The 47,475-nt window shown below is 64.2% G+C and carries 46 protein-coding genes and 1 rRNA gene; 25 read left to right on the top strand and 22 right to left on the bottom strand.

What is annotated here, in order from left to right; all coding sequences use genetic code 11:
* The first annotated feature begins 79 nt into the window (after positions 1 to 79).
* Positions 80 to 193: ribosomal RNA gene (rrf, locus tag BUE39_RS28130) — 5S ribosomal RNA — on the top strand.
* A gap of 208 nt (positions 194 to 401) precedes the next feature.
* Here rrf and BUE39_RS28125 read toward each other — a convergent pair.
* On the bottom strand, positions 402 to 1,403 hold the full coding sequence (locus BUE39_RS28125) for a LysR family transcriptional regulator (RefSeq protein WP_073431941.1): 1,002 nt from the start codon (positions 1,401 to 1,403) through the stop codon (positions 402 to 404).
* Between the two features lie 198 nt (positions 1,404 to 1,601).
* Between BUE39_RS28125 and BUE39_RS28120 the strand changes: the two genes are divergently transcribed.
* From BUE39_RS28120 to BUE39_RS28110, 3 genes are all read left to right on the top strand, one after another.
* Positions 1,602 to 3,770 carry an FUSC family protein gene (locus tag BUE39_RS28120; protein WP_073431940.1) on the top strand — a complete coding sequence of 723 codons (2,169 nt, stop codon included), beginning with the start codon at positions 1,602 to 1,604 and terminating at the stop codon, positions 3,768 to 3,770.
* A gap of 143 nt (positions 3,771 to 3,913) precedes the next feature.
* Entirely contained in the window at positions 3,914 to 4,129 is a 216-nt protein-coding gene (locus BUE39_RS28115; protein ID WP_073431939.1) for a hypothetical protein, read from the top strand.
* 191 nt (positions 4,130 to 4,320) lie between these two features.
* On the top strand, positions 4,321 to 5,835 hold the full coding sequence (locus BUE39_RS28110; protein WP_073431938.1) for an acetyl-CoA hydrolase/transferase family protein: 1,515 nt from the start codon (positions 4,321 to 4,323) through the stop codon (positions 5,833 to 5,835).
* 58 nt (positions 5,836 to 5,893) lie between these two features.
* On the opposite strand, the gene BUE39_RS28105 is transcribed toward BUE39_RS28110, so the two are convergent.
* Together BUE39_RS28105 and BUE39_RS28100 are read right to left on the bottom strand one after the other, a co-directional pair.
* A complete protein-coding gene (locus BUE39_RS28105; RefSeq protein ID WP_073431937.1) occupies positions 5,894 to 6,148 on the bottom strand; it encodes a GlsB/YeaQ/YmgE family stress response membrane protein in 255 nt (84 codons plus the stop codon).
* A gap of 161 nt (positions 6,149 to 6,309) precedes the next feature.
* Positions 6,310 to 7,017: an MgtC/SapB family protein gene (locus tag BUE39_RS28100; protein ID WP_073431936.1), complete on the bottom strand. Its 708-nt coding sequence runs from the start codon at positions 7,015 to 7,017 to the stop codon at positions 6,310 to 6,312.
* A gap of 684 nt (positions 7,018 to 7,701) precedes the next feature.
* On the opposite strand from BUE39_RS28100, the gene BUE39_RS28095 reads away from it, so the two are divergent.
* Positions 7,702 to 8,223: a hypothetical protein gene (locus BUE39_RS28095; protein WP_073431935.1), complete on the top strand. Its 522-nt coding sequence runs from the start codon at positions 7,702 to 7,704 to the stop codon at positions 8,221 to 8,223.
* 139 nt (positions 8,224 to 8,362) lie between these two features.
* Here BUE39_RS28095 and BUE39_RS28090 read toward each other — a convergent pair whose 3' ends face one another.
* Positions 8,363 to 9,526, bottom strand: coding sequence for a metallophosphoesterase (locus BUE39_RS28090; protein ID WP_073431934.1), 1,164 nt, complete (start codon positions 9,524 to 9,526; stop codon positions 8,363 to 8,365).
* Positions 9,527 to 9,887: 361 nt separating this feature from the next.
* Between BUE39_RS28090 and BUE39_RS28085 the strand changes: the two genes are divergently transcribed.
* From BUE39_RS28085 to yjfF, 6 genes are all read left to right on the top strand, one after another.
* A complete protein-coding gene (locus tag BUE39_RS28085) occupies positions 9,888 to 10,217 on the top strand; it encodes a hypothetical protein (RefSeq protein ID WP_073431945.1) in 330 nt (109 codons plus the stop codon).
* Between the two features lie 307 nt (positions 10,218 to 10,524).
* The gene (locus BUE39_RS28080) at positions 10,525 to 11,130 is read left to right on the top strand and encodes an alpha-ketoglutarate-dependent dioxygenase AlkB family protein (protein ID WP_073431933.1); all 606 of its coding nucleotides are present in this window, start codon (positions 10,525 to 10,527) and stop codon (positions 11,128 to 11,130) included.
* Positions 11,131 to 11,484: 354 nt separating this feature from the next.
* A complete protein-coding gene (locus BUE39_RS28075) occupies positions 11,485 to 12,411 on the top strand; it encodes an ABC transporter substrate-binding protein (RefSeq protein WP_227470935.1) in 927 nt (308 codons plus the stop codon).
* A gap of 214 nt (positions 12,412 to 12,625) precedes the next feature.
* Positions 12,626 to 14,230 carry a sugar ABC transporter ATP-binding protein gene (locus BUE39_RS28070; RefSeq protein WP_073431931.1) on the top strand — a complete coding sequence of 535 codons (1,605 nt, stop codon included), beginning with the start codon at positions 12,626 to 12,628 and terminating at the stop codon, positions 14,228 to 14,230.
* Positions 14,227 to 15,258, top strand: a complete 1,032-nt coding sequence (locus BUE39_RS28065; RefSeq protein ID WP_073431930.1) for an ABC transporter permease — start codon at positions 14,227 to 14,229, stop codon at positions 15,256 to 15,258. Before BUE39_RS28070 ends, BUE39_RS28065 begins: the two co-directional genes overlap by 4 nt.
* The gene (yjfF, locus tag BUE39_RS28060) at positions 15,255 to 16,355 is read left to right on the top strand and encodes a galactofuranose ABC transporter, permease protein YjfF (RefSeq protein ID WP_073431929.1); all 1,101 of its coding nucleotides are present in this window, start codon (positions 15,255 to 15,257) and stop codon (positions 16,353 to 16,355) included. The genes BUE39_RS28065 and yjfF overlap by 4 nt, the downstream gene beginning before the upstream one ends.
* Positions 16,356 to 16,400: 45 nt before the next feature.
* Here yjfF and mdcH read toward each other — a convergent pair whose 3' ends face one another.
* Genes mdcH through BUE39_RS28020 form a run of 8 tightly spaced genes read right to left on the bottom strand, consistent with a single transcriptional unit; the run spans position 16,401 to position 23,500 of the window.
* Positions 16,401 to 17,333, bottom strand: coding sequence for a malonate decarboxylase subunit epsilon (mdcH, locus tag BUE39_RS28055; RefSeq protein WP_073431928.1), 933 nt, complete (start codon positions 17,331 to 17,333; stop codon positions 16,401 to 16,403).
* Positions 17,333 to 18,028 carry a malonate decarboxylase holo-ACP synthase gene (locus tag BUE39_RS28050; protein WP_073431943.1) on the bottom strand — a complete coding sequence of 232 codons (696 nt, stop codon included), beginning with the start codon at positions 18,026 to 18,028 and terminating at the stop codon, positions 17,333 to 17,335. Before BUE39_RS28050 ends, mdcH begins: the two co-directional genes overlap by 1 nt.
* Positions 18,028 to 18,843 carry a biotin-independent malonate decarboxylase subunit gamma gene (gene mdcE, locus BUE39_RS28045; RefSeq protein WP_073431927.1) on the bottom strand — a complete coding sequence of 272 codons (816 nt, stop codon included), beginning with the start codon at positions 18,841 to 18,843 and terminating at the stop codon, positions 18,028 to 18,030. Before mdcE ends, BUE39_RS28050 begins: the two co-directional genes overlap by 1 nt.
* On the bottom strand, positions 18,840 to 19,724 hold the full coding sequence (locus BUE39_RS28040; protein ID WP_073431926.1) for a biotin-independent malonate decarboxylase subunit beta: 885 nt from the start codon (positions 19,722 to 19,724) through the stop codon (positions 18,840 to 18,842). Before BUE39_RS28040 ends, mdcE begins: the two co-directional genes overlap by 4 nt.
* Entirely contained in the window at positions 19,721 to 20,035 is a 315-nt protein-coding gene (locus BUE39_RS28035) for a malonate decarboxylase subunit delta (RefSeq protein ID WP_073431925.1), read from the bottom strand. Before BUE39_RS28035 ends, BUE39_RS28040 begins: the two co-directional genes overlap by 4 nt.
* A complete protein-coding gene (locus BUE39_RS28030; protein ID WP_083086281.1) occupies positions 20,023 to 21,054 on the bottom strand; it encodes a triphosphoribosyl-dephospho-CoA synthase in 1,032 nt (343 codons plus the stop codon). The genes BUE39_RS28035 and BUE39_RS28030 overlap by 13 nt, the downstream gene beginning before the upstream one ends.
* Before the next feature lie 2 nt (positions 21,055 to 21,056).
* Positions 21,057 to 22,718 carry a malonate decarboxylase subunit alpha gene (mdcA, locus tag BUE39_RS28025; protein WP_073431924.1) on the bottom strand — a complete coding sequence of 554 codons (1,662 nt, stop codon included), beginning with the start codon at positions 22,716 to 22,718 and terminating at the stop codon, positions 21,057 to 21,059.
* 8 nt (positions 22,719 to 22,726) lie between these two features.
* Complete coding sequence (locus BUE39_RS28020) at positions 22,727 to 23,500, bottom strand: GntR family transcriptional regulator (RefSeq protein WP_073431923.1); 774 nt, start codon at positions 23,498 to 23,500, stop codon at positions 22,727 to 22,729.
* A gap of 342 nt (positions 23,501 to 23,842) precedes the next feature.
* Between BUE39_RS28020 and BUE39_RS28015 the strand changes: the two genes are divergently transcribed.
* Both BUE39_RS28015 and BUE39_RS28010 read left to right on the top strand, forming a co-directional pair.
* The gene (locus BUE39_RS28015) at positions 23,843 to 24,136 is read left to right on the top strand and encodes a type II toxin-antitoxin system Phd/YefM family antitoxin (protein WP_073431922.1); all 294 of its coding nucleotides are present in this window, start codon (positions 23,843 to 23,845) and stop codon (positions 24,134 to 24,136) included.
* 10 nt (positions 24,137 to 24,146) lie between these two features.
* Positions 24,147 to 24,398 (top strand): Txe/YoeB family addiction module toxin, encoded by a 252-nt coding sequence (locus BUE39_RS28010; RefSeq protein ID WP_073431921.1) that lies wholly within the window; start codon positions 24,147 to 24,149, stop codon positions 24,396 to 24,398.
* A gap of 78 nt (positions 24,399 to 24,476) precedes the next feature.
* On the opposite strand, the gene BUE39_RS28005 is transcribed toward BUE39_RS28010, so the two are convergent.
* On the bottom strand, positions 24,477 to 26,615 hold the full coding sequence (locus tag BUE39_RS28005; protein WP_073431920.1) for a TonB-dependent receptor: 2,139 nt from the start codon (positions 26,613 to 26,615) through the stop codon (positions 24,477 to 24,479).
* Positions 26,616 to 27,068: 453 nt separating this feature from the next.
* Positions 27,069 to 27,989, bottom strand: a complete 921-nt coding sequence (locus BUE39_RS28000) for a DMT family transporter (RefSeq protein ID WP_073431919.1) — start codon at positions 27,987 to 27,989, stop codon at positions 27,069 to 27,071.
* A gap of 103 nt (positions 27,990 to 28,092) precedes the next feature.
* Here BUE39_RS28000 and BUE39_RS27995 point away from each other — a divergent pair, with 103 nt between their 5' ends.
* Positions 28,093 to 28,980 carry a LysR substrate-binding domain-containing protein gene (locus BUE39_RS27995; RefSeq protein WP_073431918.1) on the top strand — a complete coding sequence of 296 codons (888 nt, stop codon included), beginning with the start codon at positions 28,093 to 28,095 and terminating at the stop codon, positions 28,978 to 28,980.
* 16 nt (positions 28,981 to 28,996) lie between these two features.
* Here the strand turns inward: BUE39_RS27995 and BUE39_RS27990 are convergent, their stop codons facing one another.
* Positions 28,997 to 30,517 carry a carbohydrate porin gene (locus tag BUE39_RS27990; RefSeq protein WP_073431917.1) on the bottom strand — a complete coding sequence of 507 codons (1,521 nt, stop codon included), beginning with the start codon at positions 30,515 to 30,517 and terminating at the stop codon, positions 28,997 to 28,999.
* Between the two features lie 370 nt (positions 30,518 to 30,887).
* On the opposite strand from BUE39_RS27990, the gene BUE39_RS27985 reads away from it, so the two are divergent.
* From BUE39_RS27985 to hutC (BUE39_RS27945), 9 genes are all read left to right on the top strand, one after another.
* Positions 30,888 to 31,568 carry a hypothetical protein gene (locus BUE39_RS27985; protein ID WP_073431916.1) on the top strand — a complete coding sequence of 227 codons (681 nt, stop codon included), beginning with the start codon at positions 30,888 to 30,890 and terminating at the stop codon, positions 31,566 to 31,568.
* Between the two features lie 199 nt (positions 31,569 to 31,767).
* Positions 31,768 to 32,604 carry an arylamine N-acetyltransferase family protein gene (locus tag BUE39_RS27980; RefSeq protein WP_073431915.1) on the top strand — a complete coding sequence of 279 codons (837 nt, stop codon included), beginning with the start codon at positions 31,768 to 31,770 and terminating at the stop codon, positions 32,602 to 32,604.
* A gap of 16 nt (positions 32,605 to 32,620) precedes the next feature.
* Positions 32,621 to 33,301 carry a methyltransferase family protein gene (locus BUE39_RS27975; RefSeq protein ID WP_073431914.1) on the top strand — a complete coding sequence of 227 codons (681 nt, stop codon included), beginning with the start codon at positions 32,621 to 32,623 and terminating at the stop codon, positions 33,299 to 33,301.
* A 324-nt stretch (positions 33,302 to 33,625) separates the two neighbouring features.
* Positions 33,626 to 34,450, top strand: a complete 825-nt coding sequence (locus tag BUE39_RS27970; RefSeq protein WP_374710950.1) for a transporter substrate-binding domain-containing protein — start codon at positions 33,626 to 33,628, stop codon at positions 34,448 to 34,450.
* A 90-nt stretch (positions 34,451 to 34,540) separates the two neighbouring features.
* Entirely contained in the window at positions 34,541 to 35,263 is a 723-nt protein-coding gene (locus tag BUE39_RS27965) for an ABC transporter permease (RefSeq protein ID WP_073431912.1), read from the top strand.
* 14 nt (positions 35,264 to 35,277) lie between these two features.
* Positions 35,278 to 36,033: an ABC transporter permease gene (locus BUE39_RS27960; RefSeq protein ID WP_073431911.1), complete on the top strand. Its 756-nt coding sequence runs from the start codon at positions 35,278 to 35,280 to the stop codon at positions 36,031 to 36,033.
* 35 nt (positions 36,034 to 36,068) lie between these two features.
* Positions 36,069 to 36,860, top strand: a complete 792-nt coding sequence (locus BUE39_RS27955) for an ABC transporter ATP-binding protein (protein WP_073431910.1) — start codon at positions 36,069 to 36,071, stop codon at positions 36,858 to 36,860.
* 39 nt (positions 36,861 to 36,899) lie between these two features.
* Entirely contained in the window at positions 36,900 to 38,594 is a 1,695-nt protein-coding gene (locus BUE39_RS27950) for an HAL/PAL/TAL family ammonia-lyase (RefSeq protein WP_073431909.1), read from the top strand.
* Between the two features lie 191 nt (positions 38,595 to 38,785).
* Positions 38,786 to 39,469: a histidine utilization repressor gene (gene hutC / locus BUE39_RS27945; RefSeq protein WP_090518852.1), complete on the top strand. Its 684-nt coding sequence runs from the start codon at positions 38,786 to 38,788 to the stop codon at positions 39,467 to 39,469.
* Positions 39,470 to 39,501: 32 nt separating this feature from the next.
* Here the strand turns inward: hutC (BUE39_RS27945) and hutC (BUE39_RS27940) are convergent, their stop codons facing one another.
* From hutC (BUE39_RS27940) to BUE39_RS27920, 5 genes are all read right to left on the bottom strand, one after another.
* Complete coding sequence (gene hutC / locus BUE39_RS27940; protein ID WP_073431907.1) at positions 39,502 to 40,341, bottom strand: histidine utilization repressor; 840 nt, start codon at positions 40,339 to 40,341, stop codon at positions 39,502 to 39,504.
* A 57-nt stretch (positions 40,342 to 40,398) separates the two neighbouring features.
* Positions 40,399 to 41,268, bottom strand: coding sequence for an amino acid ABC transporter ATP-binding protein (locus BUE39_RS27935; RefSeq protein ID WP_073431906.1), 870 nt, complete (start codon positions 41,266 to 41,268; stop codon positions 40,399 to 40,401).
* A gap of 19 nt (positions 41,269 to 41,287) precedes the next feature.
* Positions 41,288 to 41,950 carry an amino acid ABC transporter permease gene (locus tag BUE39_RS27930; RefSeq protein WP_073431905.1) on the bottom strand — a complete coding sequence of 221 codons (663 nt, stop codon included), beginning with the start codon at positions 41,948 to 41,950 and terminating at the stop codon, positions 41,288 to 41,290.
* A gap of 21 nt (positions 41,951 to 41,971) precedes the next feature.
* The gene (locus tag BUE39_RS27925; protein WP_073431904.1) at positions 41,972 to 42,622 is read right to left on the bottom strand and encodes an amino acid ABC transporter permease; all 651 of its coding nucleotides are present in this window, start codon (positions 42,620 to 42,622) and stop codon (positions 41,972 to 41,974) included.
* Positions 42,623 to 42,709: 87 nt separating this feature from the next.
* Positions 42,710 to 43,537 carry a transporter substrate-binding domain-containing protein gene (locus BUE39_RS27920; protein WP_073431903.1) on the bottom strand — a complete coding sequence of 276 codons (828 nt, stop codon included), beginning with the start codon at positions 43,535 to 43,537 and terminating at the stop codon, positions 42,710 to 42,712.
* Positions 43,538 to 43,823: 286 nt separating this feature from the next.
* On the opposite strand from BUE39_RS27920, the gene BUE39_RS27915 reads away from it, so the two are divergent.
* A complete protein-coding gene (locus tag BUE39_RS27915) occupies positions 43,824 to 44,813 on the top strand; it encodes an isopenicillin N synthase family dioxygenase (RefSeq protein ID WP_073431902.1) in 990 nt (329 codons plus the stop codon).
* Entirely contained in the window at positions 44,810 to 46,258 is a 1,449-nt protein-coding gene (locus BUE39_RS27910) for an FAD-binding oxidoreductase (protein WP_227470930.1), read from the top strand. The genes BUE39_RS27915 and BUE39_RS27910 overlap by 4 nt, the downstream gene beginning before the upstream one ends.
* A 50-nt stretch (positions 46,259 to 46,308) precedes the next feature.
* Here the strand turns inward: BUE39_RS27910 and BUE39_RS27905 are convergent, their stop codons facing one another.
* Positions 46,309 to 47,079: a hypothetical protein gene (locus BUE39_RS27905; RefSeq protein ID WP_073431901.1), complete on the bottom strand. Its 771-nt coding sequence runs from the start codon at positions 47,077 to 47,079 to the stop codon at positions 46,309 to 46,311.
* A gap of 225 nt (positions 47,080 to 47,304) precedes the next feature.
* On the bottom strand, positions 47,305 to 47,475 hold a 171-nt coding region (locus tag BUE39_RS27900; RefSeq protein ID WP_200799525.1), incomplete at its 5' end, for a transposase.

Here is a 47,475-nt window from a genome sequence, read left to right as displayed (position 1 = left end):
CCCCTGGTGCGATGCACCAGACACTACTTCTTCCAGATTGGTCGTGTTGACCCCCGCGTCAACCTGACAACAAGTCATGCCTGATGACCATAGCGAGTCGGTACCACCCCTTCCCATCCCGAACAGGACCGTGAAACGACTCCACGCCGATGATAGTGCGGATTGCCCGTGTGAAAGTAGGTAATCGTCAGGCTCCCATGCAGAAACACAGACCCCACCCCACACCGGTGGGGTTTGTGCGTTTACGCGCCATATTCGAGATGGGGCTAAAAACAAACATCTAATCGTGCTCTCTCGCAACGACCAACCAGCACATAAACATCGCTCGCCAGGGCACTTCTGTTTTTCAAACAGCACTAACAGCATAGTGCCCCAGCAAGCGGTGCACGCAAAATTCCGCATCAATGCGTGGCGGCATCGCCGCTGCCAACGGCGCAGGCACGAACCGGCATGACTTCATCGTCGGTATATAACTGACCGATTTCCGCAAGTAGCGCCTCGTCGCGTGCAATCACTTCCGGCAGGTGGGCGCGCAGAAATTCGACCCACGTCCGCGTCTTGGCATCGATGAACTTACGCGATGGATACAGCGCGTAAATGTTCATTTTCTGCAGCGTATATTCCGGCAACACGCGCATTAACGTTCCATCACGCAACCCGGAAATCGCCGCGTAAAGCGGCACCATGCCGATGCCCATCCCTTCGCGAATCGCAACGATCAGCGACTCCGCAATGTTCACGTGCACGGGCCCATTCACTTCCATCATCTCGCCTCCGTTTGGCCCGTCGAGCAGCCATTCGTGCGGCGGAAATGCTGGCGTGTGCAGGATCAGACATTCATGATGCGCGAGATCGCCCGGCTGTTGCGGCGAGCCATGCGTCCTCACATAAGCAGGCGATGCACACAAGATGCTAAAGGTCGTTCCGAGCGGCAGCGAGACAAGATCCGAGTTGGGCAAATTCGAGGCGCCGATCACTGCGACGTCCGCACTGCCTTCGAAGAGATCGGGCATACGCTGGGACAACGTCAGCTCCACCGTCACCTCCGGATACAGCGCGCGATAACGCGAGATAGCCGGCAGCACATAGTGCTGGCCGATGCTGGCGAAGCTATGCATTCGCAAGGCGCCGCTGGGACGCTCGTGCGCGCAACTCGCCTCTTCTTCCGCCGTGTCGACGTCCGCGAGTATTTGTTGGCATCGCTCCATATAACGCTCGCCCGCGGTGGTTAGGGCGAGTCGCCGTGTCGAACGGTTTAGCAACCTGGTACGTAGATGGGCTTCGAGTTCCGATACTGCGCGGGACATCGCCCCGGTCGTTGAATTGAGCGACTGCGCTGCGGCGGTAAAACTACCGGCTTCCACGACTCGCACGAACACTCGCATATTTTGTAACGTATCCATCGATCCTTCTAATTCACGGCAGAAGCCGTATTGTCCGCCTGTCCCGCAAGCGCATTGTTGTTCGTTCTGGAAGGGACTTTCCGAACCAGTCCCATTAGTGCGTGCGTCGCACGCTCCTACAATCGGCGCCTTGCCTGCCGGTGTGCGCAACATTCGCCGGCGCTTCTTTCAGCATCACCCGGGGCGCATTGCTTTCCGATGAAACGCCAACACGCGATCGAACCGCCTGCGAATTCCCGCCGACAGTGGAACGTCGCATCGCAAACGATGCCCGGCGCGGCGATTCGTGATTGGGCAAACAGCGAGGGTCTGATCTGGCTGCATCTGTTGAAAACGGTCACCGCGGGTCTGCTGGCGCAAGGCATCGCGATGCTGCTGGATCTGCCGCAGCCGCGCATTGCAATGACGACAGTGTTCGTATTGATGCAGCCGTTCAGCGGCATGGTGCTCGCCAAAAGTTTCTATCGGCTTTTCGGCACCGCGGTGGGCACGGTCGCGGCGCTCATGCTCGGTGCGCTGTTCGTCCAGCAGCCTGAACTGTATATGTTCGGCATGGTCGCCTGGGTGAGCGCCTGCATCGCTGCCGCTGTCCGATATCGGCATTTCAAGTGGTATGGTTTTGTGCTGGCGGGTTACACCGCCGCCTTGATCGGCGTCCCGAATGTCACCGCGCCTCACGACCTGTTTCTGGCCGCGCTCACACGCGCGGCGGAAGTAACGATTGGCATTGTGTGCTCGAGCGCGGTCAGTGCGTTAATCGCGCCGCAGCGTTCGAGTCTTGCTCTGCTGCACGCGCTGCAAATTCGATACACAAATTTTACTGCGTTCGCGGCCGACGCGCTGGGACGTGGAATCGAGCGTGGTCAGTTCGAGCGGCGCTTTGCGAACCTCGTCGACGAAATCGTGGGTTTCGAGGCGACGCGCATTTTCGCCGCGTTCGAAGATCCCGCCATGCGCTCACGCAGCCAACATCTAGGCCGTCTGAACGGCGAATTCATGGATGCATGTGCGCGGCTGCATGCACTGCACCAATTGCTCAAGCGTGGGCGTGTCAACGCTTCGGCGCGTGTGATCGACGCGATCAAGCCGTACTTCCATCAGCTATCGTTGTTGCTGGCGCCGCAAGCTGACGCCACCGTCGATGCCTCGCGCGTCGCAGCCCGCTTGCGGCTCTTTCAGGCAAGCCTGCCACGGCGCGTGCGCGAAACAAGACGTCCGCTGGAAACCGCGCCTGCCGAACCACTGGCGGATTTCGACACGGCCGCCGAACTGCTGTATCGGTTCGTCGACGAATGGATTCGCTACTCGGAAACCTACGCGGCTTTGGCGAGGCGCAAGCCAGAGAACAAGCAACGCAATGGCAGCCGCTACGTGAGCAGGACGAACGGCTCTCTCGTCGCATTCACTTTCGTGCGGTCCGCGGTGGTCTTGTCGATCGTCGGATGGTTCTGGATCGCGACCGATTGGCCGAGCGGTGGTCTAGCGGTGATCGGCGCGGCACTGGTGTGCGCTCTGACTTCCACCGCGCCGAATCCTTCGAAGACAGCCGTGCAGATGGCGCTCGGCGCCGTGCTGGCCACCATGACCGGCTACTTCTTCACATGCTATGTGTATCCCAACATCGACGGTTTTCCGCTCCTTTGCATCATGCTTGCGCCAGTGCTTGCGCTCGGCGGGTTCGTCGCGACGCGCAAGCTCACGGCCGGATATGGCATCGGCTTCTCCGTGTTCTTTTGCCTGCTGGCCGGGCCGGACAACGTCGTCACCTATGCGCCTGATCTGCTGATCAACAACGGCCTGGCGCTCGGTGCTGCGATGCTGTTGGCGGCAATCGTTTTCGCGGTGGTTTTTCCGGCCGATATGCCGTGGCTCATCGACAGGATCATGGGCGATCTGCGTGAGCAAGTCGTGTTCGCATGCAACGACAAGCTGCCCGGTCTCAATCAGCGTTTTCAGTCGAGCACACACGACCTCGCCTCCCAATTGCGCCTGCTGCTGACGCGACGCTCCCGCCGCCGCCGGGATGCGTTGCGCTGGATGCTTGCGACACTCGAAGTCGGCCACGCCGTTATCGATCTACGCAGCGAAGCGTCACGCGCCACCTACGCGGTGACAATTCATCGACGTTGGGATAGCGCTCTGGAGCAAACCTGCAACGCGCTCTCGCAACTGTTCGCGCGGCCTGACGCGCATGCTCTGGAGCACGCGCTCGTGGCGGTGCGCTCGGCCACATGGATCGCGCAGGAAGTGTTGCAAACCGTTCATGCCGACCGCGACAAACGCCATGACTTGCAGCGCATTCTGAGTTGCCTGCATTTCATCCGCACTGCGTTGCTCGACAAGGACGCGCCTTTCAATACACGTTGACCGATGCTCATGTGATCGGTCGCACATGTCGATCCTTCCGCCGGATGGAAAGGTCACTTCCGGACAGCCACGTTTATCCGCATGGACGGCGGCTCTATAGTTTCATCGCTGCCTCGCAGTAACCGTAAGTCCCGGAGAAAGAAATGAAAGTGTTGAAGATTGTCCTGATTGCCTGTGCTTTATCCGCTGCTGTTGCTCATGCACAAACCGCGCCGTCCACGCCGCAACAGAAGGCCGCCCAGGCAAATAACCAACGCGCCGACAGCGCCGCCATGCAAGACCACCGTGCCGCACCGGCCGCTAAAGCTGAAGAGTGCGTCGGCCCCATGAGTTTCTGCAATATCTATTTCGGTAGCTAGTCAGCGCCGCACCGTACGCAAGTCATGCCTGCAAGAGCCGTCGCGAAAGTGACGGCGCGACGAAGTACCTGGCCGCGACGCCGTCTCATCGAGACGTCGCGCCTGTTGCGACAATCGGGCTACTGAACGAAGCACGCCGCCGATGTGCGCACCGGTAGCCAGAACTGGTGACCATGGAGAGACTCAGTTTCATGTACGAAGATCGGATTCGCTGCGCCGCGCTGCGCGGAAAAATCACTTCCGCCGCAACTGCGGCGCTTCTCATTCAGGACGGCATGTGCGTCGGCGCCAGCGGTTTTACACGCGCGGGCGACGCAAAAGCCGTCCCTGTCGCGCTCGCCGAACGTGCGCGCAACGAAGGCAAGCCGCTGCGCATTACGCTGATGACCGGTGCATCGCTCGGCCACGACGTCGATCGCATGCTGACCGAGGCACACGTGCTGGCGCGTCGCTTGCCGTTCCAGGTGGACAAGACCCTGCGCGATGCGATCAATCGTGGCGAAGTGATGTTCGTCGATCAGCATCTGTCCGAAACCGTCGAGATGCTGCGCGCGAATCAACTCGGCAAACTCGACGTCGCGATTATCGAAGCGGCAGCGATCACCGAGACGGGCGGCATCGTGCCGACCACTTCCGTCGGCAATTCGGCGAGCTTCGCAATGCTCGCCGAGAAGATCATCGTTGAAATCAATCTGGCCCAGCCGATCGCTCTCGAAGGGCTGCACGACATCTGGATTCCAGGCCGCAGGCCGAACCGCGAGCCGTTGCCGATCGTCCATCCACACGATCGCGTCGGTACACCGGCCATCGACGTTCCACTCGACAGGATCGCGGCGATCGTCATTACCGATATGGCGGACAGTGCGTCCACGGTGTTGCCGGCCGATGAGGAGACGAAGATGATCGCGGGCCACCTCATCGAGTTCTTTCAGTACGAGGTGTCGCGCGGTCGCATGCCTCGGCGCTTGCCGCCGCTGCAGGCGGGCATCGGCACGATCGCCAATGCGGTGCTGGCGGGCTTCGCCGACTCGCCTTTCGATCCCTTCGAAATTTACTCGGAGGTACTGCAGGATTCGACGTTCGACCTGATGGATGCCGGCAAGGTGACGTTCGCCTCAGGTGCATCGATTACGTTGTCGGCCGCGCGTCAGGCGCAGGTGTTCGGCGAACTCGAACGCTATCGCGATCGTCTGGTATTGCGCCCACAAGAGGTCAGCAATCATCCGGAAGTGATCCGGCGGCTTGGGTTGATCGCGCTGAATACCGCGTTGGAATTCGACATCTACGGCAACGTGAATTCGACGCATGTGGGCGGCACGCACATGATGAACGGCATCGGCGGCTCGGGCGACTTTTCACGCAATGCGTCTTGCGCGATCTTCGCAACCAAATCGATGGCCAGGAGCGGCCGCATTTCGAGCGTCGTGCCGATGGTGCCGCATTGCGACCACAACGAACATGACGTGGACGTGGTCGTGACGGAGCAGGGCTTGGCCGATCTGCGCGGGCTGGCGCCGCGCGAGCGCGCCACGCTGATCATCGAAAACTGTGCGCATCCGCTGTATCGCGATCTGTTGCGCGACTACTATCGGGACGCCTTGCAATGGGGAGGACAAACGCCGCATCGACTGGACCAGGCTTTCAACTGGCATACGCGGCTGCGTGACACCGGCTCGATGTTGCCGGCTGAGGAAGTGCTTCTCTAGTCGAAACCGACGTCAGGCGGCCTTCGCCCCTGACGCCGGAAGACATCAAATGCGACCCTCAACCACCTCGGCGGACGAGGCGGATAAGAAACAGCAGAATGACCGCGCCGATGACAGCAGTAATGATCGAGCCGATCCAGCCGCTGCCAAGCGAGATATGCAGCACACCGGCAAGCCACCCGCCGATGAACGCGCCGACAATCCCGACGATGATGTCGACGATCAAGCCGAAGCCGCCGCCCTTGACGAGCACGCCGGCCAGCCAGCCGGCGATCGCGCCGATGATGAGCCATGCAATGATGCCGTGTTCCATAATCGAGACTCCTTGGTTGAGTGTGAAAAATTCACGGTGACAGAGCTTAGTCGATGGTCATGCGGCAGTCCATATTCAGGACGGTAAATTAACATTGTCTGAATGTATTGCGACTAAGTGTAGACGATGCGCCCGCATAAGCGGCACTTGCTCACGGCGCGTCACTCCGGCGTCGGCTCCGCTTCTGTGGCCGTCCAACTGACGCTCGATACGCTTTTTTCCATGCTGATGCGGCTTGCCATCTGTTCTAGCTTCGGTTGGTCCTTGGGATGCAGCTTCAGTGTCGCCGTGACACGGATACGTCCGGTATCGCCTTCCACGTCCTCGCTGGTCAGGCTCTGGAACGACAGTGGCGTCGAATACATCGAGTTCGACACGGCGGTGCGAATGTGAATCTCGTCGGTTTCCCGGCAGACAATCGTCAGCACGTACTCGCGAATCAGGTCCGCGTTGGAAACCGGCGCCGCGTTGATAGTGCGGCTCACTTCACGCAGCACCGTATTGGTGAGCAGCACGACCGCGGTGCCGGCGATCGCGGGGCCGTAATGGCCCGCACCGCATAACACGCCGACCGCCGCCGAACACCACAAGGTCGCCGCGGTATTGATGCCCTGAATGGAACCCTTGTCGCGCATGATCACGCCGCCGCCGAGAAAGCCGACGCCGGATACGACATACGCGGCGATCTGGGTGATGCCGGTAGTCCCGTTGCCGGTCAGTACGCCGAGGGTGACGAACAGGCACGCGCCGCTCGCGACGAGTGTGATCGTGCGCAGGCCGGCGTTGCGCTGACGCATCTGCCGTTCGAGGCCGATTGCCACGCCGCAGGCGAAGGCGGCAAGGAGCCGCAAGACGAATTCAATTGTCATCGGTAAGAAAGCTTGTGGCGCGTATCCGCGCAGTGTGAACCGTGCGCATGACAGCAGCGCGAATCGCCGACGAAACGCGGATGCGGTCAGGCATGACGAGAACGCGAGCGGGGCTCGCGGCGGCGCTGAACGTCGCGGAGCAATCGGATGGCATCGAACCATGCGGCGCTTCACACGCGTAGAAGCGCGATAAAAGGCTGTGAAAAGTAAAGAGACGACGCGCACCGTCGAGCCCGGAGGCAAGACGGCGACAGGCAGGAGAGCTGACGCGGAAATCTTGCCGATCAGGCGATCGGGTGAATCGAAGCTCGACTGGTAGTACTGCTACTGTCCAAGATCGTGATTCCGGCTAAATGAAGTGGGCGAATTTTAGGCGGCTCTGCAAAGGTAAGTCAAGCCGGGATAAAGCACACAGTGCTGGCGAACTCATGTCCTGTTGTGGAAACTTCCAGTGAAAATCTGGAACTATCACCGCGTAAATGGGGACTCCGAATATTGACCGACCTCATCCCGGAAACCACACTGTTCGCACATTTCCAAATACGTCGCGCGCTTTTAGCACTCTCGCAGCGCTCAATCCACGTTTCACTTCTAGCGGCTTTGCTCGAGCATTGTGCGGAAGGTCTTGATCCAGGATTCGCTCGACGTCGTCCGTTTTAGCCGTTTACCCCAGTTGAGGAAAGTATGAAAGTTCAAGCTCGTCGCATCATCGCCGGCGCGTTGATTGCTGCCGCTCCGCTCATGTCGTTTGCCGCAGGTCTGCCCGCGCCGTTCGAAGGCAGCAGCACGCTGCAGGCGGAAGGCGTCGTGACATCGGTAGACATGGCGAAACATTCGGTCACCGTGCGCGATGCTCGGGGCAGCCAGGCTTCGTTCAATGTCACCGACTCGCGCGACCTTACGCAGATCAAGCAGGGCGGCAAGGTCCACGTCCGCATGGTGCGCAACGCCGTGATCAGCGTTACCCGTGGTGCCGGTCAAGGTGCTGCTACGCCGGTCGTTCAGTCCAACACCGCCGGGAACGTCACCGCCGAGATCCAGACCGTCGACCACGCGTCGGGCATCCTGGCCCTGAAGGGTCCGAATGACGCCGTGTTTCATATCAAGGGCCGCGAGCCGGCAACACTCGCCAATGTGACTCCTGGTATGCAGGTGTCGGTAGCGTTCGCGCCGCAAGTCAGCGTGGCCGTCGTGCCAGCGCAATAGGCAGGCTAACGGGCGCCGCACGTTGGCGCCTTGGAAGCGGATGTCATTGCCGACGTCCGCGCTCCTGTCATGCAGTCAGTCCAATACAACGCAGGCGCCGTTTCATGACGGCGCCTGCGTTTCGCTTTATTTGGATGCCTTAATCGGGCTCGCCAGGCACAAGGCGTAAGCGCGTGATTTCAGACGGCGCGCCGAGACGCTTCGGCGGTCCCCAATACCCTGTGCCACGGCTCGTGTACACCCACAGTCCATTCAGGCGAGCGAGGCCGGCTGTGAACGGCTGCTGAAATCTCACAAAGAAATTCCACGGAAAGAACTGACCGCCGTGCGTGTGGCCGGATAGCTGCAGCGTGAAACCGGCGGCCGCGGCCGCCTCAGCGGAGCGCGGCTGATGGGCGAGCAGCACCTTGATCAGCACGTCGCCAGGCGCGCCGGCAAGCGCGGCGACAGGGTCGCTACGATGCAACGGGTCATGATGACCCGCCGAATAATCGGTCACGCCGGCAATCACGGCGCGCGCGCCGTCGTGGTCCACGATCACGTGTTCGTTGAGCAGCACGGTCAATCCGAGGCGCCGGAATTCGTCGATCCATGCATTTGCGCCGGCGTAATACTCGTGGTTGCCGGTAACGAGGAAAGCGCCGTGACGCGCGCTCAACCGCGAGAGCGGCTGCGTGTGGTTCCTCAATTGCGGCACGCTGCCGTCCACGATATCGCCGGTCACGGCAATCAGATCGGGCTCGAGACGGTTCACCGCATTGACGATGGCGTCCACGTAATGGCGTTTGATGGTCGGGCCGACGTGGATATCGCTGATCTGAACAATCGTGAAGCCGTCCAGCGCGGGCGGTAAATCGTCGATCGGCACTTCGATCGTCACCACTCTGGCGCGCCGGCGCGCGTTGACGAGACCGACGAGCGTCGAAAGCAGCGCAGCCAAAGGCACCGCTGCCGCCGAACCGGTCCGCCAGTTTCCCATCGCCACGGCGCGCGGCCAGATTGCATCGATGGTGAGCAGCGACGCGAGAACCACGTCGCGCAAAAAAGTCAGCACCAGCAAAGACGAGAAAAAACCCATCGCCAGCAGGCCGACCCATGCGAGCCGGTCGCCGAGCGGCTGTCGTTTGATGGTGCGCGCCAGCATGCCGAGCGGAATCAGAAAGATCGACAGCACGAGCCACAGCGCGCAAAGCCCTCGGCCGACAGTATCGATCGGCATGTCTGGAATCAGACGGAAGCCGACATAAATATGCAGCAGGATGCCAATGAGGATGATGCGGACAAGAAACGATGAGCGGCGCATAGGGAAGATAAGGGCGGGAAGGGTCCGAGACGAACTGAACCTTGGGCGACTCGGAGACTGCGATGCCGCGTTAGCGAACGGGGTGAACCATTCTACCGGCATGTGCCACTGCGCGCGGGGCGGCACCAAACTTGCTCGCCAAGTTATGGAACCCGCCTTGGGCGGCCGCCCCGGCTACTGCATCGCAGCATCGACATATCGCGACGCAAGGCCCACCCGGCGGTGCTTGGAGCCATAATTAAATGGGCTTTGAATCGTGTCCGTGCGTAGACTATTCTCAAAATGAACCGGCTTGCATCAGGGCCGCCGCGGCCGGATCGCGGTTCGTTTTATCGCCGGTAAAGGCGAGGCAGGGGGCATCATGAAACTGCTCAGATCAGGCAATCAGTTACGGCCCGCGCACCACGCGCATCATGTCGGCTACGAGGGCAGCCATGTGATGCTGCCGCTGGTGGTCTTCTCGCTGATGGCGGTCAGCCTGTACGTCGGCGTGCGCAACATCGACTTTTCCGAACTGGGCAAAACCGCGCTCTTCTACATCGTGATGGTGTGCGTCGCGCTCGGCATCGCAGGGTTGTTCGGGGTGGTCGGCGGGTGGTTGCGTTCGAATGGCGAGGATACCGAGGAGGGCTTCTGCTTTATCGGCGCCGTGATCGGCGCAGTGGTGTTTTACGTCGCCGTCTTCACCTGACCGCGTGGAGAGTTGCGGTCCATCAGACGATACGTGCGGTTTGGTCGAACGAACAGCGCGCGTTGCGCGGCAATAGTTTCGCCGGATGCCGGGCGCACGGGCGGCCAGAATATTGGGTCGCACCGCAGCGTTGAATCGCGAAATGTCGTCTCCGCGATAGCCCTATTGTTTCCGGCGAACCAACTGCACGCGTCGGCATGCCATCTCCTTCCCGACGATCACCGCGAGCCGCTCTATCGCTGCCGCCATAATAGCCACACGTTTTCTCCCGGCACGCATCGCGCGCGGCCGCATCCAGCCCAATCTCATGATGGATCTCTTTGATGATCATCGCCTGCCGGCGCCCGACGTCGACTGGTATCCCGACTGGCTGACGCCCGCGGCGGCGCAGCGGACTTTGACGCGGCTTGTCGGCGAAGTCGAATGGCGCCAGGACATGATGGGTACGCCCGCCGGCCGCGTGCCGCTGCCGCGTTTGACCGCCTGGCAAGGGGAGCCGGACGCGGTCTACGTGTACTCGGGTATCCGCAACGTGCCGCAACCCTGGACGCCGACCGTCGCCGAACTGAAGGCCGCCGCCGAAGCCGCCTGCAACGCCCGTTTCAACAGCGTGCTGATCAACCGCTACCGCAGCGGCGCCGACAGCATGGGCTGGCACGCGGACCGCGAGCCTGAACTCGGCGTTCGGCCGGTGATCGCGTCGGTGAGCCTCGGCGTGGCGCGCACCTTCGATTTGCGCCACAACGAAACCGGCGTGACGAAGTCGTTTTCGCTCAAAGGCGGCAGTTTGCTGGTGATGAAAGGCGACACGCAGGCTGAATGGCGGCATCGGGTGCCGAAGGAGTCTGATGTCACGGGCGAACGAATCAATCTGACGTTTCGTTGGGTCACGCCGCGAGCGGCAACGCGGTAGACCGCCGTGAACCGGTCAGCCCGGCAGCGCGCCATCGGCACGTAAGCGCATAAAAAGCCCGTCAGCCGTAACGCGGACCAGGCGCCGCCGACATCCTCGACGCGGAGGTCGACACACGGCCACGCGACAACCGACACCGTCCGCTATACCAGAATTGATATCGTCGGCGCGAATCATATGATTGGACGGTTAACGCGCCGCACACTACGCTACATCACGATCCACGCACCGTGAAAGCAGCAAGCGCTGGCGGTTTCGCTGGGTCGCCTACACAACAACGATCAGGAGACAGTCATGGCGAATACACGACGCGCCGCATGTCGTGCGTTGGGCGCGCTCGCATTGTGCGCGGGCATGGGCGCGCTGACGCTGGCAGCACCGGGCGCCTACGCGCAGGACAAACAGATCACGCTCGGCTTCGCCCAGGTCGGCGCCGAAAGCGCATGGCGCACGGCGAACACCGAGTCGGTGAAATCCGCCGCCACTGAAGCGAAAATCAAGCTCAAATTCTCCGACGCCCAGCAAAAGCAGGAAAACCAGATCAAGGCGATCCGCTCCTACATCGCGCAGAAAGTCGACGTCATCGCGTTCTCGCCGGTTGTGGAATCGGGCTGGGAGCCGGTGCTGCGCGAGGCTAAAGCCGCGAAGATTCCGGTGATCCTGACCGACCGCAACGTCGACGTGAAAGACACCTCGCTTTACGTGACGATGATCGGCTCCGACTTTCTGGAAGAAGGGCGGCGTGGCGGCAAGTGGCTTGCGGACCATTACAAGAACGAAAAGAACACGGTCAATATCGCGGAACTTCAGGGAACGGTTGGCTCCGCGCCCGCCAACGACCGGCACGCCGGCCTGATCGAAGTGATCAAGAGCGATCCCAAGTTCAAGATCATCGCGTCCCAAAGCGGCGACTTCACGTTGGCCGGCGGCAAGCAGGTCATGGAGGCGTTTATAAAAACCTATGGGAATAAAATAAACGTAGTTTATGCGCATAACGACGATATGGCGCTCGGCGCGATCCAGGCAATGGAAGAGGCCGGCATGCATCCGGGCAAGGACGTGATCGTCGTCTCGTTCGATGCGACCAAGGGCGGCTTCCAGGCGATGGCCGCCGGCAAGATGAACGTCGACGTGGAATGCAGTCCGCTGCTCGGGCCGCAGTTGATGTCGGCGGTGAAGGACGTCGTGGCCGGCAAGCCGCTGCCCAAGCGCATTCTCACGGAAGAAACCGTCTTCCCGATGAGCGTCGCGGCGCAGACATTGCCGACGCGCAAGTACTGACGCACAGTACCGAGGCTTGCTGACCAAAAAGCGGCGCACGAACTCAACACGAAAGCGCAGTACGGACAGGTGTAGCAGTTTCTCCAGCGGTGCCTGACCGCCCGTCTGCTTGGGCAGCGGGCGGTCTCTTTTCCGCGGGGTCCGCTGAGTGCCTTCGAGTTTCGCTAGAGCCACCGAAGCAACGCACCAACGCACCGCCGATCGAGCGAGGTCTATGACGCATCGCGCTTCTGAACCCAATCCGCCGGCCCTCGGCGCTATCGCAACCACTGCCGATGGCGCCGCGAACGCACACGAGCCCATTCTTGCCACCGCCGGCGTCAGCAAGACGTTTCCTGGCGTGAAGGCGCTACAGCAGGTCGATTTCCGCCTGTTCCCCGGCGAAATCCACACGCTGATGGGCCAGAACGGCGCCGGCAAGTCCACGCTGATCAACGTGCTGACCGGCGTGGTTGCGCCTGATGCGGGCACGATCCGCCTGGGCGGCGAGACCGTGGCGTTCGCCTCGCCGCAGGAAGCCGAGGCGGCCGGCGTGCGCACGCTGTATCAGGAAGTGAACCTGTGCCCGAACCTGTCGGTCGCGGAGAACATTTTCGCGGGCCGGCAGCCGCGCCGCTTCGGCGCGATCGACTGGCCCGACATCAAGCGCCGCGCGCAGGCCGCGCTCGCGCGTCTCGACGTATCGCTCGACGTCACGCGTTCGCTCGACGCTTATCCGATCGCCGTGCAGCAGATGGTGGCGATCGCGCGAGCGCTGTCGGTCGATGCGCGCGTGTTGATCCTCGACGAGCCGACCTCGAGCCTCGACGACAGCGAAGTCGCGCAGTTGTTCAAAATCCTTCGCCATCTCAAGAAATCCGGCATTGCGATTCTGTTCGTCACGCACTTCATCGAGCAGACGTATGCCATTTCCGATCGCATCACGGTGATGCGCAACGGCGAGCGCGAAGGCGAATATCTCGCGCGCGATTTGCCGGCCGATCAACTCGTGTCGAAGATGGTCGGCCACGAGCGCATGAGCGCGCGCCTGCGTGAAGCCGCGCATGAAGGCCGCGATCCGCACGAATATCAGCATGGCAAGGAAGCTGTTCAGCCATTCGTCGAATTGCGCGGCGTGGGCCGGCGCGGCACCATGCAGCCGCTCGACCTCGACGTGCAGCCGGGGCAGATTCTCGGCCTCGCCGGATTGCTCGGCTCGGGCCGCACCGAAACCGCGCGGCTACTGTTCGGCGCCGACCGCGCCGACAGCGGCACGATCCTCGTCGAAGGCCGGCCGGTGCGCTTGCGTTCGCCGCGCGACGCGGTGCATCACGGCATCGGCTACTGCGCGGAAGATCGCAAGAAAGAAGGCATCGTCGCCGAACTCTCGATCCGCGAGAACATCCTGCTGGCCTTGCAGGCAAGGCGCGGATGGTGGCGCAAGATCAGCCGCCAACGCGCGCGCGAACTGGCCGATCTGTGGATCGAGCGGCTCGGCATCAAGGCCTCGGACGCCGAGCAGCCGATCGGGCTGCTCTCCGGCGGCAACCAGCAAAAAGCACTGCTTGCGCGCTGGCTCGCCACCGATCCGAAGCTGCTGATTCTCGATGAACCCACGCGCGGCATCGACGTCGCGGCCAAGTTCGACATCATGGACCGCCTGCTGGCGCTGTGCGCGAACGGCTTGAGCATTCTGTTCATCTCGTCCGAGATCAGCGAGGTGGTGCGGGTCAGCCATCGCGTGGCGGTGTTGCGCGACCGCCGCAAGATCGCCGAAGTGGCCGGCAAGGCTTCGAACGAAGACAACATCTACCGACTCATCGCGGGGAGCGGCGAATGAAGCTATCGAACTGGTTCGTGCGCGACGGCGCCGAGCGCGCATTGATCTGGCCGTGCGTCACGCTCGCGTTGCTGTGCGGCCTGAACCTGTGGGTGAACCCGCATTTTCTGTCGCTGCGGATGCTCGACGGCCATCTGTTCGGCGCGCCGATCGACGTGCTGAATCGCGCCGCGCCGCTCGTGCTCGTCGCCACCGGCATGACGCTCGTGATCGCCACGCGCGGCATCGACATTTCGGTCGGCGCGGTGGTGGCGATCGCGGGCGCCGCCGCCGCGACGATACTCGCGACGCAGCCCGTGCCGAGCGGCGGACTGATCGCGCAGGCCCTGGTGGCGGCGTTGATCGTCGGCGTACTGAGCGGCATGTGGAACGGCTTGCTGGTGTCGTTCGTCGGCATGCAGCCGATCATCGCGACGTTGATCCTGATGGTGGCCGGCCGCGGCATCGCGCAATTGCTGACGGCGGGGCAGATCATTCCGATCGGCGCGCCCGGCTATCTGTTCGTGGGCGGCGGGTACTGGCTCGGTGTGCCGTGTTCCGTGTGGATCGCGACGGTGGCCGTGCTCGCCACCGCGGCGCTCGTCGAAGGCACCGCGCTCGGGCTCTTCATTCGAGCGATCGGCGTGAATCCGGTCGCGACGCGCCTCGTCGGGCTGCGTTCGAAAGCGCTCGTCTTCGCGGTGTACGGTTTCTCGGGATTGACCGCCGCGATGGCGGGCATTCTCATCAGCTCGAACGTGCGCAGCGCCGACGGCAATAATGCCGGCCTGCTGCTCGAACTCGACGCGATCCTCGCGGTGACGCTCGGCGGCACGTCGCTGCTCGGCGGCCGCTTCAGTCTCGCGGGCACGGTGCTCGGCGCGCTGATCATCCAGACGCTCACCTACACCACTTATTCGATCGGCGTGCCGCCGGAAGCGACGCTCGTCGTGAAGGCGGCCGTCGTGCTCACGGTGAGCGTGATCCAGTCGCCGGCGGCGCGCTCGATCGCCATGTCGCTCTTCACGCAGCGCGGGGTGACCCGATGAGACGACTCCTCGAAGCATGCGCCCGTATCGTCGATCCGCGCACGTTGCCGATCGCCGTCACGATCCTGCTGTTCTGCGCGCTGTTCGGTTTCGGCTCGGTGATGTACACCGGCTTTTTCTCGTGGCAAGTGCTGCTCGATCTGCTGGTCGACAACGCGTTTCTGCTGATCGTCGCGATCGGCATGACGTTCGTGATCGTCTCGGGCGGGATCGACCTCTCGGTCGGCTCGATCGTCGCGCTAACCACGATTGTCGAGGCGGTGCTGTCCGAACACATGCATTGGCCGGTCTGGCTGATCGTGCCGGCCGTGCTGCTGATGGGCACCGTGTTCGGCGCGGTGCAGGGCGCGCTGATTCACTTCTTCCGCCTGCAGGCGTTCATCGTCACGCTGGCCGGCATGTTCTTCGCGCGCGGCCTGTGCTTTCTGATCACGACGCAGTCGATCACCATCAACGATCCGACCTTTCACGCGATCTCGGCGTTTCGCCTCGACATCGGTATCGGTTCCGTCACCGCGAATGTGTTGATCGCCTTTATCACGCTGCTTGCGGCGATTTATATCGCGCATTTCACACGCTTCGGCCGCAACGTGTATGCGGTCGGCGGCAACGCGCGCTCGGCGCTGCTGATGGGCTTGCCGGTCGCGCACACGCGGATCGGCGTGTATGCGTTGAGCGGCTTCTGCTCGGCGCTCGGCGGCGCGGTCTTCACCTTCTACGTGCTGTCCGGTTACGGTTTGCAAGGGCAGGGCATGGAACTCGACGCGATCGCCGCGACGGTGATCGGCGGCACGCTGCTGACGGGCGGCGTCGGCTATGTGCTCGGGTCGCTGTTCGGGGTCGGCATTCTCGGCACGATCCAGACCTTGATCACGTTCGACGGCACGCTCAGTTCATGGTGGACGCGCATCGTGATCGGCGCCTTGCTCTGCGCGTTCTGTCTGTTGCAACGGCTGATCGAGCGGCATGCGAAATCGGTGGGGCGTCCGGGCGGAAGCGGCGCGGTGGTGACGCCGGGGCGTGAGCGCGCGCGCAGCGATGCGGGTGCGGCGGCGGATTCGCAAACGATCGGACGCGCGCCGGAACAGGCTTTATAGCGCCGCTCGGGAACGCGGGCCTTGCGGCGCCCGCCCGCTCACCGCTCAATCCGCTTCCAGACGCCGGCGCGCCGTCGCCACCAGCCGATCGAACGGGAAGCCGCTCGCGGCCAGCGCGGCGGCATCCGGAAAGTTGTCGCGCGCAATGTCCGTCAACACCTGGCCGGGCGGCGCTTCGATCAGCACGCGAGCGCCCATTTCCAGCATCGCCGCGAGCGCGTCGAACCAACGCACGGTGTAGCGCATGTTCGTGACGAGATCGTCGCGGATCGCGTCCGCCGTGTACAAGGGCCGGCCGCCGCGGTTGCCGACATAGGTGCCGTGCGGCGTGTAAAAAGGCACATGCTGGGCGTAGGCGACCAGTTCGTCGGTGGCATGCGCGAGCAATTCGCAATGCGACGGCACGCTCACCGCGAGCCGGGTGGCCTTGCGGGCACCGGCTGCCAGCGCACGTTCGATAAACGCATCCAGCGCGGCATTCGCGCCCGCCACGACGATCTGACGCGGCGCATTCACATTGCCGATATAGACGCGCTGTCGCGCCTCGTTCGCGTGCTGCGCGGCGAGCGTTTCCAGTTGGTATTCCGTCAAACCCGATACGGCCGCGAGACCGTATCCCGACGGATACGCGGTTTCCATCAATTCGGCACGCTTGCGAACCATCCTTAGCGCATCGTCGAAGTGGACAGCGCCGCAACTGACCGCCGCGGCATACGCGCCCACCGACAGCCCCGCGTTGAGCGCCGGTATCAGCCGTTCATCGGCCAGCGCACGCGTGATCGCCACGCCCGCAACCGTCAAGCCGATCTGCACGGCGACGGTCGAGCGCAGCGCGTGCGCTGTATCCAATGTCAGCACATCGGCGCCGATCACCTCGGAGGCTTCCGCGAGCGTTTCGCGCACGAGGCGATGCTGGGGCAGACGATGCAGGAACCCTTCGGTCTGCGCGCCCTGGCCGGGGAAGATCAATGCAAGCATCAGACGTCGTCGCCGCGAACAGCGGCCCAAGGATCGGCGACGAGTTGCGGGCCGCGTGCGTCGCGCGCCATCACCTGCGCCTTGCCCGCTGCCCATTCGGCCAGCGCCACCCCGCCCGCGGGCGTTTCGAGTTGCGCGTCCACGCGAATGCCGGCGCGCTGCGCCAAAGCTTGCAGATGGCCGAGCAATCGAACCGCGTCCTCGTGTGCGAGCTTCGACGGCGTGCGGATCAGCAAGTCGAGATCGCTCGATTCGGACACAGTAGGCACTTGCGCCGCGAGTTCGAAACCGGCGCCGCCGGTGGGTCCCCAAACGAAGCCGCACAATGGCCCGTCGGCCTCGCTCCGCAATGCGGCGAGCGCGGCGAACGCTGGCAACATGGCGCGCTCGCCAGCAGGGCTGCGGTGTGCCAACGCTTCCGGCGATATGACGTGTTCGATATCGTCCGCCGACGCCCATGTGCCATAGCGCTGCGAACGCCCCACGCCGCGCACGCCAATCGCGATTACACCCTCGGCGGCCAACGCGCGTCGCACGACCGCATACGGCGCATGAGCGAAGGCCTCGCGCACCCATGCCGGTTCGCCATCGAACTGTTGCAGGCGCCGCAAGCGCAGCAGGTCATGCGGCCGCCATCGCGTATCGCGGGACAACGCTTGACCGTTTGCGAACGGCGGGGCGGCGCAGACTCGCATCACGTGGCATCCCATTGTTCGGCGAGACGCCGGCGCACTTCGATCGACGCCGCGCGGTTCTGCCGCGCCGCCGCCGATTCGAGCCGATGCGACAGGTCACGGCTGCCGTCGCGCGCGCTGCGAATCTGCGCCGACAACACCTCACGCACGCGCTCGATCTGCGCGGCATCCGGCGCATCCGCATCGACGCCTTCGATCAACTGATCGAGCAGCCCGAGTTTGGCGAACGAGGCCATGGTGTACGACATCGGCACGATGGTTTCGCCGAGCGCGTCGAGCGCTTCGACGGTGCGGCGCGTGACGCGCGCGGCGGCTTCCTTGCCCATCGCGTGAACCATCGTGCCGGGCGCGTCGAGCGCGACGATGCGGTTGGCCTGGTAGCCGTGCGCGAGGAACGCCCCCGACATCGCCGGCCCGACGATCAGCGCGATCACCGGATGGCCCGCATCGCGCGCCGCCGCATACGCATCGACGGCGGCGGCGCAGGCGAGGTGAATGCCGAGCATCTCCTCGCGATAGCCGTATGCCTGGCTTTTCACGTCGACGATCGCGACGATCGGGCGGCGCGTGCCGCTCGCTTCGTCCCGCGTCATCGCTTCACGCACGGCCCGCGCGAGCAGCCAGCCCTGTTCCAGGCCGACGACGTTATCGGTCGCGCGCGGAAAACGGTTGTCGGGATCGGGCACGACCGCGATGAAGCGCGCGGTCTCGCCGCCGAGCGGCGCATCGGCGTTCAATACCGGCGCGTTGCCGGACGGTTCGCCGGCGAGCGCCTGAAACCAGCGCGCGCCGCGGCTCGGTTGAGTGTCGTTCATGCTTGCTCCTTGCGCGCGTCGTTTTGCACATGCGGGTGGTAGACCTCGCGCATCGTTTGCGGCGTGACGCTGGCCGGATCGATCCGCGCGAGCCGGTCCAGAAACGTGTCGACCTGTTCGCTGCGATGCGCGGCCGGCACGCCTTGCGCGAACGCGGCGCGCACGGCGGCGCTCACAGCGTCGGCATCGTCGTCGACCAGCCGATCGGCCAGCGCGGTCGCGGCCCTTTGTTCGCCGCCGATCAATTGCCACACGCGGCGGCGGTCGCTCGCGTCGAGTTCCTCGATGCCCGCTTCCTGTTCGATCACCTCGGGGCCGTTCATGCCGAGCCGGGCTTGCTTCGTCACGACGAGATACGAGCACAGCGCGGCCGCGAGCGACATGCCGCCGAAGCAGCCCACCATTCCCGCGATCACGCCGACCACCGGCACATGCCGGCGCAGCGCGACGATCGCCGCCTGAATCTCGGCGATCACCGCGAGCCCGAGATTGGCTTCCTGAAGCCGCACGCCACCGGTCTCGAACAGCACGACGGGGCGCACGATCTTGCCGCGCTCGCAGTCGCGCAGGGCCATTTCGAGCGCGGCGGCGATCTTGCTGCCCGACACTTCGCCGATGCTGCCGCCCTGGAACGCCGATTCGATTGCGGCCACCACGGCGGGTTCGCCGTCGATGCTGCCGCGCGCGATCACGCAGCCGTCGTCGGCCTGGCAGACGACGCCTTGCAGCGGCAGCCACGGCGACTCGATCTTGTCGAACGGTCCGAGCAATTCGCGGAAGGTGCCGGCGTCGAGCAGCGAGCGGGCGCGCTCGCGCGCCGGCAGTTCGATGAAACTGTCGCGCAGAATCGGCGCGGGATGCGCGGTCGCAACGGTAGTCATGCGGCGTCTCCCTGTTCGGCCGCCTCGACGGCTTCCGCGAGGCGCAATGCCACCACGCCCGGCGTTGCGCCGAAGTCGTTGATTTCGATGTGCGCGGCGCCGTCGTAGCGCGTGAAGAAGCGGTCGAGCACGCTTTTCCAGATGTGGCCATAGCCGTCGACGCTGGTGCGCACGACCACATGCGCGTTCAGCGCGGCGCCGTTACCGGCTGGCGACAGCAGCACTTCCAGATCGCCGGAACCCACCACGCCGACATGCGCGCGGGTCGTGACGGCGCGTTGCGCCGGATAGTCGAAGGTCAGATGTTCCATGTGACTGGGCTCCCGCCGGCGTCGTGTCGCGCCAGCATGTCGAGAAAAAGGGTGGCGGCGAGCAGATCGGCCGCGCCGCCAGGCGATGCATTGAGCGACAGCAGGTCGTGTTCGAGTGCGGCAAGGGCGGCGGCGCCCGCGTGCGTCGAACTTCCGCCGGCAGCGAGCACGCGGCGCGCGCCGCGTTGACCGGCGTGCAAGCCCGGCAAACCCGCGCGATGCAGCAGGCAGGTATCGTCGAGCGAAACCATGATCGCGAGCAGGGCGTCGAGGCGCGCGGCATCCTCGGCGATGCCTCGTGCGCGTGCCGCGACCAGCGCGGGCAGGCCGATTTCGACGACATGCGGAAAACCGTCTTGCGCTTCGCGGCGCGCGCCGCCGACCTGATAACGCTGACGTGCGCGTTCGCCATGACTGTTCGAGGGCGCGGCGAAGCGATCCGGAAAGCAGGCGATCCGCGCGGCACGTCCGCATACGTGCGCAGCATGGCGTTGCGTGCCGCCGCCCGGCATCGACGCGCCCGCGACGAGCAAGCCGACGATCCAGATCGCGCCGCGGTGCGCGTTGCTGCCGCCGGTGGCGCGCAGCATGTCGTGCTCGCCGGCGCGGCCGATTTGCGCGAGTTCGGTACGCAACAGCGCCGACGGTTCGCCGCGGCGGCGCGCCGCGCGCGCCAGCGCCGCGAAGGTCGGCTCGAGCGCGTGTGCCGAGCGCAGCATCGTGGCGAGGTCGAGATCGCGATGCGCGCCGCTGCCGCGCCGGTCCACCAGCGCGGGCTTGGGGGTGAGTTGCGCTTCCTCGATCAGCGCGGTGACGGCGTAGCGCGACAACTGCGCGTCGGCGGGCACCGCCGCGAGCGGCGCGGCGTGGGCGGCATCAGCCCGAGAGACAGCACGAGCGGGGATGTGAGCCGGCCTATCAACAGCACCGGCGACATCGGCGCGTAAATCGTTCTGCGCGACACACGCGGTGTGTGCACAGGCCCGATCCGCACGCGCGCGCAAGGCGGCGGGCGCCATCCTCACCAGCTCCTGAAGCGTGCCGGCGGCGCGTACAGGCCGCCCGACCACGTCACCAGATCGTCGATGCTGCGCGCGGCCAGCAACGAGCGCTTCGCTTCACCGCGCCGTATGCCGAGGTCTTCCGGATACGCGACAATGCCGCGCCGGCGCAGCTCCGCCGTCTTTTCAGGCTTCGCGCGCAATCCGACCGGCGTCACGCCCGCCACCGCGGCGAGCGCAGCGCGCCGCTCGTCGATGCCTTCGGCCTTGTGCAGATGCGCGATGCCTTCCTCGGTGACGACATGGCTCACATCGTCGCCGTAGATCATCACGGGCGCGATCGGCATGCCGTTTTTCGCACCCACCGCGATCGCATCGAGTTCGTCGACGAACGTCGGCTCTCCGCCTTTCTTGTAGGTCTCCGCCAACTGCACGACCAGCTTCTGTCCGCGCGATACCGGCCCTTGATCCTTCAGCAGCTTGAGCCAGGCTTCGCTCGAATGACGTCGGCCGCGCGGATCGTGACCCATGTTCGGCGCGCCGCCGAAACCGGCGAGACGCCCACGCGTGACGGTCGACGAATTCGCGTCCGCGTCGATCTGCAAGGTCGAACCGATGAACAGATCGACGCCGTATTGCCCGGCCAGTTGGCACAGCACGCGATTCGAGCGCAGGCTGCCGTCGTTGCCGGTAAAGAACACATCGGGGCGCGCTTCGATATACGCCTCCATGCCGACCTCGCTGCCGAAGCAATGAATGCTGTCGACCCAGCCCGACTCGATCGCGGGAATCATCGTGGGGTGCGGATTGAGCGTCCAGTTGCGGCAGATCTTGCCCTTCAGACCGAGCGACTCGCCGTAAGTCGGCAGCAGCAATTCGATCGCGGCCGTGTCGAAGCCGATGCCGTGATTCAGCGAGCTCACGCCGTACGGTTCGTAGATGCCGCGGATCACCATCATCGCGGTGAGCACCTGCAGGTCGCCGATATGGCGCGGATCGCGCGTGAACAACGGCTCGACGGCGAACGGCCGGTCCGCCTCCACGACCACGTCGACCCACGAACCGGGAATGTCGACGCGCGGCAGTTCATCGACAATCTCGTTGACCTGCACGATCACGATGCCGTGACGGAACGCGGCGGCTTCGGCGATGGTGGGGGTGTCCTCGGTGTTCGGACCGGTGTACAGATTGCCATGACGATCGGCCTTTTCCGCGCACAGCAGCGCGACGTGCGGCGTCAGATCGACGAACATGCGCGCGTACAACTCCACGTAGGTGTAGATCGCGCCGATCTCCAGTTGCCCGTCCTCGAGCAATTGCGCGACCCGCAAGCTCTGCGGCCCGGCGAACGAAAAGTCGACCTTGTGCGCGATGCCGCGCTCGAACAGCGTCAAATGCTCGGGACGGCTGATGCTCGAAATCAGCAGATGCACGTCGTGAATCTTTTGTGGATCGACCCGGGCGAGCGAGCGCGACAGGAAGTCGGCCTGCTTCTGGTTGTCGCCTTCGAGCGCGACACGGTCGCCCGGCTGGATCAGCGTTTCGAGCGCATCGACGATGCGGTGGGACGGCAGCACGCCGTCTTCCAGCCACGGCGCGATGGCCGCGAGGCGGCGGTTCTTTTCGTCGCGACGCGTGGTCCATGAACGGGTGAGGGGTGAGGCTTCGGCGGAACGGTTCATCGGCGGAGTCAGCTCCCGGTGGTGGTGCGCGCGCGTCTGCCGCGCCGCTTGGGTTGATTCGCATGCGCGGCTTCCGCCTGCGCGCGTTCGGTCAGGAAGCGATGCAGCACGTCGCCGGTGCCGAGCAGATGCGCGACGACCAGCGCCTGGGCCGCGGGAATGTCGCGGCGCCGCACCGCGTCGAGCAGGGCGGCGTGTTCATTGTCGGACTCGCCCTTGTACGACGGCAAGCCGAACTTCAGACGCAGATAGCGTTCGCCACGCCGATGCAGCGTGCCGATCATTTCCTCGAGTTGCGAACGCGCGGCGGGCGCATACAGGCTCATATGAAACGCGACGTTGCGCGCCACGTACAGCGCCGGATCGGGCTCGCGTTCGGCGGCGCGGCACAGCCTGGCGCATTCGCGCAGCGTGGCGGCGGTGTGCCTGGGAATCGCGAGGCCGATGGCGAGGCTCTCCAGCGCGGCACGGATTTCGTAGATTTCGCGCGCTTCATCCGCCGACAAGGGCGCGACCGTCGCGCCCTTATGGACCGCGGCCTTGGCCCAGCCTTCGCTTTCGAGCTGACGCAAGGCCTCGCGCACGGGAATCGCGCTGACCGAGAAATGCCGCGCAATCGCGTCCTGGCGCAGCGGCGCGCCGGGCGCCAGGGTGCCGTCGACGATTGCCGCGCGCAGCGCCTCCGCGATGACACGGGACGTGCTCTCGCGGGGCGCCGCCGCCGGTAGCAGCAGGCCGCGCGTCGGAATGTCCAAGGGGGGACTCTCTGTCGCATCGCTCATAAGTTCAAATATTATATATAAAAATGAGCGTTTGGCAGGCGGTGAACCGGGAGACGAACGGCGAGGTGCCGCTTCAGTGACATTGGCCGTTTGGCCGAGTGGCGCGCGGGGTTGTCGGCGGGCATCCTCTCATGGGTTGGACGACGTATTTCTCCGTTGTTTTTGGGTTTGCCGTTCTGTACAGTGATCTGTACAATGGCCGTGGCCGCCGGGAGGGGGTTTTCCCTTCGGGTCAACGGCTCACGCGGTAGTCCCCGCGGCGCGGTCAATCCGTTTAGCGGTGGAATCGTCTCTAACTTTTGACAGGAGCGATCGGAGGGTAGCCTCTCCAATCGAAAACGAATGAACGTCCTTACTTACAGCGAGGCGCGTGCCGGCTTCAAGCAAGCGATGGACGAAGTCTGCCGCGACCACACGCCCATGCTGATCACCCGGCAGAGCGGCGAAAACGTGGTCATGGTTTCGCTCGATGATTTCAATGCGATGCAGGAGACCTTGTATCTGTTGAGTTCGTCGAAGAACGCCCAGCGGCTCGCTCGATCCATCGCCCAGTTGAACGCCGGCGGTGCGGCCGCGCGCGAACTGCTGACCGATGAACCAACGGAAAAGCCGCAACGAGGAAGCCGCAAAGGCTGACAGTGTTTTTATGTTCACCGACGAAGCGTGGGACGACTATCTCTATTGGCAGGAAACCGACCGCAAGGTGCTGCGCAAGATCAACACGTTGCTGGAGGAATGCCGGCGCGATCCTTATAGCGGTGCGGGAAAGCCGGAGCCGCTGGTCGGCAGCTTGAGCGGCTTCTGGTCGCGCCGCATCACGCATGGCGATCGTCTCGTCTACCTGCCGCGAGACGGAAAGATCTATGTGATTGCCTGCCGTTTTCATTACGGCGATTGAAATAAAAAAACCGGGCGCGGCGCCCGGTTTTTTATTCGACGATTCAACGCAGCCACACGCCGCCGAGTCCGAAAAACTTCACATGTGCCACCGCGCCGCCACGGTCAGCGTGCGCGGCGCGCCCGGCATGTTGTACATGTCCGCGTTGCCGTGCGCCGCGATGAAATACTTGCGATCGAACAGGTTCTCCAGCGTCAACGTGACGTCGACGTTCTTGCCGTGATAACCCGCGCCCAGATCGAAGGTCACGAACGACGGCAACGTGACCGCATCGCTGGCCGACGTATAGCGCGCCGACTGGAACTGCGCGCCGCCCGCCGCGTAGAAGCCGTACTTCAGGTCGCGCTTGATCCAGACGCTCGCGCTATGGCGCGGCATCAGGCCCGGCGTGTTGTCGTGCAAAACCAGCCCGGCCGAGGTCGCTTGCGGCGAGCCGTCCACTTTTCCGTTCATATACGCGTAGCCCGCGTACACCGACCACTTGGGCGCGATCTCGCCGGTCATCGACAGCTCCAGGCCGCGCGAGCGCTGCGTGCCGACCGGCAGCGCGTAGCCCGGGTTAGCAGGATCGGCGATCTGCTGATGGGTCTGCTTCATGTCGAACAGCGCGACGCTCGCGCTCGCCCGGCCCAGGTCGAACTTCGAGCCGATTTCGAAGCTGGTGGTCTTTTGCGGCGCCAGCGCCGAGCCGTTGGCAAACGCGCCGCTGCTGATCAGCGTGTCGGCAAGCGGCGAGAACGACTGGCTATACGACGCATACAGCGACACCCAGTCGAGCGGCTCGTAAATCAGGCCCACGCGCGGACTCCACGCGCGGTCCGTGCGATCCAGATTCACGTGCGCCGGCGTGTAGTCGTTGCGCGTTTGCGTTAGATAGTCGAAGCGCAAACCCGCGAGAATCTTCCAGTGCTCGGTCAGCGAGATCAGGTCCTGCGCATAGACGCCCACCAGTCCGAGCACCGTCGCCGCATTGGTTTTCGCCGCGGTGCCGGGCTTCACGCCGGGCAAGTTGACCAGTTGCGGATTGTAAAGATCGTAGGTGGCGACCTTGTTGGTCGAGTAGATCGTGTCGAACTTCTGCTGTTGCGATAACTCGACGCCGTACAGCAACTCATGCTTCATGCCGAACAGCGTGGTCTTTTGCGTCAGTTCGAACAGGCCGTCCACGCCGTGATCCTGGCGAAAGCGCGTGCTCTGGTCGAGCGTCACCACAGGATGCGCCGCCGTCTTGATCGGCTCGAACGTGACGTAGTTCTTGCGTTCGAGCGAGAAGTCGTACGCGCGCACGGCGGTGTGCAACGACAGCGAATCGTTGAAGCGGTGGTCGAGCGACGCGGTCGCGCTCTTCGCGTCGATGTCGTTGTACGAGGCGTTGACCGCGTTGGACGAGCCGTAATACGTGTTGATCGGCACGTTGACCGGACGGCCGAGATAGGCGGGCAGGCCCTGATCGGAGGTGCGGCGATCGTGCAGATAATCGGCTTCGAGATTGATCGTGGTGTCGCGGTCGATGCGAAATTGCGCGGACGGCGCCACGGCCTGGCGATTCAACTGGAACTGGTCGCGAAAGCTGTTCGAGTTTTCGGCGGCGCCGGTAATGCGAAAACGCGCCGCATCGTTCGCGTTCCAGCCGAGGTCGAATTCGCCGCGACGCTCGCCTTCGGTGCCGAGCGTGACACCCACCGCTTGCTGCGGGTTCGCCGAGGGTTTCTTCAACACGCGGTTGATCAGCCCGCCCGCCGAACCGCGTCCATACAGCACGGCGGCCGGTCCCTTCAACACGTCGACGCGTTCGACGTTCGACAGGTCGCGGTAGTAGAGCGCATCGTCGCGAATGCCGTCGACGTATTGATCGGTCATGCTGTTGAAGCCGCGCAACGTGACCTGATCGCGCTGGCCGTCGCCGACTGAAAAGCCGACGCCCGGCACGTTGCGCAGTGCATCCTGCAACGAGCTCGCGTTCTGCTCGTCGAGCAGCGCGCGCGGCACGATATTGACGGTCTGCGGCACGTCCATCAGCGACATGCTGGTTCTGGTCGCGGTGTTCGACGTGCTGGTGTCGTACGAGCGGTCGGCGGCGGCCTTGACGGCGATGGCCGGCAGCGTGTTGTCGGCGGCGCCGGCGGCGGGTGCCGTCTCTTGCGCCATCAAAGGCTTCACACCGGCGAGGGACGTGGCGATCAGCAGTGCGCGGTAAATCTTCTTATTGACGTTCATGTTGACGTTCTTTGAGTCGGATCGGTGGCTGTTATAGGTTTGGGTTTTTAAGCGCGGCGAAGCGGCATGGCACGCGGGCAAACGCGCGCCGCGCGGCAAGGTAAGGGCCGCGAAATGGGTCAGGCAAGGCGCAGTGGGGATCCCCTGTTACTGTCGAATGAATTCGAAAATCGAAACGGCCGGGGCGCCGCTCGTCAGCGCGCGAAATGCGCGGGCGTGACATCGGCTGCCGCGGAATGGCATGTCGATGTGGGGATGGGAGATACAGCGGAAGCCGGATCAGTGCCCGGCTTGTAATATCTTGAAATTATAAACGAGAAGAATTCTCGATTGTGCGAAATGCATGGAGAACGTTGGTTTTTTGCAAGGTATGTTTCGGGTCGATGCGAGCAGAGAACGCGAACCGCCTTGCGTCCAATGCCACTGCGCGTGCGGCGCAGGCGCGGCGGCAACTCAATCCGCGTGACGCCGCGCACGTCCGCCCGGCCGTAATGCTGAAAGCAGCGGCCAGCCGAGATTGACGCCCAGACTCGCGACCACGATCAACGCCATGCCCGCGAGTTGCGGCAGCGACAGCGCCCGCCCATACACGAGCGCGTCGACCACGATGGCCGTCAACGGATAGACGAACAGCAGCACGGCGATGATCGGCGTGGTCAGCCTGGGCAGCGCGCCGTAGATCAGCACATACGAGAGCCCCGTATGCAGCACGCCCATGCCGATCAGCCAGAACCACTGCATCGCGCCGATGGGCTCGGCGGCGAGCGGTGCGATGAACGGCAGGCATACCACGCCGACCGCGCACTGCGCGAGCGTCAGCAGATGCGGCCGCAGCTCGCCGAGTCCCTTGGCGATCAACGTGACGCCCGCATACAGCACCGACCCCACCAAAGCCTCGCCGATACCGATCAGATAGCGCGTGTGCCCCTGCAGATTCTCGGTGGCCGCGACGCCCGACGCGAGCACGAGTCCGACGAAGGCGGTCGCGATCCAGCCGAGCCGGTCGGCGCCCAGGCGCTCCTTGAAGAGCGCCGCGCCGATCAGCACGACCCAGAACGGCTGCACGTGAAACACCACCGTCGCCACCGCAATGCTCGTGCGATGAATCGCATCGAAGAAACCGACCCATTGCGTGACCATCAGCACGCCGGAGATCAGCGCCAGCATGACCGTGCGGCGCGTGAAATGCGCGCGCGTGAAGAAGCCCTTCCAGGCGCAATACGCAGCGAGCGACAGGAAGCCGAACAGGCAGCGAAAGAACACCAGCGTCAGCGCGCCGAGCCGCGCTTCCTCGACGAACACACCGAGCGTGCCCATCAGAAGCCCGCCGCTCGCCAGCGTGATCGCGCCTTGTTGACGTGGGGAGAAGGACATGCGAAGCGGCCTCGGTAGACGTGGAATCACGAATATTGCGCGGCTTGCGTGGCTGTCACAAACGAATTAAATTGAGCAATTCCATAAGCCGGATTGATGAATCATGCACGCCGAATTCGACGTCGATTTGCTGCGCACCTTCGTCGCGGTGGTGGAAAACGGCAGCTTCACGAAGGCGTCGGTGTCGGTGCATCGCTCGCAGGCAGCGGTCAGCATGCAGATCAAGCGGCTCGAAACCATGCTCGGCACCACGCTGTTTGCGCGCAACACGCGCAATCTGTCGCTCACGCGGCCCGGCAACACGCTGCTCGAATACGCGCGGCGCGTGCTCGCGTTGCATGAGGAGGCGTGGTCGGCGATCGTGCGGCCGGAAGTGACCGGGCGCGTGGTGCTCGGCGCGCCGGACGATTACGTGTCGTCGCTGTTGTCGCCGGTATTGCGGCGCTTTTCGAATCTGTATCCGCATGTGGAGATCGAAATCGTCTGCGCGCAGAGCACGTCGCTCGCGCCCATGCTGGCCGATAACAGGATCGATCTCGCCTTCGTCACGCGCGACCGCAAACTGCGCGGCGAATTCGTGCGCAGCGAGCCGATGGTGTGGGTGGGGGCGTCGGTGGAGACGCCGGTGCTGGCGGTGTCACCGTTGCCGGTCGGACTGTACGAACCGGGTTGCGTGGCGCGTCAGCACACGCTCGCCGCGCTGGACGGCGCACGTATCCGCTATCGGGCCGCGTTCAGCAGCGCCAGTTTGATGGGCCTCGTGGCGACCGTGGACGCGGGACTCTCGGTGGTCGCGCTCACGCGTTGCAGCGTGCCGCCGCGGCTGGCGATTCTCGGCGAGGCGCAAGGCTTGCCGAAGATCGCTCCGCTGGAAATCGTGGTGGCGCGCAGCGCCAAATCGGACCGGCCCACGTGCGACTATCTGGCCGCGCAGATGGTGCAGGATCTGTCGCTGCGCACGCAGGCGCGCGGTTCGGCGGCGCCTGCGTAGGGCCACACACCACGCATCAGAACGCGATGTTGGTCCGCACCCCAACCACGAACGTATTGCGCAGCGGCTGCGCCGGGTCGTTCGGATTCTGACCGGCGCCCGCGTTGAACGTGTATTGCGCATCGGCTTGCAGCGTCCACCATGGAGCGACCTGATACTGATAGGTCGCTTCGAGCGCCGTTTCACTCGTGCGCACGCCGTACGGCCCGCCGCTGAATGCCCGGCTATCCTGGTCGAGTCCGTGCGTGTGATTGCCGACCTTGATGTAGGTGAGGGCGAGGCCCGCGCTGTCGTTGTCGCGTCCGGCGAACGGCGCTTTCAGCACGACGCCGAGGTTCGCCGCGAAGCTCACCAGGTTGCGGTCGCCCGGCGCGCCCATCACGCGGGCGAACACGCCGAGGCTGCGCGCCGCGTCCGGGCTCGGACGCCAGATCATCTGGTCGGCCACGGCGTAGAAGCTGCAGTCGCCGCGATGATTCGCGGCAGTGCCGGTGGAGGCCGGATTCGCGAGCGACAGTCCGGTGTTGTCGTAGCGTTGATCCGCGAAGCGGCCGTTGTTGTACCAGAGGCCGATCTTGTAGGTGCCCGGCAAACCGCCGCCGCTCGCGGCGGGCTTTCCGTCTTCCGCCGGCTGGTTGATCGCGTACTGCAACTCCCCGATGAACAGCGTGCCGTTATGCAGATTGAAGTTGGTGCCGCTCTTGTTGTTCGGATTGTTGCCGAGCGGGTCGCCGTCGAACACGCCGGCGAGCGCCGTCAACGAGGGCGTGATCTGGCCGCGCACGCGAACGCCGAGCGCCGACAGCGGGTAAGCGGGACCGCCTGACGGCATGTCGTACGAGGGCAGCGCGGGCCAGCCGAACATCGTGTTGAGGAAGAGCGCCGAATAGGTGCTCGCGATGAATTCCTGGTCGATGCTTTGCTGACCGATCTTCACGTCGACGCGCTTGTCGAGGAACGACTGCTGATACCACAACTCCCACAGGCGCGTCGTGCCTTCGGCTTCGATGCCGCTTGCCGTATTCAGCGTGCCGAGTTTGTCTGCGCTGAGATTGCGGCCGTGAATCTGCAACGCGCTGACGTTGAACTGGCCGCCGGGCAGGCCGAACGCTTCTTGTGTGTCGAGCTGAAGGGCCGCTGTGGTCACACCGTCGTAGGCTGCGCCGCGCGCGAGGCCGCCACGAAGGTTGCCGAGAATTTCGCTGGTCTCGGTGACGGTGAGCGTCACGCCGTACTTGCCGAGCCAGGGGCGCAAACCGCCCATATCGCCGAGCATTTGCTCGCGCTCCCAGAAACCGGCTGGTGGTTTGGTATCCGTCGCGTTGGCGTTGGCGTTGGCGTTGCGTTCGGCTTCGGCCGCTTCCGGCGCGGCGTCGGAGTTGGCCTGCGCCATCGCGGCGCCCGCTGTCAGCGATGCGCACGCAAAGGCCGTGTAAAGCGCGGCGCGCCGCATCGACGGTAGACGCGAACGGCGCGCGGCATGCTCGCGCAGCGAACCTGCGCGAGCCGTGAGTCCGCTGGATGAGGAGAGTTTCATCGGGATCCTTATTGGTATCGTATGGAGTGGTTCGAGCATCGCGGGGCGGTGTCTCCATGGGCCCGCGATGTGCCGCATCCATTTGCCACGCCGGACTACAGCAGAAGGCGAGATCGTACTCATGCGTAATCGATGCGTCAACAAATGAGAACGATTCGCATCGAACTTGCCAAAGCGCAATTTTTTACCTTGACATATCGCGACTCAGCGGCCACTCATCGGCCACTCATCGGCCACTCATGGGCCACTCGACGTGACTGAGCCCGAATGCGCGAGCGCATTGCCCGGCGTGGTCGCTTCGTATGAACCGGCGCGAGGCCAGGGTGTCGAACCGCGCGAGTACCCCAAAGTCCCAAGTCAGGAGAGACACATGAATAAGCGCAGCCTTTTGATTTCGTTGCTCGCGAGCGGCGGTTTGCTGATGAGCGGCGTGTCGAACGCGCAGCTGAATCTGAAGCAATTCGGCATAGGCGGCGGCGAGAGTTCGGCGGACGCGGGCGCGGCGTCGTCGGGTGGCATCTCGCAGTTGTTGCAAACCTACGTCGGCGCGAATCAACAGGTGCTGAGCGGCCAATCGAGTCTCGCGTCGGCGATGGGTTTGAGCAGTGCGGCAGGGCAAGCGCAACAGGCGGCGGGATTGCTGAGCGGCGGCACGCCGTCGGTCAGTCAATTGACGCAGGCGGGCAGCACGCAGCAGTCGTTGTCGCAAACGCTGACGCAGGCGTTGGCGAGCCGCGCGAGTGGCGGCTCGTCGGCGGCGCCGGTGAACAAGCAGGCGTTCACGGACGGCCTCGCGTCGCTCGGTAAAGGCGTGAGCCAGTATTCGAGCTTGCAGTCGGGGCTCGGCAGCATTGGGAAAATGAATCCGTCGTCGCTATTGCTGGCCGGCATGAATCCGCAGACCGCGCAGAGCGCGTCGTATATCGCGCAGTCCGCGCCGGGTCAGTTGCAATCGTTGATGTCGACGCTGAGCGCGGCGGTGCAGTTCGCGTCGAGCCACGGCATCAGCGTGCCGTCGATCGCGACCTCGGCGTTGCAAGGCGGCCAGTAAGGATAGGCCAGGCATGCGAGCGCCGCGCCGCGGCGGCGCGGCGCGAGCCGTGCGAAATCCTACGAAAACAGGCAGAGCGCGGTGCGCCGGGCGGCCTCGAAAAAACGGCTATGATCATCACCCGAAGCCGCGAGGCCGCATCCGGCCCACGCACGATTCACCCATGCCCAACACGCCAAACCCTACCGGGACCACGCCGATGTCAGACACAGTGAATCTGGAAAACTACTTCGCCCGCATAGGTTATCGAGGCCCGCGCGCGGCAACGCTGGAAGTGCTGCGGGACATCCACACGCTGCACCCGCGAGCGATCCCCTTCGAGAACCTGAACCCGCTCACGCGCCGCGCGGTGAAACTCGACCTCGCGTCGATCGAGAACAAACTCGTCACCGAGCGCCGCGGCGGCTACTGCTTCGAACAGAACGCGCTGCTGGCAAACGTGCTGACGCAGTTGGGCTTCAAGGTCACGCCGCTGCTGGGCAGAGTGCTCTGGGGGCGCGAGCCCGGCGTGATTCCCCCGCGCACGCACATGGTCTTGCGCATCGACATCGGCAACGAAGCGTGGATCGCCGACGTCGGCTTCGGCAGCGTCACGCTCACCGCACCGCTGCGTCTGAACGCGGGCCTCGCGCAGCCCACGCCGCTGGGCACGTTTCGCCTCGCCGACGCGGCGCATGGTTCGCTGTACCTCGAAGTGCTGACGCGCGACGAGAGCTGGTCGCGCGTTTATCGTTTCGACCTGCAGCCGGTCGAGTGGATCGACTACGAGACCTCGAACTGGTACACGTCCACGGCGCCGGATTCGATCTTCGCGAGCAACCTGATCGTGTGCCGCGTATTGCCCGAAGCGCGGCTCACGCTGCTCAACGATCTACTGAACGAACGCGCCCCGGACGGCCAGATCGTCAGCGAACGGCAACTCGCGAGCGCGGACGAACTCGCCGCTTGTCTGCGCGATCGCTTCGGCCTGAATACCGGCGGCATCGACATCGGCGAAATATTCGGCCGCGTGCGTACCCCGGCCAACAGCGCGTAACGAGCCGGGCATCGCCATGATCAAGCGCCTGATTCTCCACACAGCGGCCTGGCTGGTGTTCATGGGCGTGCTGTTGTTCGGCGCGGCCGGCACTTTCGCGTGGCCGGCCGCATGGTGGTATCTGATCGAGATGGGCGTGCTGAGCCTGTGGATCGGACTGTGGCTCGCGCGTCACGATCCCGGCTTGCTCGCCGAGCGCATGTCCGTGTTCGCGCAGCCGCAGCAAAGCCGCTGGGACCGTCTCTTTGTGACGAGCGCCGGCGTGGCGTGGTTCGGCTGGCTGATCCTGATGGGGCTCGACGCGATGCGCTTTCACTGGTCGGCGCCGTTGCCGGTGGCGCTGGTCAGTCTCGGTTCGTTGTGCGTGTTCCTTTGCATCTTCATGTGCCGCTTCGTATTCCGTGCGAACAGCTTTGCCGCGCCGGTCGTGAAGATCCAGGCGAGCCGCGGCCATAAGGTGATCGACAGCGGCCCTTACGCGTATGTCCGTCATCCGATGTATTCGGCCGCGCTGCTGTTTTTCATCGGCACGCCGTTGCTGCTCGGCTCATGGTGGGGGCTCGCCGTGGCGCCGGTCATGGCGATCGGACTCGGCTGGCGCGCGGTGCGCGAGGAGCGCATGCTGGCCGAGCAGCTCGACGGCTACGCCGACTACACCGCACGCGTGCGCTACCGTTTCGTGCCCTTCATCTGGTAACGCGGCGGTGCGCCATTCTTGCTCGCACTGCCCCTCGTGTACCAACCTGTCTAGACAAAGCGCACCGCGCTGACGCATGCAAGCGCATGCGTTCTCTGCTCATCATTGACTCGTCACTCCCAGCAAAGCCTTGTAACACTGCGCTTTCTAGGGGCTTACCCGATGATTCCGGCGATTCCACGCAAATTCTCTTGCGACGGTTTTTTGACTCATGCAGACTTGTCTATACAAATTAAGCAGCGGTTAAACATCCAGTTCGACGGTTTCCTCAATCAAAGGAGTTTCGACGTGAAAGTGAAGCGCACGACGTTAGCAAAAGCATTGATGGGCGCCGTTCTCGGCGCCGCGACGATTTTCGCGGCACCGGCCCAGGCCAAGGACTGGAAGACGGTGACCATCGCGCTCGAAGGCGGCTATGCGCCGTGGAACCTCACGTTGCCGGGCGGCAAGCTGGGCGGCTTCGAACCCGAACTGGTCGCGAATCTGTGCGAGCGCATCAAGCTGCAATGCAATCTCGTGGCGCAAGACTGGGACGGCATGATCCCCGGTCTGCAAGCCGGCAAGTTCGACGTGTTGATGGACGCGATCTCGATCACGCCCGAGCGTGAAAAAGTCATCGCGTTCTCGAAGCCGTATGCCGCCACGCCCGCCACCTTCGCCGTGACGGACGCGAAAGTGCTCGCCAAGGCCGCGCCCACCGCGGGCGTCGTCAAGCTGACGGGCGATCCCAAGACCGATCAACCCACCGTCGACGCGTTGCGCAAGCAGTTGAAGGGCAAGACCATCGGCATCCAGTCGGGCACGGTCTACACCAGGTTCATCAACGAAGGCTTCAAGGACATCGCCACGATCCGCGTCTACAAGACCTCGCCCGAGCGCGATCTGGATCTCGCGAACGGCCGCATCGACGCGTCGTTCGACGACGTGACCTACTACGCCGCCAACATCGACAAGAAGGAAACCGCGTCGATCCTGATGGCCGGTCCGAAGATCGGCGGCCCGATCTGGGGTCCGGGCGAAGGTCTCGCATTCCGCAAGCAGGACGCCGATCTGAAAGCGAAGTTCGACACCGCGATCAGCGCCGCGCTCGCCGACGGCACCGTCAAGAAGCTGTCCGCCAAGTGGTTCAAGACCGACGTCACGCCTTGATTCGCTGAACGTTCAGAGGTAGAGGCGGGCGCGGCATCGACAGGCCGCGCCTCGCTGGTTCGATCCGCCGTAACGGCTGAGGGGTAGGGAATGGCGCTGATAGAGATGCTCGGCTTCGGGCCGGAGGGCTGGGGCGGCGTGTTGCTGCTCGCGGCGTTGATGACGGTCGCGCTCACGCTGGCGGCGCTCGCCGTCGGCGCGGTGTTCGGCGCGCTGGTGGCGGCGGCCAAGCTGTCGCGGTTTCGCACGCTGCGCGTGATCGGCGACATCTACACCACGGTGTTTCGCGGCGTGCCTGAACTGCTCGTCATCTATCTGTTCTATTTCGGCGGCTCCACGCTCGTCACGACTGTCGGCCAATGGTTCGGCGCCGAAGGTTTTGTCGGCGTGCCGCCGTTCGTGATCGGCGCGCTCGCGGTCGGCATGATTTCCGGCGCGTATCAGGCCGAGGTGTACCGCTCGGCGGTGCTCGCGGTCTCGCGGGGCGAACTCGAAGCCGCGCGCTCGATCGGCATGCCCACGCTCACCATGGCGCGCCGCATTCTGATTCCGCAAGTGCTGCGTTTCGCGCTGCCCGGCATCGGCAACGTGTGGCAATTGAGCCTGAAGGATTCGGCGCTGATCTCCGTCACGGGGCTCGCCGAATTGCTGCGCACGAGCCAGGTGGCGGCGAGTTCCACGCATCAATACTTCACGTTCTTCGTGGTGGGCGGCGCGCTGTATCTGCTGATGACCGGCATCTCGAACCGCATTTTCAACCGCGCCGAAGCACGCGTGGGCCGGTCCTTCAAGCGCAACTTCGCGCGCAACTGACGAGGACGGACATCATGCATTTCGACTTCGACTTCCTTCTCGATACGCTGCGGCAACTGCTGGTGGCGGTGCCGACCACGCTCGGCCTGTTCTTCTGCTCGCTGATTCTCGGCGGCTTGCTTTCCCTCGTGATCGTCACGATGCGCGTATCGCCGCGTTGGCTGCCGAACCGCTTCGCACGCGCTTATATCCTGGTGTTCCGCGGCTCGCCGCTGCTGATCCAGATGTTCCTCGTCTACTACGGCATGGGTCAGTTCGGCGTGATTCGCGAGAGCTTCCTGTGGCCGGTGCTGCGCGAGCCATACCTGTGCGCGGTTTTATCGCTGGCGTTGTGCACCGCCGGCTATACGGCGGAAATCATTCGCGGCGGCTTGATGGCCGTGCCGGTCGGCCAGATCGAGGCCGGTTATTCGATCGGCCTGTCGGGCTTCGCGCTGCTGCGCCGCGTGATCGGTCCGATTGCGCTGCGCCAGTGCCTGCCCGCGTATTCGACCGAAGCGGTGCTGCTCGTCAAATCCACCGCGCTCGCGAGCCTCGTCACCGTGTGGGAAGTGACCGGCGTCGCGCAGCAGATCATTCAGCAAAGCTATCGCACGACCGAAGTATTCATCTGCGCGGCGCTGATCTATCTGTTCCTGAACTTCGTCATCGTGCGTCTGCTCGGCTACCTCGAGACGCGTCTGTCGCGCCATCTGCGCGCCGCGCCCGCGCAGGCCGCGCCGAGCCGGCCGGTTTCAGCCACCGCCGAAGCACGCCGCGCCGCGCCCTGAACGGCCGCCCATCCCGGATGAATCTGGAGAATCCCATGAACGCCACCGCACCCGTTGCACTTTCGGTCAAGAACATTCACAAGTCGTTCGGCGACCATCACGTACTCAAGGGCATTTCGCTCGACGCCCATCAAGGCGACGTGATTTCGATTCTCGGCGCGAGCGGCTCGGGCAAGAGCACGTTTCTGCGCTGCCTGAATCTGCTCGAAACGCCCGACGAGGGCTCGGTCGCGCTCGCCGGCGAGGAACTGAAAATGAAGCGCCGCGGCGACGGCAAGCTGCAACCGAGCGATCGCCGTCAAGTCGACCGGGTGCGCTCGCAACTCGGCATGGTGTTCCAGAACTTCAATCTCTGGTCGCATATGACGGTGCTGGAAAACCTGATCGAAGGCCCGATGCGCGTGCAAAAACGCAGCCGCGCCGAGTCAGTGGAAGAAGCCGAGGCGCTGCTCGCGAAAGTCGGCCTCGCGGAAAAGCGCGGCCACTATCCGGCGCATCTGTCGGGTGGTCAGCAGCAGCGCGTGGCGATCGCGCGCGCGTTGGCGATGCATCCAAAAGTGATGCTGTTCGACGAGCCGACCTCCGCGCTCGATCCCGAACTGGTGGGCGAAGTGCTGCGCGTGATGCGCTCGCTCGCCGAGGAAGGCCGCACCATGCTGGTCGTCACGCATGAAATGGGTTTCGCGCGGCACGTATCGAATCGCGTGATGTTCCTGCATCAAGGCCAGGTGGAAGCCGACGGCACGCCCGACGAAGTCTTTGTCGAATGCAAGTCGGACCGCTTCCGGCAATTCGTGTCGAGTCATCAGGACCGCACCACCAACTGATCCGCAGCACTTGGCTACCTTACCGCGCAGAGCACCATCATGGCCGTGATCCGTTCCGATCGTCCTCTCGACTGGGCTCAGGTGGCGGCCATCGCCGCCGGCGAGCCGCTCGAACTTTCCGCCGACGCCCGCGCGCGCATCGCGGCGGCGCGCGTGCTCGTCGAACAGATCGTCGAGCGCGGGATTCGCGCCTACGGCGTGAACACCGGCGTGGGCGCGTTGTGCGACGTGATCGTGTCGCCGAGCGAACAGCGCACGCTGTCGCGCAACATTCTGATGAGCCACGCGGTCGGCGTGGGCGCGCCGCTCGGTGTCGCCGAGACGCGCGCGATCATGGCCGCGGCCGTCAACAACTTCGCGCACGGGCATTCCGGCATCCGCCTGGAAGTCGTCGATCAACTGGTCGCCTTGCTCAACGCGGATTGTTTGCCCGAGGTGCCGGCATTCGGTTCCGTCGGCTATCTGAGCCATATGGCGCATATCGCGCTGGTGTGTATCGGCGAAGGCCATGTACGTCATCGCGGCGAGCGGCTCAAGGGGCGCGACGCGCTGCAACGGCTCGGCCTCGAACCGCTCGTGCTCGAAGCCAAGGAAGGGCTGAGCCTGATCAACGGCACGCCGTGCGTGACCGGCCTCGCGGCGTTGGCGCTCGCGCGCGCCGCGCGTTTGCTCGACTGGACCGACATGGTCGCCGCGATGAGCTTCGAGAACTTGCGCGGCCAACTCGCGGCTTTCGCCGAGGATTCGCTCGCACTGCGCATTTCGCCGGGGCTGAACCTGGTCGGCGAACGCATGCGCGCGGCGCTCGCCGACAGCGGCATTCTCGCGGCGGTGGTCGGTCATCGCACGCAAGACCCGCTGAGCATGCGGACCATTCCGCACGTGCACGGCGCGGCGCGCGACGTGCTGGCCGCGACCGCGGTCGTGGTCGATCGCGAACTCGCGTCGATTACCGATAACCCGATCGTCGCCGGCACGCCCGAGGACCCGCGCGTCTATTCGCAGGCGCATGCGGTGGGCGCGTCGATCGCACTCGCGATGGACAGCCTCGCCACCGCGATCGCGCAAGTCGCCGCGATGGCCGAGCGGCGTCTCGACCGTCTGGTCAATCCGCTCGTCAGCGGCTTGCCGGCTTTTCTCGCCGAGCCGGGCGGCACCTGTTCCGGTTTCATGATCGCGCAGTACACGGCGGCCTCGCTGGTCGCGCAGAACCGGCGTCTCGCGATGCCCGCGAGTCTCGACGGCGGCATCACGTCCGGCCTGCAGGAAGACCACCTGTGCCATGCCACGCCCGCCGCGCTCAAGGCGCTGGAGATCGTCGACAACGCCGGGCGCATCGTCGCGATCGAGTTGCTGGCGGCGGCGCAGGCCTACGATCTGCAACGCGTGGACGCGCCGCGCGCGCCGCATACCGACGCGCTGTGGCAACGCGTGCGCCGCGTCGTGCCCACCTACCGCGACGACCGGCCGCTCGCGGACGACATGAGCATTGCGTTTCGCATGATCGCCGACGAGGCGCCGCCGCCGCTGCCGAACCCGGGTAACATTGGGCCCCGGCCGGTTACCTCCGGGCGCGGCCCGGAGCTTGCTGTGCTGGTGAAGGTGGCGAACGTGGCGAGTGTGCCGGATACAGGCAAGCTCGACGCAAGCGCGCATGGCGCGGCCAATGACGCAACCACGGCCCCAATCATGAACGCGCCCAACCACGGGCCAACCGTCGCCCGCGAGGCGTGATGCAGACATCCGGTGAGCGGGCTACCCGCCTGCGAACCGGCGAAAGTGGACAATCCAAACACACCGTGTACTACCCGCGTACCACCCACGAGGTCGACGTGAACACTATTACAAACACAAACGCGCAAACCGCAGACACGCAGGACCGCCTTGATGGTCCCGATCGCAGCCCGGAGACACCCGCGAAGGCGATGCCCGCCTACGAGCAGATCAAGCGCTACGTGATCAGGCGCATCAGTGAAGGCGACTGGAAGCCGGGCGGCCTGATTCCATCGGAAACGGAGCTGGTCAAGGAATTCGGTGTTGCGCGCATGACCGTGTCGCGCGCGCTGCGCGAGTTGACGACCGAACGCGTGCTTACGCGCGTGCAAGGCTCGGGCACCTTCGTCGCGCCGCAACGCTACGAATCGACGGTGCTGGAAATCCGCAATATCGCCGACGAAATCGCCGCGCGCGGTCATCGTCATTCGGCCCGCGTGCTCACGCTCGAACCGAGCGACGACCCGCAAGCGCTCGAAGCGCTCGGACTCGCGAGCGGCCCGGCGTTTCACTCGTGCATCGTGCACAGCGAGGAAGGCGAGCCGATCCAGTACGAGGACCGCTACGTGAACCCGAAGGTATTCCCCGACTACCTGCAACAGGACTTCACCGTCGAGACGCCGAATCACTACATGGTGCGGCTCGCGCCGATCCAGCGGGCGGAGTTTCGCATCTACGCGCAAAAACCCGACGCTTATGTGCGGCGGCATCTGCTGATGGATATCGGCGAGCCGTGCTTGCAGCTATGGCGCCGCACATGGGTGGGCGACGATGTGGCGACCTCGGTGCAGTTGTGGCATCCGGCGTCGCGGTTTCATCTGGCGGGGAACGTATAGAGCGGGTTGGCGCGGATTGATATGTCGTGCCGTCAACCTTGACGCTGCGACATATCCGGCGAAAACCGGCAGCCCAGCCGATAGCGCGAGCCCGGATGCACGAAACGCGCGAACGTCACCGCCACGCCGCTCGTCCAAGTGCGGCGCATCAGCGTGAGGCACGGTTCCTCAGCACGGATTTCGAGCAGATCCGCTTCGGCGCGCGTCGGCAGACCCGCGTCGACCACATGCTCGACGTCGTGCGCCGGCACGGTCTCGAACAGATACTCCGACGGCCTGATCGTCGAAAAATCCTGCTGCAAAAAATCCGGCGCGGTCGCGGGATTCACATAGCGATCCTCCAACTGCACCGGCAAGCCGTTCTCGCGGTGCACGCAAATCACATGGAACACCGAGGCGCCCGGCGCGAGGCCCAGCGCATTCGACACCATCACCGAGGCCGTTTCGCGTTGCGACAGCCGTGTGTCGTAGCTGTACTCGTGGCCGCGCGAGCGGATCTCGTCGCCGATATGCGCGATCATCAGCAGCGTCGATTGCGGCTTGCTTTGCGCGACGAAGGTGCCGACGCCGGATACGCGCGTGACGAGCCCTTCGTCCGCCAGCTCGCGCAGCGCGCGATTCACGGTCATGCGCGACACGCCGAGCGTCGCGACCAGATCCAGTTCGGAAGGCAGGCGGTCGCCCGCTTGCCGCGCGCCCGATTCGATGATCGCGCGGATATGGTGTTTCACCTGTTCGTAGCGTGCGGCCGGCGCGTCGTCGGCGGGGCGCGTGGATCGGGCGGCGCGCGTGGTTCCCGTCGCGCCCGTGGCTTTCGGCGACGCGGCGGGCGGCGGCTTGTCGTGGGCTCGGCTGCGAACGGTGGAGGACATCGGCGTTCTCGCGCTACCGTCCGCGTGACGCTTGCGCGGGTGCCAATTCGCGCGCGCTCATAGCGGCTCCACGTCATCGGGACCGCGTGTCCAGAAGGCGTTGCGGTCGAAGTAGTTTTGCAGGAACTGCCGCAAGCGCGGCTGCCCGGCGTCGTGAAAGACTTCGCGCGGTTTGCCTTGCACGGCGATGCGGCCTTGATCGATGAACATGACCTTGTCGGCGACCTGCGCGGCAAAGCCCATTTCATGCGTGACGACGGCCATCGTCATGCCGTCGCGCGCGAGCTGCTTCATCACTTGCAACACTTCGCCCACCAGTTCGGGATCGAGCGCCGAGGTCGGCTCGTCGAACAGCATGATGTGCGGCTCCATCGCCAGCGCTCGCGCAATCGCCACGCGTTGCTGCTGACCGCCCGAGAGTTTCGCGGGGTACGCATCGCCTTTATGCGCGAGGCCGACCGTTTCGAGCATCGAATTCGCGCGGCGGCGCGCTTCGTCGCGTGAAAGATGACGCACGCGCAGGAGCGCTTCCGTCACGTTGCCGAGCGCCGTCATGTGCGGCCACAGATTGAACTGCTGAAACACCATGCCGACGTTGCGCCGCACGCGATTGATCTCGCCCTGCGAGGCGCGCACGCGCTTGCCGCTGCGCTCGCTGTAGCCGAGCAGTTCGCCTTCGATGCGCACCTCGCCGTGGTCGTAGGTTTCGAGCGCGGCGAGGCAGCGCAGCAGCGTACTCTTGCCCGACCCCGACGGGCCGATGATGCAGACCACTTCCGAGCGGGCGATCCGCAGGTCGACGCCGCGCAGCACCTCGACTTCGCCGAAGCGTTTGCGCAGATCGCGCACTTCGATCAGCGGCGCGCCGCGCGACGTATCGGCGGCAGCGGTGGAGGCGGAGGAGGGCATGTCGGCGATGGCGTTCATAAGGTGGTCCCGATTGCGTTCATGCCATGAAGCGTGCGATGCGGCTTTCGGCCCACATGCCCGCGCGCGACGTGAGTTCGACCAGCGCGAGATAGCACACGCACAGCACCAGCAGGGTTTCGACGAAGGCAAACGTGGCCGAGCCGATGGCGGTCAGCACGAACGTGAGTTCGGGCACGGTAACGATCGACAATACCGCCGTTTCCTTGCTCAGCACGATGATCAGATTGGTCAGTGCGGGCACGATCAGCACGAGCATTTGCGGCACCTGAATGCGCAGGACGGCTTGCCAGCGCGTGAGGCCGAGACACGCGGCCGCTTCCAGATGACCGGGCGGCACCGATTGAAAGCCGGAGCGGAACGCTTCGGCGAAATACGCGCTGCCGTAGAGGCCCAAGCCGAGCACGCCGGCCGTCATCGGTTCGAGCGTGAGGCCGAAGGACGGTCCGCCGTAGTAAAGCAGAAACAGTTGCACGAGAAAGGGCGTGCCGCGAAACAGTTCGATATGGAGGCGCAGCAGGCCACGCACCCAGCGTCCGCAAAAGAGTTGCAGCACGGCGATCAGGAAGCCGATCAGCATGCCGATCGCGACGCCCGCGGCCCACGTGCCGAGCGTGGTCGCGAGGCCGGCGGCGATCGGCTGGAGGTTGTGCGTGATGACGGTGGGGTCGAGCGTTTGCATGGTTTGCTTTCGATCTCGGGCTCAGGCTCGCTGCAAGCGATATTCGGCGGCATGCGCGATGAGCGCGAGCGCACCGCAGATCACGAAGTAAATCAGCCCGGCGGCCAGATACGCTTCCAGCGGCCGATAGGTACTGGCGGCGATGTTCTGCGCGGTGCGCGTCAATTCGGCCACGCCCACCACCGAAATCAGCGACGAAGCCTTGATCAGCAGCACCATTTCGTTGACGAGCGACGGCAGCGTCAAGCGAAACGCTTGCGGCACCAGAATGCGCCGCAGCATGTCGAACGGCGAAAGCCCAAGCATGCGCGCCGCTTCCAGATGGCCCGGCGGAATGCTGAGAAAACCGCCGCGCAGAATCTCGGCGATATACGACGCGGAACACAGCGACACGGCGCTGATCGCGGCCACCACCGGCGACACGTTGATGCCCGCGAACGGCAGCAGGTAGTACACCAGCAGCAGTTGCACCAGCATCGGCACGCCGCGAAAGAAGAACACATAAGCGCCGCCGAACATGCGCGCCGCGCGGTTCGTGGAAAGCCGCGCGGCACACACGCCGACCGCGACGAAGAAACCGATCAGCAGACCCGTCAGCGAAATGCCGATGGTGGCGAGCGCCGCATGCAACAGCAGCGGCAAGCCCTGGACGAAGACGGTTGTGCTGAGCATGAACGTCGCACTCGCTGGAACGGGGAGGGCGATGCGGCCTGTGGAAAAGCGCGCATCGCCTGCATCGAAACGATGGTTCGGGGGCCGTCAATAGTTCGGCGTGGGCATCGTACTTGGCGCGTCCATCGCGACGCCGAACCATTTCTTCTGCAAGGTCGCGAGGCGCCCGTCGTTGTGCATCTTCACGAGCGCGGCGTTGAAGGCGTCGGCGAGCGGCTTGCTGTCCGCGTCTTTACGCAGGCAGTAAGCAAAGTACACTTTCGCGCCGAACGGCGGCTGCACCACGGCGAACGTTTCGGGACGTTGCTTCGCCACATACGCGATGTTGGTCATCGAGTTCGCGACCGCCGCGATCCGGCCGGCGGCGAGATCGGCGTAAGCCTGATTGTTGTCGACGTATTCGCGGATTTCAGGCGGCTTCGGCAAGGTGGCGACGTAGCTCTTCAACTGATCGAGTTGCGCCGAGCCCTTGCCCGCGCCGACCGTCTTGCCCGCGATGTCCGACGATTGCTTGACCGAAGCATCGTTGGCGCGCTTGAGCAGCGCGTCGGTGGCGTCCGCGATCGGCAGCGTGTACGTGTAGCGCTCCATGCGCGCCTTCGTGACCGTGAGGGGTCCGCCCACCATGTCGAACTTGCCCGCTTCGAGACCCGGCAGCACGCTCGGCCACGGCAGGTCGATGAAGCGCACCTTCACGCCCAGTTCCTTGCCGACCTCGGCGAACAGATCCTTGTTGAAGCCCGCTTGCTGGCCGTTTTCGAGGAAGTCGAACGGCGCGAACTGCATCTCGGTGCCGACCACCAGTTCGCCGGCTTTCTTTACTTTGGCGAGCTGGTCTTCGGCGTGGGCCGCGACGCTTGCCGCGCACAACGCCAGCATGACCAAACGACACTTCCAGCCTGCAAGGATGCTCATGAGATTCTCCGGGTGGCAAAGCGGTGTCGCGCGAAAGCGGTCCGCGAACGGGCACGGCGCGAGTCATGCGAGGCAGTATATACCGCGTTTTTCGCACGAAACAAATAAACGCGCGAGTAGAGAAAAGCCCTTACGTGAAGCGCTGCGAAGCAACTTGCGGGTGTGCTTTTGGCGGTATATACAACTGGGATGCGCGAGGCGCGCGAACTTGCGGTACCTCTTGCGGCACCCCGTTCGCGCCGCGCATTGAGCAGTCGAATCGACCGGCCTTTCATGGAGTAACGCGATGCCTGTGACCCGCATTCCGATCATCGATTTCGCCGGCGTTCGCGCGGGCGATCCGCAGGCCTTGCAGCGCGCCGCGCGGGAAATCCGTGAAGCGTGCACGACCATCGGCTTCTTCTACATCGTCAATCACGGCGTGCCGCAAGCGACGATCGACGCAGCCGCGCAGGCGGCGCGCACGTTCTTCGCGTTTCCGGTGGAGACCAAGCGGCGCGCGGCGGTCAATCATCGGCATCGCGGCTTCAATGCGCTCGGCGACGCGACCATGTATCAGGCCACGCGTCCCGACTATAAAGAGTTCTTCAGCATCGGCCTCGAATTGCCGGAGGACGATCCCGACGTGCTGGCCGGCCAGGCGCTGCGCGGCCCGAACAACTGGCCCGACTTCATGCCGGAATTGCGTCCCGCGTTGTATGGCTACTATGAAGCGGTCGGGGCGTGCGGCGCTGATCTGCTGCGCGCGGTGGCGGTGAGTCTCGGCGTCGACGAACAGTTCTTCGCGCCGCGTTATACGAAGCGGATGCAGCGCACGCAGATGGTCTACTATCCGCCGCAGCCGCCCCAATCGGATGCGGATCAATTCGGCGTCGCGCCGCATACCGACTACGGCTGCATCACGTTGCTCTGGCAGGATCAGGTGGGCGGCTTGCAGGTGCGTGAAATCGCCAACGACACATGGGTGGAGGCGCCGCCGATCGAAGGCAGCTTCGTCGTGAACGTCGGCGATCTGCTCGCGCGCTGGACCAACGACCGCTTCCGCTCCACGCTGCATCGCGTGATCAATGCGTCGGGGCGCGAGCGCTATTCGATCGCGACGTTCTACGATCCCACCTACGGCGCGCGGGTCGATCCGCGCGAGCTCGGCACGAGCGAGGCCGACCTGAAGTATCAGCCGGTTGCGGCAGGCGACTATATCCTCGGGCGCATCAACGATTCGATGGGTTATCGGAAGAAGCAGGCACGCGAAGGAACGCAAGGAACCACTGCATGACGGATAACAGCAGGGAAAACAGCGGGACAAACAGCGGGACGCACAGCGGGACACACAGCGCGGCGCCGCTTGCCGCGACACTCGATGCACTGCGCGCCGCGCTCGGTGACGATGCGGTGCGCGTCGGCGCAGAGATCGGCGAACGCGCGCTCACCGACTGGACGCGCCACGATCCGACGCGCCCCGCCGCGTTGCTGCTGCCGCGCAGCACGGAAGAAGTCTCGCGCGCGCTGGCGATCTGCCATGCGGCGCATCAACCGGTGGTGCCGCAAGGCGGCATGACCGGTCTCGCGGGCGGCGCGATTGCACGCGCCACGGATATCGCGTTATCGCTCGAACGCTTGAGCGGCGTCGAGGAAGTCGATGCCGCGTCGGCCACGCTCACGGTGCGCGCCGGCACGACCTTGCAAGCCGCGCAGGAAGCGGCCGCCGAAGCCGGCTTCGAACTGGCGCTCGATCTCGGCGCGCGCGGCTCGTGCCAGATCGGCGGCAATCTGGCGACCAACGCGGGCGGCAACCGCGTGGTCCAGTCGGGCACCGCGCGCGATCAGGTGCTCGGGCTGGAAGTGGTGCTCGCCAATGGCGACGTGCTGACCTCGCTCGGCAAGATGGTCAAGAACAATACCGGCTACGACCTGAAACATTGGTTCATCGGATCGGAAGGCACGCTCGGCATCATCACGCGCGCGGTGTTGCGGCTCCATCCGCGGCGCGCGGCGCGTCACACGGCGCTGGTCGCGCTCGACGGGTACGACGGCGCCGTGAACCTGCTGCGCCGTCTGTCGACGCGTTTCGGCAACGACATCGGTGCATTCGAGATCATGTGGCCGGACTTCTACGATTTCGGCGTGAAGCTGACGGGCACGCGCTCGCCGTTCGCCGACCCGCATCCGCTTTATGCGCTGATCGAACATGCGGGCTTCGATTCAGGCGACGACGGCGAACGTTTCGCCGCCGCGCTGACCGACGCGCTCGACGCCGGCGCGATCCGCGACGCGGTGATCGCGCAGTCGGTGGCCGATGCGCGCGCGCTGTGGGCGATTCGCGAGTGCACCGCGGAGTTTCCGGTGCGGCTGGATGCGATCAACTTCGACGTGAGCCTGCCGATCGGCGAGATCGGCGCGTTCGTCGACCGTTGCCGCGCGGCGCTCGATCGGCAATGGCCGGGCAACGTGGCGTATTTCTTCGGGCATATCGGCGATTCGAATCTGCATGTCACCGTCGACGGCCATTCGCTTGCCGGCGTCGAGCATCACGCCGTGTATGCGTTCGTCTACGAGATGCTGCGTCCGCTGCGCGGATCGGTGTCGGCGGAACATGGCATTGGCTTGCTCAAGCGCGAGTTTCTGCCGATTTCGCGTTCAGCCACGGAACTGGCGGCGATGGCCGCGATTAAACATGCGCTCGACCCGCACGGCATCCTGAATCCGGGCAAGCTGTTTTGAGCGCGGCGCGAAGGTACGCGCATGCGCGCGAATATGCGCGAATATGCAATTTACTGCGGCGCGGTGTCGACGTGCGCCAGCAACTCGCGAGCGTAACGCCGGTAGAGCCAGGAGAGCGAAGCCGCCACCAACACGACCAACGATACATTCAGCAGCGCCTCGACAACGCTGAGGGACTTGCTCGAATAGTCGTTCGGCATGGACACGCCCAAGGCGATGCCCACGAGTACGGCTACGACGATAAGCGGCAGACAGGCGACGACGCCGACACCGAACATGTTCCAGACATGCCCGCGGCTGTCGCGCCATGCGGCGCGCAGCGTGAGGCGGCCGCCGAGCGCAATGGACGGGTAAAGCAGGATCAGCCGGAAAGACACGAACAGACAGATCGCGATCACAGGCAGATAGACGAGGCCCGCCAGCTTGAACCCGCGCGTGGCGGTGTAGGTGAGCCCCATCGCCGCAAGCACGATCAGCATGCTGGCGAGCCACACCGCCAGATAACGGCCGAGCGGCTTGCCATTCAGCGGCATGAGCGGGTTCGCGCCTTCGCCGAGCAGCACGAAGCGATGCACCTTGATCGTCAGCACGCTGGACACCACCATCTGCAACGCGAAAAAGCCCAGTGAAAGCAGCGCGTGGCCGAGTAGCGCGGCCGGGGCCACAGCGCCCGCGGCGTTCGACGGCCGCTGGCCGATCAGCAGCGAAGTACAGGCGAACACCGCCCAAACGCCGACGAACAGCCACGGCATCTGCGTGACGGCTTGCCACGAACTGATCCATCCTTTCTTGACGCAGGCCCCGAAGGTCAACTGTTCCATGTTTTGTTTAGCGCTCGCTATTCGTTGAGTGCCCGCATATTAACCAAAGTATTTTCAAATGCGAGCTTTAGCAGGCTGCTGAAATACAGTCCGACAGAAGCAGCCTTTCTGCACTTACGCGGCTCTCGCCACAAGGTTTATCGCATTGTGCAATTTCAACGTGAATTCCACGCTTGTTCGGCAGTTTGAGGCCAATTTCTGGCTTCATTGCCGCGTTTTTCGCTGCTACAGACGGACTTGTGTCAGTGAGCGCATGCGCACGAGGTTGTAGGCAGCCATGTTCAACACGAACATCTGGTCCACTTTCTTCAACCCGCGCACCACCACCTGGCGCATGCGCCCCACGGTCTTGGCCCACCCGAAGCCTTGTTCGATCAACTTGCGCTTTTGCTGCGA

The sequence above is a fragment of the Paraburkholderia terricola genome, assembly GCF_900142195.1.
Classification (GTDB): Bacteria; Pseudomonadota; Gammaproteobacteria; order Burkholderiales; family Burkholderiaceae; genus Paraburkholderia; species Paraburkholderia terricola.
Note: the sequence above shows the minus strand (reverse complement) of the source record. Positions and strands in the feature narration are given on the sequence as shown.

Bases quoted from the DNA above. Each gene is read 5' to 3' on its own strand.
- BUE39_RS28030 (WP_083086281.1), bottom strand. From the start codon at position 21,054: ATGGCGCCCGCCGCCTTGCGCGCGCGTGCGGATCGGGCCTGTGCACAC.
- BUE39_RS27990 (WP_073431917.1), bottom strand. From the start codon at position 30,517: ATGAAACTCTCCTCATCCAGCGGACTCACGGCTCGCGCAGGTTCGCTG.
- BUE39_RS28110 (WP_073431938.1), top strand. From the start codon at position 4,321: ATGTACGAAGATCGGATTCGCTGCGCCGCGCTGCGCGGAAAAATCACT.
- mdcA (WP_073431924.1), bottom strand. From the start codon at position 22,718: ATGAACCGTTCCGCCGAAGCCTCACCCCTCACCCGTTCATGGACCACG.
- BUE39_RS27905 (WP_073431901.1), bottom strand. From the start codon at position 47,079: ATGGAACAGTTGACCTTCGGGGCCTGCGTCAAGAAAGGATGGATCAGT.
- BUE39_RS27910 (WP_227470930.1), top strand. From the start codon at position 44,810: ATGACGGATAACAGCAGGGAAAACAGCGGGACAAACAGCGGGACGCAC.
- BUE39_RS28065 (WP_073431930.1), top strand. From the start codon at position 14,227: ATGAAGCTATCGAACTGGTTCGTGCGCGACGGCGCCGAGCGCGCATTG.
- hutC (WP_090518852.1), top strand. From the start codon at position 38,786: ATGCCCGCCTACGAGCAGATCAAGCGCTACGTGATCAGGCGCATCAGT.
- BUE39_RS27925 (WP_073431904.1), bottom strand. From the start codon at position 42,622: ATGCTCAGCACAACCGTCTTCGTCCAGGGCTTGCCGCTGCTGTTGCAT.
- BUE39_RS27930 (WP_073431905.1), bottom strand. From the start codon at position 41,950: ATGCAAACGCTCGACCCCACCGTCATCACGCACAACCTCCAGCCGATC.
- BUE39_RS28000 (WP_073431919.1), bottom strand. From the start codon at position 27,989: ATGTCCTTCTCCCCACGTCAACAAGGCGCGATCACGCTGGCGAGCGGC.
- BUE39_RS28040 (WP_073431926.1), bottom strand. From the start codon at position 19,724: ATGACTACCGTTGCGACCGCGCATCCCGCGCCGATTCTGCGCGACAGT.
- BUE39_RS27970 (WP_374710950.1), top strand. From the start codon at position 33,626: ATGGGCGCCGTTCTCGGCGCCGCGACGATTTTCGCGGCACCGGCCCAG.
- BUE39_RS28090 (WP_073431934.1), bottom strand. From the start codon at position 9,526: ATGCGCCGCTCATCGTTTCTTGTCCGCATCATCCTCATTGGCATCCTG.
- BUE39_RS28050 (WP_073431943.1), bottom strand. From the start codon at position 18,028: ATGCGAGTCTGCGCCGCCCCGCCGTTCGCAAACGGTCAAGCGTTGTCC.
- BUE39_RS28095 (WP_073431935.1), top strand. From the start codon at position 7,702: ATGAAAGTTCAAGCTCGTCGCATCATCGCCGGCGCGTTGATTGCTGCC.
- BUE39_RS27965 (WP_073431912.1), top strand. From the start codon at position 34,541: ATGGCGCTGATAGAGATGCTCGGCTTCGGGCCGGAGGGCTGGGGCGGC.
- BUE39_RS28080 (WP_073431933.1), top strand. From the start codon at position 10,525: ATGATGGATCTCTTTGATGATCATCGCCTGCCGGCGCCCGACGTCGAC.
- BUE39_RS27935 (WP_073431906.1), bottom strand. From the start codon at position 41,268: ATGAACGCCATCGCCGACATGCCCTCCTCCGCCTCCACCGCTGCCGCC.
- BUE39_RS27975 (WP_073431914.1), top strand. From the start codon at position 32,621: ATGATCAAGCGCCTGATTCTCCACACAGCGGCCTGGCTGGTGTTCATG.
- BUE39_RS27980 (WP_073431915.1), top strand. From the start codon at position 31,768: ATGTCAGACACAGTGAATCTGGAAAACTACTTCGCCCGCATAGGTTAT.
- BUE39_RS27995 (WP_073431918.1), top strand. From the start codon at position 28,093: ATGCACGCCGAATTCGACGTCGATTTGCTGCGCACCTTCGTCGCGGTG.
- BUE39_RS28100 (WP_073431936.1), bottom strand. From the start codon at position 7,017: ATGACAATTGAATTCGTCTTGCGGCTCCTTGCCGCCTTCGCCTGCGGC.
- BUE39_RS27955 (WP_073431910.1), top strand. From the start codon at position 36,069: ATGAACGCCACCGCACCCGTTGCACTTTCGGTCAAGAACATTCACAAG.
- BUE39_RS28115 (WP_073431939.1), top strand. From the start codon at position 3,914: ATGAAAGTGTTGAAGATTGTCCTGATTGCCTGTGCTTTATCCGCTGCT.
- BUE39_RS28070 (WP_073431931.1), top strand. From the start codon at position 12,626: ATGACGCATCGCGCTTCTGAACCCAATCCGCCGGCCCTCGGCGCTATC.
- BUE39_RS27920 (WP_073431903.1), bottom strand. From the start codon at position 43,537: ATGAGCATCCTTGCAGGCTGGAAGTGTCGTTTGGTCATGCTGGCGTTG.
- BUE39_RS28035 (WP_073431925.1), bottom strand. From the start codon at position 20,035: ATGGAACATCTGACCTTCGACTATCCGGCGCAACGCGCCGTCACGACC.
- BUE39_RS28010 (WP_073431921.1), top strand. From the start codon at position 24,147: ATGTTCACCGACGAAGCGTGGGACGACTATCTCTATTGGCAGGAAACC.
- BUE39_RS28125 (WP_073431941.1), bottom strand. From the start codon at position 1,403: ATGGATACGTTACAAAATATGCGAGTGTTCGTGCGAGTCGTGGAAGCC.
- BUE39_RS28020 (WP_073431923.1), bottom strand. From the start codon at position 23,500: ATGAGCGATGCGACAGAGAGTCCCCCCTTGGACATTCCGACGCGCGGC.
- BUE39_RS28085 (WP_073431945.1), top strand. From the start codon at position 9,888: ATGAAACTGCTCAGATCAGGCAATCAGTTACGGCCCGCGCACCACGCG.
- BUE39_RS27950 (WP_073431909.1), top strand. From the start codon at position 36,900: ATGGCCGTGATCCGTTCCGATCGTCCTCTCGACTGGGCTCAGGTGGCG.
- BUE39_RS28120 (WP_073431940.1), top strand. From the start codon at position 1,602: ATGAAACGCCAACACGCGATCGAACCGCCTGCGAATTCCCGCCGACAG.
- BUE39_RS28015 (WP_073431922.1), top strand. From the start codon at position 23,843: ATGAACGTCCTTACTTACAGCGAGGCGCGTGCCGGCTTCAAGCAAGCG.
- mdcE (WP_073431927.1), bottom strand. From the start codon at position 18,843: ATGAACGACACTCAACCGAGCCGCGGCGCGCGCTGGTTTCAGGCGCTC.
- mdcH (WP_073431928.1), bottom strand. From the start codon at position 17,333: ATGCTTGCATTGATCTTCCCCGGCCAGGGCGCGCAGACCGAAGGGTTC.
- BUE39_RS28005 (WP_073431920.1), bottom strand. From the start codon at position 26,615: ATGAACGTCAATAAGAAGATTTACCGCGCACTGCTGATCGCCACGTCC.
- BUE39_RS27985 (WP_073431916.1), top strand. From the start codon at position 30,888: ATGAATAAGCGCAGCCTTTTGATTTCGTTGCTCGCGAGCGGCGGTTTG.
- hutC (WP_073431907.1), bottom strand. From the start codon at position 40,341: ATGTCCTCCACCGTTCGCAGCCGAGCCCACGACAAGCCGCCGCCCGCC.
- yjfF (WP_073431929.1), top strand. From the start codon at position 15,255: ATGAGACGACTCCTCGAAGCATGCGCCCGTATCGTCGATCCGCGCACG.
- BUE39_RS27915 (WP_073431902.1), top strand. From the start codon at position 43,824: ATGCCTGTGACCCGCATTCCGATCATCGATTTCGCCGGCGTTCGCGCG.
- BUE39_RS28105 (WP_073431937.1), bottom strand. From the start codon at position 6,148: ATGGAACACGGCATCATTGCATGGCTCATCATCGGCGCGATCGCCGGC.
- BUE39_RS27960 (WP_073431911.1), top strand. From the start codon at position 35,278: ATGCATTTCGACTTCGACTTCCTTCTCGATACGCTGCGGCAACTGCTG.
- BUE39_RS28075 (WP_227470935.1), top strand. From the start codon at position 11,485: ATGGGCGCGCTGACGCTGGCAGCACCGGGCGCCTACGCGCAGGACAAA.